This is a genomic window from Pseudomonas frederiksbergensis (genome assembly GCF_001874645.1).
GTDB lineage: Bacteria > Pseudomonadota > Gammaproteobacteria > Pseudomonadales > Pseudomonadaceae > Aquipseudomonas > Aquipseudomonas frederiksbergensis_B.
This window is the reverse complement of record NZ_CP017886.1, coordinates 4,507,643-4,560,006: the sequence shown is the minus strand read 5'-3', so window position 1 is coordinate 4,560,006 and position 52,364 is coordinate 4,507,643. Positions and strand designations below refer to the sequence as shown.

Here is a 52,364-nt window from a genome sequence, read left to right as displayed (position 1 = left end):
CGAACTGACCAGAATGCGAATATTCTCGTCGGTTAGCTTCTCGTCAAAGCCCCAGCCAACCACCACAGATTTGATTTGCCCAACCTGGATGTCGATCTGCGCCGCGGTGAACTCCTTGAGGTCCATGTCTTCAATCTTCAGACCCAAGGCCTTGTGACGATCCTCCCAATCGGCGTACAGCGCTGCGAGCTCGGTCCGGTCGAGATACTTGAACTCAAACGGCACCTTCATGGGGTCACCGCCGACCCGAGGGATCATCACGTCCGCCTTGAAGGTTGGGTTTTGAATTAGCTTGAACTTGGCCATGGGTTACACCGCCGCGTAACGAGTTGGACGGCCAGTCAGTGCAATGCTGATGACGCGGGTCATCAGGTTGTTACGCCCCATAGTCGGGGTCGAAGTGATCGACACATAGCCGTTGTAGAGAATGATGTCGCCGCCCGGCAGGTTCATGCGCAGAACACGAACCTGCTTGTCGTCGTCCGCCGCCTCGCAGATTGGAACGTAGGGCTTGGATGGGTCGTCCGCGACAGTGATGCTCATCGTGGTCGGGTTCTTGGTGGTGGGCATCTGACGGTCGTCATCGTCAGCCAGGAAGCCATAGGTGAGAAACTGTTGATCGCCACCGCTCGAAGCCAGCTCTGTCACTTGTGAAATCTCGACAAAAGACGTGACCTCACGCGCCGAGCCAATGCCGGAGCCAGCCGGGTACTGCTGAACATTGGTGGTATTGATGCCGCCAAGGGCGAAGGTGCCGCTGGCGATCTCCCCGACTTTGACGGCGCGATCATTCAAGCGCGTCCAGCCGGAGCTGACAGCGATGATGTCGCCCTCGGCCAGGCCGTGAGCAGCCGCCGTGGCAACTGCAGGGCTCGCATTGCTCAGCGAGGTGAAGGGAATCGCAACGCCATACGCAGAAGCGATTTCGAGTGTCGCGCCGTTGGGCATCTTGATGCCGGCCATGGGTGTTTCCTCTCTTCAAAAATGACAAAACCCGCACGAGGCGGGTTCTGGGTTTGCCCAACGGGCGAATTAGTTGGTGTCAGCGCGGTACTGGAACGACGCAGCAACGGTGTAGGTGGTGTCGTCTGGAATGCCGGGGCTCGGCTCTACCGGCGTCAGCACGATGACTTCGAAGTCTGCGCGGTTGAGTCGGAGATAGAGCGGGTACAGATCGGCAAGCTCGTCCACCACCCCTTCTGCCGAACCAGGACCTGAGCCCGATGGCGTGACAATGCTCACCTGAAATACGCCGGTGTAAACGCGGTGATCACCGCCAAGCGTGTTGCTGCCCGTGCCGGCCGGAATGGCGAATGCCTTGAGATAGGTCTCGCCGTCTGCCGGCGTAAAGGCGACATCTTCATAGGCAATGCGCAGTGCCGGTGTGCGAGTCGCAGCCCAGCCGTTCAGGCGCCCCTCAAATAGCTGTCGAATAATTGCGTGGCTCATACCTGGTTGTTCCTGATGGCTTCTTCAACGATCTGCTGGAAACGGGTCAAGGTCACTCGGACCATACCGCCGGGTGCCTGCTTGGAATGGCCATACTCGAGGGCGATGCCGTACGGCAAGTTGTTCACGATGTACGCAGTCTGCCCAATGGTCAGCGCCTGCACCTGGGCCCGCAGCACCGCAATCGTCACATTGCCCGACGGATCGACCTGATCAAGCACGCCCTCGGCCGGGGTGTCGATCGAGAACTGCCAGTTACCGCGAAAGCGCCCGCCGACGTAGCCCTTCCCCGCCACCAGACCGTTCACATTGAAGTTCTGGTCGCGCTCGGTCTTGGTCAGCGGCTTGGCGTACTTCACGCCACGCTTGAGCTTGCCGGCCTTGGTGAAATTGCTGTCGGTCAGGTTGATGACCGTGTTGCGTACAGCGACCTTGAAGTCATAGTCATCGGCCGCCCGGGCGTTTGCCTGGCGATGCGCGACGTTGGCCGCCCAGATCTCGGGATTGCCCACCGGCGACATGCGGATAACACTGCTGCCGATCTCGATGACGATCTCGCGGAACGTTGCGTCGATACCCGCCTTTGCCTGTTCAGCGAACTGCCGGATGTTCTCGGCGAAGCTACCGTTCATGCCGGCGTATTTACTCATGACCGCACCTGCAGCTCGTACAGGATCGGCGTGCCGGCTGGGTTGATCTCTTTCAGTGGCGGAACAATGGTCCAGGTGCGCCCCTGGGCAACGACCTTGCTGAGCAGCGTCGGCGGCGAGGTCAGCCCGCTTGCTGCGATCTTCAGCTTTTTGTCGCCGACCTTGATCAATGAATTGGTCTGAAACTCTTGCCCGGTGAAGTCGAGCATGATGCCTTGGGCTGTGCGCTCGACGACCGAGTCAGGCCGCGTTTTGCTGGTACTCGGGTCGTACGCACCCTTGGTGATGTCACGGATAGTCACGGGCTGGCCGAATTGAGCTATCAACCGCAAAGCGGTCGCAGCCATGCGGTTGTAGAACTCGCTCATGATCAGGCCCTTACGGCAAAGAGGCCTCGTTTGGCCAGGTAGTCTGCGAACTGTGTGGCACTGGGGCGGTCCGGTGCCGCCGGCAAGAGCCGGCCGCTGGTATTGCTGATCGTCGCATACTGGACGTCGACCGCACCTTCGACCCGCTCCCTGATCACCGCGCCCGTGCGCTTCTCGACCGGATCAATGTCATCGGTATGGATCTCGGCGGCCAAGGCCATCTGCCCGTACTGAATGCGCGCCGGTAGGTAGTTATCTGGCTTGATTTGACTGTCCAGCTCAACGCCGCGACGCGGCCAGGCCAGCGCCTGATCACTCGACATCTTGCGACCTTTCCAGGTCATGCCATCCATCGCCAAGGCGGACCGGCGAAGCAGTGCTTCTTGCGCTGGCTCGTCCGCAGGGATGGTCACGCCGAACTTCCGCGCGTACATGACCAGGTCCGCAGCGCTCGCGTAGCTTTCAGCGTCCGGCTTGCCGGTGCAGTCCTCGATGATGAGAGTCATGAATCAGCTCACTGGAATAAGTTTCAGGATTTCGGCCTTGGGGGCCTTGGGATCATAGTCGATGCCTTGAACAGTCAGCCATTCACGCAGAGCGCCGACGCCCATTTTCGCGGGGTCAGTTTCCGCTTCGCCCTGCACAGTCGGCAACTCGGAGACGATCACTTCGACTCCCAGTACCTCGTATGCATCAACAATCATTGGGTGATCGCCAACGACGATAACCTTTGTCACCCCGCTCTCAACGGAGCGAAACAGATCGGCATTGCGATAGCGCTTGTTCGGGTCAAAGCCATCCAGTTGATTGGTGTAGATGAGTTCCATGAACTACTCCGTGGCGGCCATTGTTGGCCGCCCTTTGATGCGTGATTAACCGCCAGTTACTGGCGGAGTGGCAGTCAGCTTGATCATCACGCCGGCGGTGACTTTGTCGCTGCCAGCATGCTTGGTCCAGTTGGCCGCAGAGCCGACCGCTGCCAGAGTTGGATTTGCGCCGCCGGCGGCCTCCTTCCAGCTGTAACCCAGCACATCGATGTTGACGGTACCCTCGGCGCGGTAGCCGATACCCAGGTTCACTTCATCGTTCACTTCGTACGAGCGGAAGCCTGGAGCCTGAGACTCGGTGATCACCACCGCATTCGGCAGCAGACCGAAGATCACATCTGCCGGCGCAGTGTCGGTGACCAGCACAGGCTTACCCAGAGTGCCTGGCAGGCCGCCGTAGATCACCACGCCCGCCTCTTCGTAGATCTTGTTAGTGATCGCTTCATCGACGATGTCGAAGTATGCCGAAGAGTGCATAACCCACAGAGCGATACGCCCGAACTTGTCGCCGAATTTGCGCATACCGCGAGTCAGGGTCTTTTTGCCGTCGGTTTCGATGTTGGCCGAAACCACCATGCCAGCATTGGAGCCGATAGAAGCACGCAGCGCGGCGGTGGAATATTGAATGAAGCCTTCCAGAGTCGCATCAGCCACATCGGCACCGATGATCTGGGAGAACTCCTCTACTGGACGACCACGACGCTTGAAGGCCTCTTCGGTGGTTTGGTATGGACCGTACATCCATGGTGCCTTGACGCCTACCGCCTCACCGGAGCCAATCTTCTTGGCGGTTACCTTGCCGGTGGAGTTGACGTCGCGGTGCTCCAGCGAGCCGCCGATTTTGTAGAAGGCGCGCTTGCGGAAGTCGCCTTCGATCAGCTCGTTGTCGAGGACGATCGCGCCGTTGGACGATGCGTTGAACACATCCAGGTTGTCCTGGACGCGCTCCAGGTATGCGGTTTGCGCCTCATCGTTGTAGATGATCAGGTTGCTGTTTACGGTTGTAGCCATGGGTGAGTCCCCTTACTTGGGCAATTGCAGGAATGCGGTTTGGCCGTGCTTGCGCTGGTAATCGCGCTTTTGCTCGGAGGTCATTTCGGAGCGCTTGAATGCAGCCTGGCCGCCACCCCCGCCCGGGGCATTTGTTCCTGAAGCCCTTGGCCACAGGTGAGGTGCGCTTTCGCGCAAAGATTCCGCCCATTCGAGCGGGGTCAGAGGTGTTTTGCCGTCTTTGCCCATGATGGTCTGGCCAGACTCATCAACAGCGACCGCTTCACCCTCTTCATTCAGAGAGAACACGCCCTTGGCGCGCAGGATGATGTCGTCGGTAGCTTCCGGCAGTGCGCCGGCTTTCAGTGCAGCGCCGCGCACCGAGTCGCCCAGGACTTTGCCCTGAAACTTGGCGGCGAAGGCTTCTGCCTTCTCGGCGCGACCGGTTACGGTCTTCAGTTGCTTGTCGTAGTCGCTACGCAGGCGCTCAGTGCGCCGATTGAAGACTTCGTCCACCTTGCCCTCTGTCAGCAGCTTGGTTTCTTCGTCCTGACCAGCCCGGCTCAGCAGCCCTTTGACGGCGTCGATATCGATGCCTTCAAACTGGGTTTCGAACTGGGTCAGCTTGCCGGTGGTGTCCTTCAGCTTGCCTAGCAGTTCCGTGTTCTTGGTTTTCAGGCCAGAAACGGAGGCTTCAACGGCAGTCGCGATAGCGGCCTTGATTGCCGGGTTTTCCAGGTCGATTTCGTTTTCTTCTGCCACGTTGATGCACCCCTTGGGTATGTTTTGCCCGCTTTGCAGGCAATAAAAAACCGCCCGGAGGCGGCTGATTGAAAGTGTTCTATTAAATTCCGGCGCGTTCGAACGCCAGCGGTTCCAGCCCCTTCATTTGCAATAGGGTCAGAGGTGCAAAGTTGCGATCAAGCTGCAGCTCGGCAAAGCGCTGGACGCTCAGCCCGCCTTCACGGAACAGCTTTGCCCGGACAGGGCCGATCGCGACATCCTGAAACGATGCCGGTTGCTGCTGGAGCCAGTGGTAATAATCAAGGCTCGCACTGACCTGGCCCGCGCCATCCGCACCAACCGAAGCCCGCGTAGTGCCCTTCGCGAACATCTCGCTGAGCTTGGTCCGCAAAATGAACGTGGTGCGGCAGTTCGGGTGGAACGGTGGCCTGGGCCCGGAATCAACCGGGAACCGTCGCTTATCCATCGAGCGACATTGCTGGCTGGTCTTGCTATCCAGCGTGGCGACCATTTCAATCTCGACCACGATGTCCGTGTTGGCCTTGGCCACCTCCATCCGCGCCTGTGACGACACATGCTGAATCGAAGTGTGCACCACCGTACTGGCGTTGCGATTGGTCGTGGCCAGGATGCCGTCTTTGTAGCCGGCCGCTTTGGTGCCGCGGATGGTGCGAATGATCTGGAAGTTCGTCTGCCCCTCGAAGAAACCTTGCCGGATCGTGCCGGTGACGCGCTCCCGCTCTGCCGTAGTCCAGCCCTTGATGAAGGCCTTTAGCAGCTTGCCGCCACCGGTGCCGCGAACACTGAGCGGGTTCGTCAGCACCGCCGCCCTGATGGCTGCCGCCGTCGGCGCCGCAACGTCCAGCGACACACCAACCGGCGCAGACCTGGCCAGGCTCGTCGCCTCGAACTCAGCTTCGTAGTTGGCAATGTCGATCAGATCGAGATTCAGTTGCACGCTGTAGCGATCAAAGATGCCCAGCAACAGGCTGTCGACCTCTTTCAGCAGCGCCTCCAGCCGCTTGACGTTGTACTCGGTCAGGTCCGACTGGGTAAGTCGATCTCGAATCGAGCGGTCAATCTCCTTGAGGAACGGAGCGAACTTACCGACCTCGCCCGCCTTCAGCTGCTCGAGAAAGACCGCATGCCGGATCGTGGCATCAAGGATTGCCTGGTTGACCGCCACTGTTCACCCCCACGTCGTCCAAGCCGAGGCCGTCAGTCTGCTCCTGTAGCTCGTTATCGATCTGCAGGTCAGTGCGTTCTGGAGCAATCAGCCCCAGTTTGCGCAGATAGGCACGAAGGTCCGCTTTCGCGAAGCCGCCGTTCTGCCACAGGCCAACCAAGGCCGTGATCATCTGCGGATCAGCCGTCAGCTCAACGAACTCCTGATTGACCTGATAGGCGACCTTGTCAGTAACGCCCATGTATTGGCCGCACCACATGATTGCCCTGGTGTATGCCTCGCTGATGTTCGCTACACAGCCGGCCAGCACCGAAGTCGATGCCGATTGATCGCCGCGGGCCTCGGTCGCCGTCTTGGACGACAACGAAGCCACAACCATACGGGCGCCCAGCTCGATCATCATCTGGTTCTTGTCGGCCATCGCCTCTTTGACGAGCGTGTTCGGCAACGGCTGTGCGTAGCCGAAAGCCCCGTTGACCGGAAGCAGCATTGGCGCCCGGGAACCGACGTAAACACCCTTTTCCTCCAACAACTTCACCCATGACTCAGTCAAGCCGGAAATCCAGGGCTGAGCCTGGCCACACCAGAACACGCTGTCTTCATAGTCCGCGCTGTTTCGGTAATGACCGAGGTTGATCATGGCGATATCGTAGAGCGGCGATTCATCGATGCTCGGGTCGTTGTTCTGCGCACCGACGAAGGTGAACGGGATTTCTTTCAAACGACCTTTCACGCCAGTCGGGAAATGCTCCTCCACAACGGCAAGCGGGCCGCCATTCTCCGGTCCGGATCGGCGCCAAACTCGGCAGACGAAACCTTCAGTTTCCAATGCCAGTTCGCGGTACTGCTCAATCGTCTTGAAACCGAATCCGTCTTCGACTTCTGGGGTCTCACGGAGCACGACCAGAGTCAGAACGTAGTGACCATTCACCATGCCGGTGCGCCAGTTGATGATGTCCTCGGCGCAGTAAGTCAGGATCACTGAGTGGCCACCGGCGCCGTCGTCCTGGTGATAATCGACGTACAAGCCGTGACGCCCTGCCTCAAGTACCTTTTCGAGCACGCCCTGCGACTGCTGATAGATACTCACGCCGGAGCCGTTGGCGTTGTCCTGCAAGTACTCCAGCTTCTTCGGCACAGTGAGTGTTGGGTCTTTGTGGAATGCCAGGCCGAGCAATCCATTGCGAGTGTGGCCGGTGGCGTTCTTGAACACCGCACGCTCGCGGTATGCCTTGTTGCGGTCGGCATTCTCTGGCGACTTGTCGTGTGAGTTGATGCAGGGAAGTCGCGACACAACTCGGTGCTGACCGGCGCAGACATCACGCACAGTCGCCCAGCGGTCCAGCACTTCCGTGTAGTCCGCCCTCTTGAAGGAGGCGTCGTTGCTCATCGGGCGTATCCCATTTTGATAGAAGTGGCCGGCTTCCTGGCGCTCTTTGCTACAGCGAAGTACCGGAAACCGTCGGAACCGTGAGAGGTCCAGTCATGAAGCGGCCTATCTTTCCAGCAGCCGCGCTTTTCGTCCCATTCCTTGCGGTAGTTCTCGATGCAGTTGATGCCCTCTTCGCACTTCGACTCATCGAATACGCAGAGTGGGAGGATTTCCCGGACCTGCTCGATGCCGTCGTTGATGCCGATCTTCGGGACCACCTGAAACGTCATTTGGTACTTCTGCCCGTCGATCTCGTAGCCCTCTTGGGCGAGCTCACGACGGGTCTTGGCATCGCTACCGAACTCGCGGTTGTCGATGTCGTGCGGCCCCCAGTGCTCGGAATAGGTGTACCCCTTGTCCTTGAGCACCTTCATGTAATGCCGCAGGCCTTCGCCCGAGTTCTCGTAGTAGTCGATGACGTGGTATTCGGTGCCGACCTGTCGCACGAACCAGATGGCCGTGGAGTCGCTTACGCCGATGTCCCAGAAGGTCATCACCGGCAGATGGCTGTTGTTCGGTATCGCGCCAATACGCTGTTGGGCGTAAAGCTTGGTTAGTTGCTGTGCGTAATAGGCACCCTCGACCGACTGCTGGAAGGCTTCGACAGGGATCGACGGGTATTCCCGCTTCATGTCGTCGCCGAGTGTCTTCTCCTTGGCCGCGTACCAGGCGCGCTGACCGTCGTTCGTGACGATCCCGTGCTTGGCGTGCAGCTCGTTGAAGTAGTCGGTCAGGCGCTGCGGGATGACCACATCTGTCGGGTCAAGCCAGTAGGCCTTGTTCTTCCACCAGCTGAAAAAGAAGAACTTCCAGTCCAGCTGGCCCAAGGGCACACCAGCCAGTTGCTGGCGTTCAGCACTCTGCGAGTAATCGAAAAAGTAGCCGGCCCGGCCTTCCGCCGTCGATTCAATCGTGACGAAACAGTCGGTGGCCACAGCCTCAAAGGCACCGGTGACGATCTCTCGGGCCTTGTGCGGGAACTTGGCGCAGATCTTCCCGAACTCCGACACATGCAAGTAACGCAGCGTGCCGCCTCGGAAGGACGTGGACACGTAGACCGAGCCGCCCTTGCTGAATACCAGCTCGCCGGCTGAATCGTTGCTAGCGGGATTGGCGGCGCGGATCTCGGCCGGCAGGTTGTCGTAGGCGTACTTCACCTTCTCGCGGAACAGGCGCTTGGCGTCGTTCAGGGTATGAGCGATCAGTGCGCACTTGGCCGACTCGAACAGCGCCGCGTCGAGCTGAATGATGCAGCACTCAGTGGTGAAGCCAAGCTGCCGAGCCTTCAGGATGATGTTCCGGGTATGCATCCCATCGAAGTATTCGATCTGCTCGTCCGTCATCCGGAAGCGGACTTTCTTGCCCTGCTTGTCGGTGATGAAGTAGAGATTGTTGATCCGCCAACGCTTATCCCGGAGCAGCTTCATGTGCTCGGGCTTCATGTCAGGCTTCCTTCGATAGTTCGTCCATCATTGCGGCCAGGTCGCTGACTGTCTTGTCACCTGTCTCCGTGTCGAGGTTGTAAGCCTGGCGCTCCCCCTTGATGACCTTGAGCTGTGCGTCAACACCAGCGTTCAGGGATCGGGCGAAGTCGCCGTGGTTGTCTTCGGTCACGTTGGCCGTGCAGAGGAACACGCTGAGCTTGTTTGCGATATTTCGCCACTGAGCGAGATCAACGCGGTGAGCAAGCACTACTGAGGCGACCTTGTCGGACGCTTCCTCAATGATCTCTTCTTCGGTTACCAGTGCATCTTGGTAACTTTCAGTGGTAACCGCATTGGTAACCTTGCGCTTAGCTGCGGCCCGAACCTTGTCAGTCAGGTCTCTTGCCCAGCCTTCTTTCTTGGCGCGCTTGGCTATTGCCACATGGGAGACGCCGGCCTCTTCAGCTATAGCACGAACGGAAAGCGAACCAGCCCGGTAGGCGCGTTCGATTGCCTCCCAGTCGGGTTGCTTGGTTGTCATAGATGTTCTCGGTAATGCTAAAGCAGGATTGAAATAGCGGCGGGTTGCCGGTATTGGTTGGATTCAACTCAACGCAAGGAGCAACCGCATGGAATACAAAAAGGCTGAAATCGTCGCCCACACAGGTGACGGTGAGAAAATTCGACTGTCCGACATACCGTTTCACTTCAGCCCAGGTGAGCGATCTCCCTACATAGGAGCGGACAACTCTGGAGGCATTGTTCAGCGCGCCGGATGGCTCGGACTGCAAACGGAAGCCTTCCAAGGTTGGTATGGCACACACATTATCGAACTGACCTATCCGAACGGTCGAGATGGCGATCATGTTTTTGAAGTGAAGCGGAACTTCAAGAACCCCATACAGGAAGATGGCTGGCTATGGTTTCCCGCTATGCCTCTGGGTGTTACCCCTTACAGCGAACACGATTAACTCGCCATACCTTGCGTCTGCATCAGAGCGTGTCCGTGCATAACGGACACGACGAAGCCCAGCAGCTGTATAGCGACACGATTTGATAATTCGCGAAACGTGTCGCGACCTATTGCATTCTCAGAATGCGAGCGACATTCCCCTTGGCGCGGCACACCAGCACTGCAGCCAGGAAATAGAACGCCGTGTTGAACCAGGACGCGTCCGGCACCTCGCCGTGCAGAGTGACCTGTCCGACAAAGCTCACGAACTGCATCCCCGTAATCGCGCAAGCAGCCCAGGCAACCAGTGACATGGCCAGCTTGTAGCGTGTATCAGGGAATGGCCGGTACCGCAGACCAATCATGAAGAAGATCGCCGCGCAGAAAGCGGCTTGTAAGATGGCGGCCATCAGACGCCCTCCTTTCCAGTAAATCGCCGAAAGCACCACTGAAGCCACCGCGGCATTTCACCGGTCTGCATCCACTCCACTATTCCGGCGAAGACAACGACGCAGAGCGCGCCACACAGGAAGCCGCTGAAGCCGGCAGTCTTTGTCCAGGCTCTGCCCAGCAACTCGGCGGCACCAAAGTAACCACCGATCCAGCCTGCCACCAGATAGCCCAAGCGACGCAGCGATGTCATGTCCTTGGCGAACACGACGTAAAAGAAAGCCCCACCGAAAGCTCCAACCAGTGCGGCCAGATCAATCTCGGGGAATGCAGCGCCAAGGCCGACGCTGCCAAGTACGCCAGCTAATGCCAGGGCGCCGGTACTCGGCTCGGCCATAGGTGTTACTCCAGGGTTTTGCTCTTCTCCCAGTTGGGAGTGAGGTGTGGGTGGTTACAGCCCTTGGCGATGCAGAACACCGCCGGGCTTCAGTTGTTGCGTGATGACATCGAGGATTTGTTCGCCGAGTGGTGCAGCATCAGCCGTGAATCGATCAGCTGGGACCGCACACTGGGGATCGTTGCCCAGGCCAAAGCCGGTGGCAACGTACCTGCCATCGGCGGTGAGAGCCATTTTCACTGACCACTTGGCCAACAGCTTGCCGCTGGTGGTCGTCACGTCCTCGATGAACGCATGACTCATGAGCACCTGGTCATCAGTAACCACGAACGGTTCGGCAAGGTTCCCGAGGATCGCCAGCGGAACGCCGGAGCCGTTCGAGATAGTGATCCTGCCCTCGGTGAGTTTGATCTGAGTTCCGGACGATTCCACCCGCTCCAAGCGCGCAGCCACCTCATCGGTAGTCTCGGGCCGCTCATAGGTTAGGCTGGTGCGAATGTCCGATCCATCGCGATCAAAGGAGTGATCCTCCGTCACGAGCTCAGCGCTGTCTCGATACTCGGCCGGGATCTTGTCCAGCTCGCCCGCCATGAACTTCATGCGCACCAGGGCGTTGCTTGGCAGATCGTGATCCGGCCACTCGCCGGCGGTCACGGTGATCAGCTGCGGCTCGCTCGGCAGACTTCCGACAGTGATCGTTGAAGCGTTGATTTCGAAGCTGCCATTCTTGTGCAGCTTCCAGCCGGAGACACCCGGCACGTAGTCGTGACTCTGCATTGCTGTGCTCCAGATACGAAAAAGCCCCGGCAAATGCCGAGGCTCGAAATAGGTTTGCGGTCTTTCCCGCCGTCCGCCAAAGACCTTCACGACGCCGGCGCCCTTCTGCACCAGTCTCGCCGATCGGTCTCACACCACCCCGGAAGCACAAGTCAGGTCAGGGTGTGCGGGCTGCCGGTGTTTTCTCGTAGCACTGCACTACCGGCTAGCAGTGTCCAGGCCTTCCCGAAGGCTGCCCTGGATGCAGTGGAATCTTTTCTTTGGGCAATAAAAAACCCGGCTTTGAGGGCCGGGTCTATACCGCATTGCTCTGCTTACCCTGTCAGGAGTGGTTTTACAATGCGGCTGGAGACTCTAACAAAAAACCCGGCTCGGTGGCCGGATTTTCTTTTATCTGAGAGCAAGTTGCCGTAGGCAAAATACTAACTATGGCGAAATGATGCCGCCAGCCGGGCGGGAAGTCAAGCGGCCTCTTTCATCTTGTAAATTACCCCGCCAATTGGACTTAGCGCCTTGGCGTCAATGTCGTAACACGCATCGAAGCAGAGCTGAACAAATGGCTCCCAATCGCGGCCCCATCGGTCCGAGACAAGGCAAATCCCATACTCACCTTTCAGCCATGCGCGAAACACCTCGGGCTTGATCAAAGGGTCTGGATTCGACGACTGCCCGCCCTGGTGCATGTAGCGATACCGCCGAAACACACCCTTGGCGACGAACTCAGCTCGCTCCCTCTTGCTGGCCGTCATTCGCCCGGCTCTTGAGCAAACCAGGTTGAATACCGCGTCTTCGGCCTCCTCACGATCATCGTCGGTTGGCTCGGCTGCATACATTGCATTGCCGAAGGCACGCAACTGAAAGTGAAGCCTCGCTATTGCTGACTGAATGTGGCCAGCCAGCGCCCCGTGAATCGCCGGGTTGGCCGTCGGGCCGCGTTCAGTCTTCTGCACCACCACCCCAAGCTCAGCGGCATCAGAAGTCTGGCCGGGGGCCGGGTTGTAGTTGCAGTCATGCCAAGCCTGGCGTGCGGAATTGATCTTCATGCTGCCCCCTTCAATTCTCTGATCATTGCCCGGTAATCGGCCTTCATGGCCTTCAGTACTTCAATGGTGTAGCGCTTCGGTTCGTGCGGTCCCTCGAGCCAGGCAACCTTGTCGGCGCCGATCCGCTGCACCAGGGTGATGCGGTAATTCACGATGTCGCCGGACTTGTGGTTGTTGCACGGCGCGCACTGTTTCCACACGTTGAGCGGCTCGAAGCGCAGCTCAGGGTTCGCACCTACAGTGCGGTAGTGCCCGGCGTGGTATTGGCCCTCGTGGTGCCGACCGCAGCTCACGCAGGGCAGGTCCTTGTCGCGCAGACGGATAAACTCGTTGAACGCCTGCTGAGCCTCGCGCATATGGTCCGCCTTTGGCTTAATGCGCTCCTTTGCTACACGGATCTCCCGGCGCTCGCGCTGGTCGATGGACTTCCGATCCTTCTCGCGCTTGGCCTTGGCAACCGCCAGGCCGCACAGGGGGCTGCACACCACCTGCATGGAGCGAACCGGAACGAACTCCGTCCGGCACGCAGCGTTGCGGCACTTCTTCTTGCGGAGTTCCTTTAGGGCAATCCTCATGCGCCCCGCCCCCGCTCAGTGCGGTCAATGACAATCCATCCGTACCAGACTTTTTTGATGGTGTAGTCACCGTCGCCGCCGTTTTCGTTCATGCGCCGCGCTTCACGCATGGCTGATTCGTAATTGAAGATCATGCGTAACTCCCCAACTGATCGGCCGCAGCCAGCGCGTCAGCCTCATTCTCAAAAATCGCAGACAACACCAACCGCCAGCAGGCGTTGAAGACGTCGCGGTAAAGGGGCTCAAAGGCCGACTCATCCATGTTTGCCCAACTGATCGACTTGGCCTCTTTGCGAATTCCTTCGGGCGTGTGCACCAAGTGGTAATGACCGGCCTCGATCGTTACCCACTCACGGAAGGCTTCACGGCTCTTGTCGACTGCCGGGAAGCGTTCCGCGCGAGCCTGCTCCAACCCGGTGATGTACGCGGCGACCGCATTCGAAAGCTGCCCCGGCTTTCCGCTCTGCGCCTCGAAGAACTTGGCCAACCCATGAATGCCGCGCATCTCCTGTTGCGGGATCAGGCCGCCGACCGGCTCCCAGTACTCCCACGCCAAATCGAGCATCGAGAAGAACTTGCCGTGGAACTTGCCGTTGCGCATGCGGGTGAACTTGCCGTGAATGATCTGACCTGCCTTCCACTTCTGGACGGTTTCGCGATCAGCTTCGGTAGCCGGTACCAGGCCCTGGGCGGTGCGGATCAGTGCGAGCTCAGCCATGGGGAGCCTCCTTGCTCATGGCGGCGCCAAGCTGACTGTCGAACTCAGCATCGAACTCATCAGGGGTGTCATCGATTTGCTTTAATGTCATAGCGCGCATTCGGCGGTACCGCTCGGCATCCTTGCGCAGCGCCTCGCTCTCAAACTTGAGCTTCTTGTTCTCCGCGATACTCAGGAAACAGGCAGTGTCGGCAGTCTGCAGGTCGACCTTGAGCTGACCTGCGCCCTTCTGAGCTACCTCAGCCTGGCCACGAAGACCGGCATTCTCTGCCTTCAGGTGATCACGCTCGGCAATCAAAGCCAGAACATCAGCAGGAGCAACCTCGTCGTAAAATGCCGATAGCGCACGCATCTCTTCAGCCTCATCAGCATGGCTTTTGAAGTCCTGGGCGTACTCGGCTGCCTTCTTCAGTTCGCTGTAATCGGTCATCACCTGCGCTCCCGTGCAGCCAGCATTTCGTCAGCAAGCTGATACGCAGCTTCGGAATGATCTCTGTAGTTTTTGTGCTTGGTAAAAGTGCCGTTTGGCGAAGTCGAACCCCACGTTCCGCTGATGATCATGGCGTTCAGTGCTTGCATGGCGATCTCGTCTCGCAGGCGGACCAGATCTTCTGAGGCTGGGGTGAGTTTTTGTACTGGGTTAGCCATGTACATGCCCTCCCCGGTTCTTGCCAAACTTGGCAAGCAGCAGCGCACGAGCTGCTCCACCGGATGTTGGAATCCCCTGGATCGCCAGTAGCCGAGCCTGTCGCGCAGCGCCGAACTCCTCGGCCAATTCCACCTCGCTCTTCTGACTGTCGTGGCCAATGCCGATGGCGATGTCTTCCAGCGGTTGGCCGTTGACCAGCATCCGAATCGTGATGTCGTAGGCCCGGTCGAAGATCTTGCTGGCCTTCTCCGATGTCAGGTCGGCAAGGTTGTGCATTTCACAGTGGAGTGCCGCGTGCCTGACTGCTGGATGTGACCACTCACGAGAAGTTCGTCGAGCTGGATGCAGATTCAGCAGAGCCTCACGAAACGCCTTGTCGTGCGGCGGAATGCCCATCATCTCCGGCGTCGGAAGGCACCACTTGATGAACTTCCCAACGCTCGGCGCAAAGTCGTTGCCGTGCTGGCGGCAGTTCTGAAGGCCGTATCGGATCTGCTCCAGGGTGTTGATCTCGGCGACGATGAAAGCTTTGATCCAGCTGCGCTTGGCAGCACGCAGTGCATCGTCATCTGGCCAAGCCTGCTTCCACGCGGGGAAGATCGCCTGCAACTCCTTGAACAGCGCGTTGACCACATCGGTAGTACCGGGCGGCAGTTGCTTCGGGATGACCGGAACAACCGGCGGCAGGTTGCCCATCTTGCTCATGAGTTTGCTGGCGCTCTGTGGCGCCTTGACCTTGTTCACAGGTCACCCAAGTCGTCAGACCAGGTGATGTCGTCAAAGTCCGGGCCGTTGACTTGGCGCTTCATGGGGAACTGACGGACATTGCTCGACAGCGCCGTGACGGCATCGCGCTTGATCCACTTCACCAGCAGACTGACCCAAGACACCTGCGTCTCGATCCGGCCGCTCGCCGTGTAGTGGCAAACGAACGCGCCGATGGCTTCCTCGGTAAACAGGGATACCGGGAGACTCATACGGAACGCATAGGCCTCCAGAAGCTTTTCGTCAGGAATCCACTCGAGGGACATTTCGACAGGAGCGTTGGGGTCGATCGGCTCTGGCTCACACGCGCCTTGTGTGTTGTGTTGATCTTCTCCTATTCCATTCCCTTCCATTACGGGGTCGAGCGGTCGACGACCATTCGACGACTGGTCGTCGACTCCTCTGCCACCACTCTCCGGTGGCTCGACGATTGGTAGCGGAACGGGTGGATACTTGAAGTTCTTTTTCTCGATCTTCTGGTGCTTCCAGCCACTGACATGCAGGTAAATCTTGCCGTCCACTGTGTAGCTTTCAGTCAGGTTCGCGCCTTCCAGTTCACCCAGTAGCTCGCTGACTTCGTCGGTTGTGATGTCATCGCCCGGAAAGACCAGCGCCTTGATGGTCCTCGGTGCCAACGGGTGATTGCCCCCGTCATCACAGAAATTCCAAAGACCAATGAACAGCAGGCGCGCCAAAGGACGGCATGACATCACCTGCTCGCTCGACCAGAACTCAGGTTTTACGGTGCGTATCCGGGCCATCATGCGGCCTCCTGAATGGTGGTGTCCGCGTCATAGCGCTCGACGGCACGAACGGCCAGTTTTAGCCTGCGCTTCGCGGTGTTGGCGGCTTGACGGGCGTTGCAGCGAGCGATGTAGAGGTGACGAGTCGCGTCGATAACCGGAAGGAACTCTTCGACTTCCGGATTGATTGGGCGGCGATCGTCAAATGGGCGGCCATGCTCTTCGAAGAAGTCGGTGTAGCCCTGATCAAGCCGGCGCTGAGCCTCGACAAGATCGTCGACAGCGCGCTGGTGGCCCATCGCTCGATCGGCAACGCGGAGAGACAGCTGAAGGCGCTCGGTAGTGATCACTGCGCACCTCCCAGCAGATCAGCTTCGCGGCGAGACCACATTGCTTGAAGCTTTGTCAGTCCCTTGCCGGTCACCCGAGGAGTGACCACAGTCGTTTTGCCGTTCTCCGGATGCTCAAAGGTGCTGAGCTTCGAGGCCAGATAACCCGACTCAATAGGACCTTGCATGGGTTCGTTTTTGCGGATGGTGACCCAGCGGCGCTGGCGCAAGAACGCCATCAGGCGGTTCTGACCGGTGCCGATCAGCTTCGCGGCTTCGGCCACCGAGTAGGTTTCATGAGTGACGGTCACGGCGTCGAAGAAGCCCACCTTCGGCGCATCGGCGGCGACCTTCTGCTCGAGCATCAGGTTTTCGTGGGAAAGCTCGGAGTTGTCCGCTTCCAAGGTGACGACCTTGGTCACGTTCTGAGTGAGCAAGGCCAGCAAAGTGCGCGGGTCGCTGAGCGCTGCCAGATCGAAGGCGGGCTTGGCGACCTTCTCTTCCAGTTCGTGCAGGCGGCGAATGACTTTGTGGCGCAAAGGAATGCTGTAACCGGTGACCAGGGTTTCTGTCAGTTCGCGGTCGAGATGAAAGTTCTCGGTGTAGCCCCGAGAATCCTTGTCCTCCCGGACATGGCCCAAAACTGGACCATCTTTTTCGAGCTCTGCCAGCATCTCTCTGATGTCGCGAATGACGTGCTTGTGCTGCTTGCCAGTCAGCTCTGCAATTTCAGAGCTGCTCATCGAAACGGTACGCGACACGTTTTGCGAATTATGAAAACGTGTCGCGACATGGATCGGGGTATTGCTTGAATTGGGTTGGCTCTGCATAATCGGCCCTCTCTAGTTTTGCGAATAAGCCGACCTCTCCGTCGGCTTTTTTGTGTCTGGGATTTGAGTACTGGATGAATCAACAGCGACTTCGGGTTTCTATATGTGCAGACCGGCAAGGCCGATACTGGCTACATGGATCGGCGATACGGACGTCAAGCGACGGTCTTCCGAGCCGGTATAGGTCGTATCTCGCTAGCCTCCACGGAGCCATCAACATGGATGGTGATAGAGATGTTTCTCTTGGAGCGAAACATCTGGGATACCGCGCTCTGCTGGATGCCAAGCGCCTTGGCGAGATCGCTCTGGGTGCCGTATGACAGCAGGTACTCCCCAAGGGTTATGGTCTTCATGGGCTTCAGCTCGATTTGAATTTGTCGCAATATTAGCACTGCTGTTTCACGCAAAACAAGGGAATGATCAGCACTGCTGTTTGCTAAAAAAGCAGCTCTGCTACTAAATCGCACTTATGAAAAAGCCGATCAGAACCCCGCTGAGTGCGGATCAACTAGCCGACGCTAAAAGACTGAGTGATATTTACAAGGTCAAGGCGCGGGAAGCGAAAGAGCGGCCGGGCGATCCTCCTCTTACTCAAACCGAGGTAGGTGAGCGATGCGGCTGGAATTCACCGCAGAGCACCGTTAGCCAATACATGACCGGAAAGGTCGCGTTGAATTTGGATGCATTGGTAAAGCTCGCCAAGGCAATCGGGTTTGAGCCGTCCGACGTCAGCCCAGCCTTAGCTGCTGGGGTCAGGATGCGCGGAGGGGATAACTCTGCCTCCGAGCCGCCTAGCAGTGCTACTCCACCCCCGCTTGGAGATCCACAATCTACCAACTGGGACGACTACGCTTTCATAGATCAGTACGACGCCAAGGCAGCGGCCGGCAGCGGCTACGACAATACCCATGTGGTTTTGCGAAATACCTTGGCATTCAAACGTGACTGGCTTCGGATGAAGGGTGCCGCCCCTAAAAACTTGAAAGTCATTTATGCCCACGGTGACAGCATGTGGCCGACGATCAGTGATCGCGATGTTCTGCTCGTTGATGAGTCGCGAGTAGATCCATCGGATGGACAGATATTTGTGATGTTCAGCCAGACCAAAGGAACGATCGTAAAGCGTCTAATTCAGTCCGATGTCGATGGCTGGATCATCCGAAGCGATAACCCGGACAAGATCAATTTTGGCGACCAGGTGCTTCCCAACGGTGAGATTCATGAGCACCGCATTCTGGGTAGAGTGATCTGGCGCGGCGGGGACCTATGAAGCTTTGCGCTGGGCGCAGTCTGTGTCATCAATATTTCTGAACTGACACTCCCATGAGATGCATCGCTCAAGTGCGAGCTTGATACGAGCGCGCTCAGCATCAAGGCTGGTGCCGGAATCGGTAATTTTTAACAAGTTTTTGAGCGTGCCAAACACTCTTTCTTTTGGGGTCATGTCGGTCATGTCTGAGCGTCCTGAAATTAGGCTGGGTCAGTGGATAGCTATCGGCCAAGTCCGCGCCGTTGTTTCGACGATACACGAACAAGCCCTAGGACTTGGTGACTGCGAGGTGGTTTTTGATCCGCAAAAGCCGACCAATCGTGATGCTGAATGGCGTGATGACGCTTGGAGATTCGTTGACTCGCCTGATTTCGGTGGATATGCCGAGTCGAGCGACCGTCTACGCAGGTTCGTAACGATACTCAAGGCTGGATACTGAGCTGAACCAGCTTCCGCAGCAGGAGCTTACCATGTCACTCACCAAGCCAAACCAGCAACTCCGGCACGACCTGAAAGAGGTTGCTGCCCTGCTCAAGTGGTCAGGCGTCGATCTGATGAAGATGGCTGTACGGCTTTCGGAGGCTGGTCACGAGGCTGAAGCTTGGGAGTTGCTCAAGATATCGACGAGCTTTCCGGATGCCGAGGACAAGCTTGCAGGTTATGCGGATGAGGTTAAGGCGGGAAGGATTGTGCGAGGTAAGCAGGAGTAGCTGGCGCTGCGGGGTTGGCCAGGCTGAAGTCGACTTAGTCGCGCAGCAGCCCTCCGGCAAGCGGCCCGGCCCAGCGCCGGGCTTTTCAATTCTGGCTTTCGCACCGCCAGTCAGGCGTGATGCTCCAGGTACTCGCTCAGAGCCTTCCGAGTCAGATCGTTCAGGGAAATACTATGGCGGGTCGCGGCCACGCTCGCGGCCAGGTGCAGGTCGTGCCCTATCCTTACGTTGAACGATCCCTTGCACGGGACCTCAGGTTCTTGGCTCAGAGAAGTGCAGGTGTTGAGATAATCATCCACTGCGGCGCGGAATGCCTGAGTCAGCTCGGCTACCGTCTCCCCCTCATAGCTCACCAGCGCGCGGATGAATTGAAGCTTGCCGAACAGGCAATTGTCCTCGGGACTGGCCTCAATGGATCCGTAATAGCCTCGGTGCTGCAGCATGGTACTCATCAAATCAATCCTTCTGCCTTCAGGTGCTCAATAACCTGACGCTTGACGTAGGCCTTCAGTTCGTTACCGGGGTGCGGCTTGTGCAGGTTGATCATTGCCTGCGGATCGTCGTTGCTGAATTTCACTCGACTGCCGTCACCCTCGATCTGGCTAAATCCGAGGCCCTTTAACAGCGAGACCAATTCCTGCCAAGTGAACCCGGATTGCTTGTTCAGTAGCTTGGCTAGCAGCTTTTCTTGCTTGGACATTTGGGCTCCTTGTATGCGACTAATTTTAGTTGCAGGCTACAAAAGCGTCAATCCCAATGCGCCAAGACTTTCTTTAGCTGGCAGGCCTTGCCAGTCACGCCAGTGAACTTATACTGTACATACATACATACAGCAAACTAGGGCGACAGTCATGGCAAAGGCAAAACCAGCACCAAAGCTTCCCTCCTCCTACGAGCTGCTTGGTACTCGCATCCAGAAGATCATCAACTCGACTGGCGCGCAGACCTCGAAGCGAGCAGTCATCTACAAGGCTCCAGACGAATCGCCAGATGATTGGGCGCAGCTGCTTGAGGATATCGCCGAGGCTGACAATGTGACCGTGACGCACCAGGATAGTGGTGGAGTGCAGATTTCTTGGGTTGTGCCGAAGGAAGATTGACCGAAGCTGAATAGAGGAAGCCCGCCTAGCGCGGGTTTTTTTACGACTTCAGAATTAAATAACAGCAGTGCTGTTGACCAATATATATCAGCAGTGCTACTTTTAATTCCAAGCCAACGCATCACCGGCCCAGCAGCGAAAGCCGCGACCGCTCTTTAACAACCGAGAAAGTTTCCGCCAGCTGAAAAGCTGCGGGCCTCCTGTCCGGCAAGGACAGGGAGGGTCGATGCAAAGGCTCTCAACAAAACCTAACGATTGGCCGCTACGCCTCTACTGGAGACCGGCGATCCGATCTGACCTACCGCCCCGGGAGTGACTGGGGCGATGGAAGGAAACGCAGGGAGAACCTGCGGCGGACGAGGGATACCGAACTGGCGAATGACCCAGATATGCGTAGCGAGACGGCAATACCGAAATATTCACTGCGGCGCCCGGCGTGCCGACGCAACGGTGAGCAACGACATTCGATTCAAGCCAGTGACCGACGCCAGTAGCGGGTTGCTGCGGAAATTTTCACTTCTGCCACTGGAGACGGTGGCAGCGGGAAACCAACCAGGAGTCACGACGATGGAAGCAACAATCATCAACGGCGCATGGAAGGGCCACCTCGGTCGCGGCCTTGCGCCGCGAGAGCTTCAGTTCCTTCTCTGGATCGCCCAGGGATTCACCTCGAAAGAGATCGCCAGAGAGGCAGGCATCGAAGCCGGCACCGTCAAAAAGCGCCTCACTAACGCCATGTTCAAGCTTGGTGTCACGCGGCGTACTGCCTTGGTGGCTGAAGCCATGAAGCGGCAGATCATCACGCCGATGTGCTTTGTCCTGGCGGCGTTGGTCGCCATCCATTCAATGCTTGATGACGAATCGATGCGTCGTGATCGCCGCGTGCCTGATCGTCGTACAGCTCAAGTCCGGATGGTGCGGCGTGCCGAATGCCCTGCCCTGGCCGTATGACCGAAACACAGATTTCACTAGCTGGTCTTGGAAGCAGGACCAGACGGGAAATCAACGAACATGCACGGAGCACCAAATGAGCGAGCAAACACTTCAAGCGCTGCTGGCTGAGCGCGTCACCGCCTATGCCGCATCCGACCGTCCGCGTGAGCTTATCGACGAAGGCATCGACAAGATGTTCAAGAGCGTAGTCGAAGACGCTTTCCGTTCGTACGGCACCATCGGCGAATCGATCAAAGCCGCCGTGAAGGAGGCCTTTCCCGCCAACGTATCCGACGCGTTCGAGCTTCAGCGCTACAACGCCATGATCGCCAACGCCCTGCGCGAGCGCTGGGAAGCTGCCGGCATGGAATCGGCCATCCTTAAGCAGGCCGACGAATCCATTACCGAAGTGCTGACCGGTGAGGGCTTGCTTACCGCCGAGGTCTCGCTGAGGGCGCTGCTGGAAGCATTCATCGAAGAACACAAGGAGGAGGCGGCCGAAGAGCGTTGGAGCGCTCCGGAAATCCGGATCGCCGAAAGCGAAAGCGGTCGCTGCAAGTTCTACCAAATCCATTTCGACCCTCAGCCCGAGGGTGGGAACCGATACAGCTTCCGCGACACGCGTCGCAGCGACCACGAGCTCAAGCACTCACTGCACGTCATGGTCAAAGGTGAACGCGAAACCGGCGACCGCTTCCAGCCGCGGGTTGAGTTCGGTGAGGTAATTGGCGCGAAGCTCGACGAGAAGAAAATTGCCGTCAGCATGAAGGTTCGCACCAAGTGGGAACGGATGCTGGCCTCGCTGTACTTCGGCAACGCGACACTGCTGATCGACTGCGAAGAGGACGAGCTGTCTTACGGCTTCGACGACTGAACAACCAGCGCCGCGTCAGCCTGACGCTAACTGCCCGAGCACCTGGTCCTCCCCAGCACCAGGCCGCATCGGAGAGAGTCGGGCGAAGCGCCCGTGTACAGCGCTGGTGGTCACGGGCAATCCTAGGTGATGCGCACCCCTACAGCACTCCGGCTCTCTCCAATGCGGACGAATCCCCAGCTTATACCGGCCACCTGCACTCATCAACTTACCCAGCACGGAGGATTTGCACCCATGCACCAGTAAGCGATCCACCTGCGTGGCGCAGTAAGCCTGAAGGCTGCGCCCAACACCCTGACAGGCAGCGGACATCTGGGCCAACGGTGTTACCGCGCACCGGCCGAGAAATCGGTAGGCCACCCAGAGTTACAGGTCACCGCTGATGATTCAAACCCAGGCCGTCGCCAGTAGCGGGCCTGGGAGGCGCTCACATAGGGAGGTCTGTGTGGCGCACAACAACAGCCCGGTTCCGATCGGGCTTTTTTACGCCTGCCTTTATCCGTCAGCACTCTCCCCTGCGCCCATCGGCAACCAGCAGGCAGCCCGAGTGCTGACGAATACACGCAGCACCACTATGGAGGCAACCATGCACCCAGCCATTCAGCTCGCAAACGATGTTCGCAAGGCACTGCGTCAACGCTCACATATCGCGATCGCCGACTTCTACGAGTTGATCGGCCAACCGGTGCCTGGCGCACCGCCGCGCTTCGTAGTGAGGATGGCGGGTAAAGCTTTCTTCCATGTGGTGGACAGTCGCACCGGCAAGGTCCGGGGCTTTCGCCGCAATCACAATGAAGCATGCGCCCTGGCGCGCCAGCTTGAGGAAAAGGAGTAGCTGCGATGGCAACCAGCTACGCAGACAGTGCCCAGGCCCGTGAGTGGGATAAGCGCCTCGATGATTGGGGTAAGCCGCGAGCCACCCTCGCTGAGATTGCGCACGACTACGACAATGAAGCAGATCTCGCTGCCAGACGCGAGCAGGAAGCAGCAGACCGCATCAGCCTCAAGCGCCGTATTGGTTTAGCCATGACGCAGATGGAGGTGATCTGCCCACCAGTAGGAGGCACGGAGTGAACATCCAACAACGCAACCATCAAACCGCGATCACCTGGATCGAGGGCGAGATTGGCAACATGATCCGCGACCTCGGCAAGCCAAACGCCAGCTCGGCGGCAACGTCGGTCATCACCCTGGCCTACTTGTTGCGCGTTATCGACAACAACGAGCACCGGCGCTACAGAGCCCGCATCGACGAGATCTACGCCACCTACAACGAATCGATCAAGCAAGGAGCCGCAGCATGACCATCATTTGCGTTCTTGGTGCTGCTTAGCGCTCTCGCTGACCACGTCACCCAATAACTCTCACTCCTTTCAAGGCTGCGCACCGCGCGGCAAGGAATTGTCATGTCCGCAAATACCAAACAAGCACTCGCACAAGAATCGCTCGAAATGAACGAAACCGGCGATGCGCGAAAATCTAACGCTGTAGCCCCTGCGGTAGCCGTCACCGACATCGCCGAATATCGCCCACACGAAGAACAGATCGCTCGTCTGGAGACCACTTACGCGAAGCTGGTCGTTGACTGCTCGACCAGCGAAGGTTTGGCGAATGCGAAGGAAGTTCGCGTCGATATCCGCGATGTGCGTTATGCCCTGGCGAACACCACCAAGACAGCGCTCGTTCCCTATCAACAGAAAGTCAAAGATGCCCAGGCTCGCGTCAACCAAGTTAAGGAGTTTGGCGAGGCGCTGAAAGATCGTGTGCTGGCAATTGAAACGCCTGTCGACGAAGCAATTAAGGCCGAGGAAAAACGCGTAGCTGACGCCAAGGCCGAGCGCGATCGTGTCGAGGCTGAGCGTGTCGAAGCCACCCGGGCAAAAATCACCCGCTTCAGCTCTGTAGCTGCCGCATATGCAAACCGTAGCGCGGCCGATGTCGCAAAGATTCTGCAAGGCGTTAAGGAGTCGCTGATCCCGCCCGAAGAATATGCCGAGTTCGAAGCTGAAGGCACCATCGCTCGCGACAACGCAATTGAGCAGCTTGAAGCGCTACATAAGTCTGCCGTTGAACGAGAAGAGGCTGCCGCCAAGCTGCTGGCCCAGCAGAAAGAACTCGACGAACTGCGCGAAAAGCAACGTATTGCCGACGCTGAAGCCGAGGAGCTGCGCAAGCAACGAGCCGAGGAAGACCGCCAGCGTTTGAAGAAGCAGCAGGACCATCTGGACCAGCAGCGCCGCGACATGGAAGCACAGCAACGCCAACAGCGTGAGCAGCAGGAAGAGCAACAGCGCCAGCAACGCGAACGCGACGCCCAGTATCAGCGGGACCAGGAAGAATTGGTCCGTCTGCGCGCCCAGGCTGCCGCACCCGCTCCGGTCACTCCTGCGGATTCGCCTCAGGTCGCAGAGAAGATCGAAGTCGCACCTATCAGCGCACATGCAGACGCTGCTGAATCCGACGACGTGACTACGACCGCCCCATCGGTTGACGACATCGTCGAGGTTGTCGCCCTGGGCTTCGACGTGAGTATCGATACCGCTCGCGCCTGGCTTCGTGCCATCCGCTTCTAACCACCCTTTCCATCTAAAGGTCGACCCACTCCTTGTCGGCCACGGAGAACGCAATGTCCGATTCAGACACTCAAGCACAAACCGGCCTCGCCACATACCACGATCCATCGCACAACGCTGCAGCGCTCATACTTGATCCAGGCACCATGAAGTCGATGAGCGACCTCGCGCTGATGATGTCGAAGGGCGTGACAACAGTCCCCAAGCATCTGAAGGGTAATCAAGCTGACTGCATGGCGGTAGTTCTACAAGCAATGCAGTGGCAGATGAACCCATTCGCTGTTGCGCAGAAGACATTCATCGTCAACGGCGGTGCATTGAGCTATGAGGCGCAGCTCGTCAACGCAGTGATCACCGCCAAGGCACCAGTCAAAGGCCGCTTGAATTTCGAGTGGTTCGGCACCTGGGAAAACGTCATCGGGAAGATGCGCGAAGTCACCAGCAAGACCAAGAAGGACGAGGATACTGGCGAGTTCAAAAAGTACCGGGTTCCGGCCTGGAGCTTTGACGACGAGAAAGGTCTCGGGATCAAAGTCTGGGCAACCTTCAAAGGCGAAGACGAGCCACGCATTCTGGAACTTCTGCTCACCCAGGTCCGCACGCGGAACTCTACGCTTTGGGCGGAAGACCCCAAGCAGCAGATTGCTTACCTGGTGACAAAAAAATGGGCGCGACTCTTTTGCCCTGACGTCATCCTCGGCGTCTATACACCCGATGAATTCGAAGACTCATACGGCGGCGAAATCGATATCACTCCTGCGAAGCAGGCTTCAAACACCGCTGCTGCTACTGGTGTGTCGTTCGGCCCGAAATCCCCGTCGCCGGAAATCGACGGGGTATTCGCAGACCTTTTGGTCGTCGCAAAGCGTCAGGACATCGAAGCCTATGCGACAGCCTGGGCAGGTCTCAAGCCTAAGCAGCGCGCTGCAATCGGCCTGGAATGCCATGAAGCGCTCAAGAACATGGCGGCGACCGTTGATGCCGACTTTACCGATATGGCCCGCGCCAACGACGACCTGAATCAGGCCGAGGAAGCGGCATAGTGAGAACAGAACTTCAGGGCACTGAAAAGTGGCATGCAGACCGATCTGGCCGAGTCACAGCCAGCCGGTTTAAAGATGTGATCGCCTGGGGGAAGCCTGACAAAAATGGGAAGCGCGAGCCTATGGGGGCGCGCACCTCATACATGCGCGAACTGTGCTTCGAGCGACTGGCAAAGAAGTCCAAGCACAACGTCAGCAGTGCTTCCATGAAGTGGGGTCACACCGAAGAACAGAAGGCTCAGGACGCCTACGAGATGTTGACCGGCAACATCGTCATACCGTCAGAGTTCATCGTCCACCCGAAGTACGACTGGCTCGGCTGCTCGCCAGACGGCCTGATCAACGATGACGGGGGAACCGAATCGAAATGCCCTTTCAACGAGGCAATACACGTCAAGACGTGGCTCGAAGGCATGCCTGAGGAACACATGCCGCAGGTTCAGGGCTGCATGTTCGTTACGGGGCGGAAATGGTGGGACTTTCTGTCGTTCGATTCTCGCCAAGATGAAGAGTGTCAGCTCTACATCGAGACGATTCACCGCGACGAAGACTACATCGCCAACCTGCACAAAGAGCTGGTCCAGTTCAACCTGGAACTGAATCGCATGGTTGATGAAGTCGCAGACAAAGCTCGCGCGCAAGCCTATCGGTTAGGTGCGTGATCATGAACAGGTTCAAAACTCGCCCGCAGCAACGCAAAAGACAAACGTGGCTCGCGATGCCGGCCAGCGGAATGGAAGAGGTAGGCCATGGCAGTGGATGGAAGGACGCGATCTGCCAAGGCGGCATTGAAGCGGAAGGCGAAGCAGGAAGTGGAGTTGCGCCACAAAGTGCGCGACGGCATCACGCAGATGCTGGCCGATCTAATGCTCTGGAACGAGATCGAGGAAGCAGGCGAAGCGTTGCAACTGCTGATCTTGAATGCTGACCCGGTTGCGGCTCTATCGCAGGCCGCAGTTGAGCTTCCGTCGTCACCACCTGGATTGATCCGGCATCACGTCAGGCCTGGCGTTCTCGACCGGCTGAATGAGATCGCCGAGAGCCTACACGGGGCCAGCCAAAAGCATGTGATTAAGTTGCTGATTCTGTGCGCTCATGCGGCCGGGCCGGAGGGCTCTGCCAGGTATCTGCATATTCCGCGACACGAAATCGTATTTAGCGAAAACGTGTCGCGCACTTTCTTGAATGAAAGCCTGCGCGAATTACGCAAAGACCCAGGTGACGAGCACTTCGCGCCCTGAGCTGCCACACCTGCAATCAGTTACCTCGACTGAGCTGCAAATTCTGGGTCGTGCATTCAGTGGTGCTAACAGTCCCCATGAAAGCATTCATCTTCACAGCGCACTTCTCAATATTTAGACCATTACGCCCGTCACTTGAGATGTTGGTGACATATGGGCCAGCGGTTGTGCAGCCCGCCAGAACAGCGAGCAGGCCCAAGGTAATGATATTGAATTTCATATGAGTCCCTTCGAGCAGCGGCCATTGAGATTTAGCCCAAAGCTTAGACCAACCAGGAATACACCACCCACCCCGCTGTCGCATCCGGTCACGGAGGGCGGCGCCTACCCGAGGTAATCGCAATGCCTGTTCTCCACAGCATCATCCATAAGATCGACAAGAAGCCCGACGGCAGCCCAGCTGTCCTGCACTACAGCGGTGCCGAATTGGTCGAGAGCCAAGCCCGCGACGAGCTGATCAACCAGTTCAACGAAAGCTACAACGCCAAGGCCGGCAAGGCCTGGGGGTTCTTTCATGCCGAATCTGGCGCCTTTCCCTTCAGTGGATGGCTCAGCAAATACCTGGCCGGCAACGATGGCTTCGTTTCCTTCAGCGACAACGCCGTCGAGCATCTGACGAAGCTGATGGAAGAGTCGAACCTTTCGGTCGGCGGCAATGCCCTGTTCTGCCACTACCGGCAAGGCATGACCGACTACTTGATCATTGGCCTGATGCAGGAAACCGAAGCGGTTGTGATGACCGACGTACTGACGCTGCGGCCAGTTCGACGCCTGGATCTGGATCACATCCATCTGGCCGCCCGAATCAACCTCAGCGAGTGGAAGAGTAACCCGGCGTCACGGCAGTACATATCGTTCATTAAGGGCAAGAATGGCCGCAAAGCGAGCGATTACTTCCGAGACTTCATCGGCTGCCAAGAAGGCGTAGACGGCCCGGGCGAAACTCGAACCCTGCTCAAGGCGTTCAGCGACTTCGTGGAAAGAGAAGACCTGGGGGAAGAGTCGGCCCGCGAGAAGACTCACGCGTTGGTCAGCTACTCCATGGCCCAGTCCAAGATCGGCGAGCCCATCACCCTGGATGAGCTGTCGGAACTGATTGACGAAGATCAGCCGAAGGCGTTCGCCGACTTCATCCGCAACAAAGACTACGGCCTGTCACCCACCATCCCCGCCGACAAGAAGACCCTGAACAAATTCAGGCGCTTCACCGGTCGCGCCGAGGGCCTGTCGATCAGCTTCGAGCAGCACCTGCTCGGCTCCAAGATCGAGTTCGATGCAGACGGCGGCACGCTGATGTTGCGTGGTCTGCCAACCCAACTCACCGATCAGCTCAAGCGCGCTGCCGCCTGACATTCGCCTCAACGCCGCACTCTGGACTGAGGGCGGCGCCTGACTAGATAAAAAGGTTGGCGTCAGTCCTACTGGGTAACTTCCCCGCGATTGTTCTCCTGGAACTCCCAACCTTCTTTATATGCGTCTGTTGCTTGGTTCTGTAGCACCCAAAACCTTTGATATACATCGTCATCCCCAAGGTCTGGGTTGCTGGCCATAAAGTCGGCAACTACCTTGTTCTTGGCCTCCAGCTCATCGTTAAAACGGCGAATTTGCTCGTAGTAATCATGAATATTCAAAAGTACTTCTCCTTGATCCTGCCCCATGCCGGTCACCGCCTATAGCCCGAGCCGCCACGTCAATAGCAATTACAGCCTGACTTACGCCAAAGCTGTTAGCGCGCCAGCGTGAAACTCGTCCAAAGCCCTGATCGAATTCGTCACGTGAGGATGTTGGACCCAGCGGTAAATTGCATTACCCAGGAGGCCAGCCTTCGCCCGCTCTAGGATCTCGTCGGTGTCGACACCTGCCTTCATTGCTTCAGCCATGAAAGCTATGCACGCCTGTCTGTACGCGACTTCTTCATCTGTCATCTCGCTCTCCTTGATCCGGCCCCATGCCGGGACATCAACCAATAGCCCACAAACTCAAATCACGCCAGCCGGCGAGGCAGGCTCCTGACTGGAGATAACCCATGAGCACGTTTGCCGTATTCGGAATGACCCGTGATGTCGCCATGACTGAAGCCAAGAGGACAGTCAAAACCACCCGGCCTGATCCGAAGAATATTGGCCAGTACATCGAGTTGTCGGTTGATGATTGGCTCTACAAGGTCGGCCAGCGCGCCGATCAGATCATGGGGGGGGCAAGGTGAGGCAGCTCAGCCCGCTATTCGACGCGCCACAGTACGCCCAGCAGTTCATTGAGTTGGCCCGCAAGACCCTGAAGTGTCGCGATATGCACATCAGGGCCAAGGCAGTGCTGGTCGACGCCCAGGGCGAGCCGATCATCAACCCGAAGACGAAGGCTCCGAAGGTTGGGTTTACGGAGTGGCCACCGGTGAAGGTTGAGCTGGCGGCCTGACCTCCGGAATATCGGCATCGACCGTCAGCGAGAATCCGCGCCCACCCTCACCTTTGACGCTTAGCGATGAGGCGGCACTACAACTCAATACTCCCAATGATCATCAATGAAGCGCTCAGCCGCTTTAATTCCCAGCTCTAAGGCTTCCTTTTCACTACCCCAGTTTTTTCGAAGGTTTTCGAAGATCACCAATTCACCTGAAGTCTGGGTTGCTGGGCAGATTACTACGCTTGTTGGAATGTTCGATCCTTTAGTCCAGCCGAAAGCGAGTATCAGTCTTTCTTTCTTGTACTCGTGAATGTGTGCAGTGGGCCGGTCAACCTTAATTCCCATCTTAGTCTCCTTGATCCGGCCTCATGCCGGGGCCTTAACCAATAGCCCACAAACCCTCTTCACGCCAGCCGGCGAGGATCCCCTATGTCCGCTTTCCAGAGCCAGGCACCGAAACAGATTACCTATGGCTCGGTCTGCTCGGGCATCGAAGCCGCGACCATGGCCTGGCATCCACTCGGCATGCGCGCCACTTGGTTCGCCGAGATTGAGCCCTTCCCCAGTGCGGTGCTGGCCAACCACTACCCCAACACGCCGAACCTCGGCGACATGACCCGGCTCGGCGCCCAGGTGCTGGCCGGCAAGATTTCAGCGCCTGACGTGCTGGTAGGTGGAACACCGTGCCAGGCCTTCAGCGTCGCCGGCATGCGCCAGGGGATGCTCGATCCCCGAGGCGCCCTCACCATCAAATACGTGGAGCTTGCAGATGCAACTGACTATGTTCGCGCCAGCCGAGGTGAGCCCGCCTCCGTTGTCGTTTGGGAAAACGTCCCCGGCGTCCTCAGTGACAAAGGGAACGCCTTCGGATGCTTTCTTGGCGCGCTTGCTGGGGAAGACTGCGAATTGCAGCCTTCAGGGAAGAAATGGACAGACGCTGGTTGTGTGTATGGACCCAAAAGAACAATCGCGTGGCGGGTCCTGGACGCCCAATATTTCGGCTTGGCCCAACGACGCCGTCGTGTGTTCGTTGTCGCAAGTGCTCGAGACGGATTCGATCCCACCGAGGTACTTTTTGAGCGAGAAGGCGTGCGCCGGGATACTGCGCCGCGCCGAGGCGAGGGGCAAGACGTTACCGGAACAGCTCCTTTCGGCCCTGCGCTCCAGTGCGGATGCGGGTACGTCTTCGGCGAAGAACTCGGAGCGTACGGCTGCATGAACTGCGAGGGCGACGAAGGCCCGGCGGTGACGATGTTCGGCGGCATCCCGGCCTTCGGCGCCGGCAAAGCTTCTGGCTCGGTCGAGCGATCAGGCACCCTCACCCATCATGGTGGCCGGCAGGACTTTGAAAGCGAGACGTTCTTTGTCGCGCCGACACTCGCTGGCGGTGGTCGCAAGTCTGGAGGGTACTCGCTCGACGACATCCCTATTACCGCGCCGGCACTTCGGGCGCAGGCTCAGTGCAGCCATCGTGCCGACTCTGAGGCCTTCATCGTGGCCGGCACGCTCAACGCAAACGGCAAGGCGGCCGGCAGCGCCACTCAGCAGGACGCGGAATCAGGCTTGCTCGTTGTGCATGGCACGCAAGACCCTGGCGTCAGTAGCTCCACCGCATTCGCGCTTGGGCGAAACAACGGTCAGGAAAATGCGGTTCTCGCCTTCAGTTGCAAGGATCACGGCGCAGATGCCGGGGCAATATCACCAACTCTACGAGCCATGAACCACTCTGGCAGCCATGCCAACGCCGGCGGCCAAGTTGCGGTGTGCATCACCGGCGATATCACCCACACACTGAAAGCCGACGGCAGCGAGGACGGCACGGGTCGCGGACAGCCTATTGTCGCGGCATTTGCCGAGAACTCCCGAGCCGAATTGCGTTACGAGGATGGAGACGGCGGCATTACCGGTTCGCTCAGCGGAGGCGGTGGAAAGGCTGGCCAAGGCATGCCCTCGGCTCAGGTCGGAGCTTCTGTCCGCCGCCTAATCCCCCGCGAGTGCGAACGCCTCCAAGGGATGCCCGACGACTACACGCTGATCCCTTGGCGCGGCAAGCCTGCCGAGGACTGTCCTGACGGCCCGCGCTACAAGGCGATAGGAAATTCCAAAGCCATAACCGTGGTCCGCTGGCTCGGGATTCGGATCTTGCGACAGATTGAAGCCTGACCGATGTAAGTCCCGGCATGAGCCTTCCCGTTTCAGAGAAGGCTCATCGTACCGCCTCTTATTTTCCGTTCTCGTTACTGGTTAAGGATTCAGGTATCGAAGGATTTCATTGATCAGCGTGATTGCCGCGCTGAGCAAGACCACCCACTCCGTAAGCTTCGCCATACATTTTCTCCGTGGGGACTTTCCCACTCGGAAATGCAGAACGCAGACTTATAAACCTCCAACACAACTCCCTCCACCGCCCGGGCATGACCCGGCATAGGACGCTCCATGCCCAAAGAAAACCAAATCACCCGCCCGCGCCGTCTTGCTTTAAGGATTAGACAGGCGTGATGACAAATAGCTGATGAATGTTGATATCGACCGGCGTTATCCACGGAGACTGCTTGTTCTCGGCGCGCATCGCCAAATAAGCCCTGGTGCGTTCAACGTGCAACTTTTGCTCCCTTATCGATATTTCATCGACCAACTCTTTCGGGATGCCGTAGTACCCGCATTCCGGACAGTCCATCTCCACAAAATGGCCTGCCGACAATAGCTCTATCGCTGTAGCCCCACAGATTAGACACGCCATTTGCAGCACTCTTTGTGGATGAAATTTCAACTGAAGCAGAACCCAGGCCAAGGATATCCCCATGCCCACAGAAAACCTATAGGCCGCGCTCCGACACCATCCTCGCACCCAGCTCCCGGCCAGCTACCTGCGCCAGCCCACGATCAGGGTAAGTCTGGTCACCAGCAACAACCGGAATCACCACCCCATCAACGCGCTTCACCTCGACGTTGATTCGCCAGACCTCCTGGCCGCTCTCCAGCGTTTCGCACTCCATATAGTTCCAGAGCCGAAGTCCTTCGTGCTCGTCATAAATATCGTGCTTAGTCATGTGGTGATCCTTTTGCGGTGACCGCATCGTAGCACCTCATGAGGATTGGCCATGGAGTCCACTGAAAACCCGCCCTGAAGGCCGCAGCGGGATCCACTCAGCACCCGCAAGGATAGAAGGAGGCGGCCACCTGAAAGCCCATCGTTACAGCGGCAAGCACTGCCGCTGCGCTGTTCCATTTGCCTTGAAGCTTCAGGGTTGCAATGACGTCATGTCCATCTGAACTGATTTGCGCGTCATCAAATGTACTACCGGCAGCTCGAGTCGTCGCGTTCTCGGTTTTAACTTTGGAGGCTGCCGAGCAGACCCAACATATAGCCGACAGCGCTCCAGCAATCATCGAAAGAACAGTGAAAGCCTGATTCATAAAAACCTCATTCCATTAAATCGCCCGATCATACGGCGGATAGGTCTCCCCATGCCCACAGAAAACAAACCGGCCGAGCCGATTCCGAGCTTGGCAACCGGCCACGACCTCAACAAATCAACCTGGGCCGACTTCGTTCAGCGCCTTCGCCATGACTGCGATGGGGCTGGCGTGAAATGGCACCACACTGCCGCCGCGCTGTTCACCGTCCAGACCAAGCGAATCGACTACGGCTTTGACATTGATTATGCCGAAGGCCGAGTCGTGTGCCTTGAGGATCGTTCATGGTTCAGCCCAAATGAATACTGGGGCGACCTGGACGAAAATGAGCAAGGGGAATTGAACGATCAAGTCATGACTGACCGGGAATGCAGCTTCCTCGACCTCGATGAGGACGACCAATGGGAAATCCTAAGCGAGCTGGACAGCCACACAGTCACCGGCTGGAACAAGCGCTGGGAGATCGTGAACAGCCATTTCACCAAGGATGCCGCAGAGGCATTCATCCGCCGCAAGAAACACGACTACGGCGAAATGCGCGTCTACGTCGAATCCCAGTATTACGCCTGGGAGTTCGAAGCCATCAAAGCGGCGATCCTCGACGGCACGCTGTCCTACACGCCGAAGCCGGTTGTGAATGCCCATGATCTGGTATCGATGGAGATTGCAGGATGAGCGAAGAACCAAAGCGCTACCCAATAGACGCACCGACATCCTATGCCTACGGAGTCGGTACGGACGATCACATCGAACGCAGCAATGGCGCCCTGTACGTCCACCTGAACGGAAAACGGGCAAAGCTGATCGGTCTCCAATCGCTCGACTTTCTGATTGGTCAGTTCGAGCTGATCCGCTCGGAGGTGTTTGTCGCCGAGCCAGCCGCGGATCACCAAGGCGAGCCGATGGCGGATGAGCGCACCGAGTTTGAAAAGGCCTACTCAATTCCAGGAGGCGTTTACTACAGCGCCGATCTGGACGCGTACCGCTCGATGAATGGTCGCGCGCATGAGCGTGAGCATGCGATCGACACGACCAATATTTTTGCAGGCTGGAGACTTGCCAAGGCAGCACTCGCAGGAGAAAAGCCGTGAGGCGCTTCATTCGTCGCAAGTTCGAAGCCAGGCTGATCCTGCTGGCTGCGAACATCCTGAGCGGCCGCAATGTGCACCGCTCCGCCGTCGTATCTCGCCGCGACAACAACGACATGTACGGCATGGCCGAGCAACTCGAAGCCATCGCCAAGCGCATCAGCACGAACTACCCGTAACTCCCTCCCCCTTCAAAGTCAGCCGCTATAGCGGCAAAGGACAGGTATTGCCAATGGAAACGATAAAACTGATTCAGCCAGCCCCCGTCGTGCGCGACGAAAACGGCATGTACCAACACCCAGACATGCCCGACTTTGACGAGGGCGACGGCGAAAAATGCAAGGAGTGGATCTCTGAGCAGGCCCTGGCCGTGGCAATGGTCAGCCTTGAATACGCTGACGAAGCGATTGCCGACCGTTACTTTGAAGCCGGCGACCCTGACTGCATCTACTGGGAGCCTGATCGCCCAGATGGCGAAGACTGGTTCTGCCTGGCGATCCATGACACCGACGATGGCCCGGTCTGCTGGTGGGCACGCCGTGAGGTGACTCCATGATCGCCCTCGCCTACATGGCCTGGCTCATCTACACGGGGCCACGGTGATGAACTACTGGTTCGTGCTAAGCCTTATCACCGCGCTCCTGGCACTGATCCTGATCGGCCTCACCATGTTCCTCAATGAAGACCTGATGTTCCTCGCCTCCCTCGCGACAGGCATTTCGGTCTATCTAGATCATCTGGGTATCGAGAAATCGTTCCGAGACTTCCGCTCCTAACCCTCACCCCAACTCAACAGCCTGCCGGCGAACGGCGGGCGAGGAATTCCTATGTCCGCAACAGAACGCTTTCACGAAGTAGCGAACGACTCATTGGTTCGCATCAGCGAGCACCTTTGGCCGGGCGCCAAGCTTGCTCTGGTGGTTTACGAGCCTGGAAAGCCCAAGCTCGACATCGTCCTCAAGGATCAAGGCATCGACCTCAACGAGGTATTGAGCACCCTGCGGCGCGCGGGGCTGAGCATCGACGGCGACAACGCCTACAAGCGCGACTTGCTTGATTCAGTTGTTGGCTCACTGGCCCTCGGCGCACAAAACAGCAACGCACCGCCAGCCGGCCACTGGGGACAAAGACTCTGGGATATCGGACGCGAGGAGCGAGCACAGACCGTGGGGCTGCTGAAAGCACTCATGAAATTGACCGGGGTTGCCGGCGAATGCGAGCAAATCGCCAGCAACTACAGCGGCACCATCGACGGAGTTTCTGAGCACGGCGGCGACGACCACGAAGATCCAAGCTGCGCGATCTTTCATCGCCTGTATTACGCGATGTTTGATGCGCGCGCCGCCATCGCCAAAGCCACCCAATAACCACCTTCTGCCGCCACGTGCGGCATGGAGCATCACTATGGCAGCAGCCGAACAGTTACCAGAAGAGTACCTATCCGACAAAGTCCCCGAGAAGAACTTCGCGGAAATGGTCGGAACTACTCGCAGAGCCCTTCAGGGCAAGCGCGCTCGGGGAGTTATCCCTTTCGGCGTATGGAATGAATTCGATGGTCAGGTCTACTACAGCATCAGGAGATACGAGGAATGGCTAGAAAGCCTGTGGGACTGCCCGCCGGAGTTGAATTTGCGGGCCAGTCAGTCCGGATTCGCTTTACCTGGAAGTTCAGGCGCTGCGAGACCCTCGCCTATCCCCAAACGCCAAAGGGCATCAAAGCGGCCGCTGATCTACGCGCTACAGTAACCAGCCTGATAAAGCACGGCGTGATGGATGACCAGCGTTACGCCGAGCTGTTCCCGAATTCGACCTACTCGACTTACTCGCCCACCCCCCTGTTTGGGGAGTACGCACAAACCTGGCTGGATGGTCGGGAGGTAGTCGACGGAACCCGCAAAAACTACCGGATATCCCTCAACCTTTATTGGATGCCGGTATTGGCGCCGATTCCCGTTGATCAGATCACGTCGGCCTTGCTGCGCAAGATCGTCAGCGAGACGCCATGGAAGTCATCGACGGTCAAGCGGTCGGCGATTCAGCGCCTCACCACGCTATTTGAAACGGCGGTAAAGGACGAACTAATCACCCGCAACCCGGCCAACTCGATTGAGCTACCAGTGAAAGCGAAGAAAGCCGTGGACCCCTTTACTGTTGCAGAGGCTGATTCGATTGTTGGGCACCTATATAAGGTGCTGACCGGTTCAATGCGGATTTACGCGGCCTATTTTGAGTTCGCGTTCTATACCGGAATGCGGCCAGGGGAGATAGCGGCGCTGCGCTGGGATGAGGTGGATCAGGAGGGGCGAGTCGCCAACGTGTGCAGGATTGTGGCTGATTACAAGATCGAGGAGCGCACGAAAACACGCGAGACGCGGCGAGTCATGCTGAACAGCAGGGCGTTGAATGCCATTGAGGTGGCCGCCGAAGTGGGGAAATTACGGGCATCGCAAAGTCGTAGGCACCACAAGAAGTCGCCCTACGTGTTCCCGCCGACCAAGAACTTTGAGTTCATCCAGCAGGCCAGCGTCACGGACAAACACTTCAAGGCGGCCCTGACTGATTTGAAGATCCGTGCCCGACGGCAATACAACTGCCGGCACACCTACGCTACTATGTGCCTAATGGCAGGCATGAACCTCGGGTTCATCGCGAATCAGCTCGGCCATAGTGTGCAAATGCTACTGTCGACCTATGCCCGGTGGATCAACTCCAGCGAAGACTGGAGCGAACTCGGGAAGCTGGAACAAAGCCTGAATGGTACAAAATTGGTACAGACTGAAACCGTACCCCTCTAGAACCCATACGGAATAACGCTCTGTGACATTGGAACAGAATTACACGGCGATCCTCGGCCAGCTTGGCGAAGACGCCACCCGCGAAGGTCTGCTCGACACGCCAAAGCGTGCCGCCAAAGCCATGCAGTACCTTTGCCGCGGTTATGAGCAGACGCTCGAAGAAGTCACCAACGGTGCCTTGTTCAGCTCCGACAACAGCGAAATGGTGCTGGTCAAGAACATCGAGCTCTACTCGTTGTGCGAACACCATTTGCTGCCATTCATCGGCAAGGCCCACGTTGCCTATATCCCGAGTGGCAAGGTCCTGGGCCTGTCGAAAGTCGCGCGGATCGTCGACATGTACGCCCGCCGCCTGCAGATCCAGGAAAACCTCAGCCGGCAGATCGCCGAAGCGGTCCAGCAAGTGACTGGCGCCCTGGGCGTGGCTGTGGTGATCGAAGCCCAGCACATGTGCATGATGATGCGCGGTGTAGAGAAACAGAACTCGTCGATGATCACCTCGGTGATGCTCGGCGAGTTCCGAGAAAACGCGGCGACCCGCAGCGAGTTTCTCAGCCTGATCAAGTAATCCGCAGCACGAAGAAAACCGGCACTCATCGCCGGTTTTTTTTCGCCTGTGAAAAATCAGGTAAGCTGCGCGCCTTTCCTATCGCCTGTGAGGCTTACATCGTGTTCGTTAAAGCGCTTCGTGTCGGCCTCGGCCAGTTGATCATCTTCATCGACTTCCTCACCCGCCCGAGCAAAAAGAAGCGCCCCGCCGCCGCTCAAGCCCAGGTCGAAAACGCAGCGAAAGGCCTGACGCTGTATCAGTTCCACGCCTGCCCGTTCTGCGTGAAAACCCGTCGCACCCTGCGCCGCCTGAATGTACCGGTGGCTCTGCGTGATGCGAAGAACAACGAACAGGATCGCCAAACCCTGCTGGAGCAAGGCGGCAAGATCAAAGTGCCGTGCCTGCGCATTGAAGAAAACGGCCAGACCACCTGGATGTATGAATCCAAGGTGATCATCGATTATCTGGATAAGCGGTTTGCGGCCGCTTAAGCCCGAACGATAAATCCGAGACAAAAAGGAACCGGCCCATTTTGGCCGGTTTCTTTTTACCTGCCCTGCCCTGCCCTCACGCGGCCTGAGCAGCCTGTGCCTGACGTGCATCCCGCGACGCTCTGCGTCGCATTCGACAGCGGACGCGGAGCGTCCATGGCGGCATTCCTTTGCTGTGCATGGGAACGATTATCCGCAGGCGATATATCCCTATTACCAACATTTCCGTCTACAAAATCAAAAACATTATTTGCTTTATTTGTATACAAAAGCATAATCCGTTTCGTGCGAGTTCCTGACCAATCGGTCAACAAATTCGCAAGTACCTCAAAGAGCCGCTGCCCACCTCATGTGTCCGGCTCTGGAAATAACAATAAAACTCTTGAGGAGTACTCGCTGTGGAAAGCCGCAAATCCGAAGCCTCGACGCTGGAACTCTCGCCGCCGTTACGCAATGGCTGGCTGGAGCGCATTTTTAAACTCAGCGTGCATGGCACCACGGTGAGGACCGAGCTGATCGCAGGTATTACAACCTTCATCACCATGGCCTACATCATCTTCGTCAACCCCAACATCATGGCGGACGCCGGGATCGATCACGGCGCAGCCTTCGTTGCGACCTGCATCGCCGCTGCACTCGGTTGCCTGTTGATGGGTCTGTACGCCAACTGGCCGGTTGGCCTCGCGCCAGGCATGGGCTTGAACGCCTTCTTTACCTACACCGTAGTTGGCACCATGGGCTACCACTGGGAAGCTGCGCTGGGCGCGGTGTTCATTTCCGGTGTGTTGTTCATGTTCCTGACCCTGTCACACGTTCGGGAATGGCTGCTCAACAGCATTCCATTGAGTTTGCGCTTTGCCATGGGCGCGGGCGTCGGCTTGTTCCTGGGGATCATCGGCCTGAAAACCGCCGGCATCATCGTCGCCAGCCCGGCCACGCTGATCAAACTCGGCTCCCTGCGTGAGCCTGGCCCGCTGCTGGCCGCTGTCTGTTTCCTGATGATTGCAGTACTCAGTTACCACCGCGTGTTCGGTGCGATCCTGATCAGCATCATCACCGTGACCCTCGCCGGTTGGGGCCTGGGCCTGGTGCACTACAGCGGCATCATGTCGACGCCGCCGAGCCTGGCACCGACCTGGATGGCCATGGACATTGCCGGCGTGTTCAACGTCAGCATGATCAGCGTGGTGCTGGCTTTCCTCTTCGTGCACATGTTCGACACCGCCGGGACCCTGATGGGTGTGGCGCAACGGGCGGGTCTGGTAGGCGAAGACGGGAAAATCGAAAACCTCTCCCGCGCGCTGAAAGCTGACAGCGCTTCGAGCGTGTTCGGTGCGATGGTCGGCGTACCCCCCGTCACCAGCTACGTGGAAAGTGCTGCCGGTGTGGCCGCCGGTGGTCGTACCGGTCTTACCGCGGTGACCGTAGGTGTGCTATTCATTGCCGCGATGTTCTTCGCGCCGCTGGCTGGCATGATCCCCGCTTACGCGACTGCGGGTGCGCTGATTTACGTGGCCATGCTGATGATGAGCGGCCTGGAGCACATCAAGTGGAGTGAACCCACCGACAGCATTCCGGCGATCGTCACGGCCATCATGATGCCGCTGACCTTCTCGGTTGCCGACGGCATCGCTCTGGGTTTTATCACCTACGTGGTGCTCAAGGCCGGTACGGGTAAACACAAGGAAATTTCCATCAGTCTTTGGGTCCTCTGCGCAATCTTTATCGCCAAGTTCATTTTCTTGTAAGCGTTACGCGTTTCAAATCAGCCCCACCCCGTCGGGTGGGGCTTTTGCACACATGGAGGAAAGTGATGAGTCTGGAAACCTGGCTGCTGTTCAGCGGCGCTGCACTGGTGGTGATCCTGATCCCGGGGCCACTGTCGCTGCTGATGATCAGCAACAGTCTGAATTTCGGTTTGCGCCGTTCTTACCCGGCCTTTCTGGGGGGCGTGCTTGCCTCGATCTGCCTGCTCAGTGCTTCGGCCCTGGGGCTGGGTGCGTTGTTACTGGCTTCGGAGCAACTCTTCAGTGCGCTGAAGATTGTCGGTGCGTTGTACCTGTTCTACCTTGCCTGGCAGAGCTGGCAGCAATCGCGTCAGCCTTCCCTCGGCGCCGAAGTGCCTCAGGCTGCGCCAGTGCCGCGCTTTCGTGCACTGTTCGGACGCGCGTTTGTGCTGGGCGCGAGCAACCCGAAAGACATTCTGTTCTTCGCCGCTTTCCTGCCGCAATTTTTGAGTGCCGAGCAACCGTTTCTGCCGCAGTTGCTGGTGATGATTGCGACCTGGACGGTGCTCGACCTGTGCTGCAAGCTGGCTTACGGCCTCGGCGCGCATGGTGCGGCTCGGTATCTGCGCAGCGGCAAGGGCCAGAGCTGGTTTAACCGGATCAGTGCCGGGTTGTTCAGTGGCGCAGGGGCTGCATCCTTGTTGAGCCGTTAAGGTAAAACAAGATTAAAAGATCGCAGCTTTCGGCAGCTCCTACGCGGATCGATGCCTGCTTGTAGGAGCTGCCGAAGGCTGCGATCTTTTCCACAGGCGAAAAAAAGCCCGCAGTGTGAGCGGGCGAAAGACCAAAGAAGCTATATGCGCAGTCGCTTCTATGTGGAGGAAGCTGCTTGGGGAATCAGCTTCCTCGATACGTTGAATAGCTGTACGGCGAAATCAACAAAGGCACATGGTAGTGATCCTGTTCCGCAGAGATGCCGAACCGCAGCACCACCACATCCAGAAAGGCCGGCTCCGGCAGTTGTACACCGCGCGCACGGTAGTAATCACCGGCATGAAATTGCAGCTGATAGACCCCGGTGCGGTAGTCATCCCCTTGCAACAAAGGTGCGTCGCAACGGCCGTCGCTGTTGGTCAGTGCACTGGCGACCAATTCCAGCTGCGAACCCTCAACGCGGTACAACTCGACCTTGATCGAGCTGCCCGGGCAACCGTGTGCTGCGTCCAAAACGTGTGTAGTCAAACGTCCCATTGATTCTGCGCGTCCGCCTGCGTTTGCAGCAGCCAGACCTCGCACCTCCCGGAGTCAGTTAAAAAGGAGACCGCCGCTTTTCGGAGCACGAAAAGCGGCGGCGAGCGACCGATTAAGACACTTTTTAAAAAAATTGTACACAATAAAAACGACATTCCTACCGCCACCCCCGCCTTTCAGGGATTCTCGACGAAACTCACGCCGAACCATAAGATCAGTGAACCTTCCATCCATTAGCTGACCACTCAGGCAGGTTTCTTGCAGTACCCTTCAAAGATGACAATTGATGAAAAATGCAAAAAATCAGGCTTACAAAGTGAATATAAAGTTGTATACAATCAGCCCATCGCTGTGACGCCAGCCTGCCACCTCACCTTCAGGCCGCCACACACCCCTTATCGCGAATAAGCAACCCCGAACAAGAAGGAAGACTGCAGTGAGCGATGACTACCCACGCGACCTGATCGGTTACGGCAGTAACCCTCCCCATCCACACTGGCCGGGCAATGCCCGCATCGCCTTATCCTTTGTGCTCAATTACGAGGAAGGCGGCGAGCGCAACATCCTGCACGGCGATAAAGAGTCGGAAGCCTTCCTTTCGGAAATGGTCTCGGCGCAGCCGCTGCAAGGCGAGCGCAACATGAGTATGGAGTCGCTGTACGAGTATGGCAGCCGTGCTGGCGTCTGGCGGGTCCTCAAGCTGTTCAAGGAATTCGACATCCCGCTGACCGTCTTCGCCGTGGCGATGGCCGCCCAGCGTCACCCGGACGTGATCCGCGCCATGGTTCAAGCCGGCCACGAGATCTGCAGTCACGGCTATCGCTGGATCGACTACCAGTACATGGACGAAGCGCAAGAGCGCGAGCACCTGCTCGAAGCGATCCGCATCCTCACCGAAATCAGCGGCGAGCGCCCACTGGGCTGGTACACCGGCCGCACCGGGCCGAACACCCGCCGTTTGGTGATGGAAGAAGGCGGTTTCCTGTACGACTGCGACACCTACGACGATGATCTGCCGTACTGGGAACCGAATAACCCGACCGGCAAACCACACTTGGTGATCCCGTACACCCTGGACACCAATGACATGCGCTTCACCCAGGTTCAGGGCTTCAACAAGGGCGACGATTTCTACCAGTACCTCAAGGACGCGTTCGACGTGCTTTACGCCGAAGGTGCCGAATCGCCAAAAATGCTTTCCATCGGTTTGCACTGCCGCCTGATCGGCCGCCCTGCCCGCCTGGCCGCATTGAAGCGTTTTATCGAATACGCCAAGAGCCATGAGCAGGTCTGGTTCAGCCGCCGGGTCGATATCGCCCGTCACTGGCACGAAACCCATCCGTACCCAGGGGCTTCGAAATGACTACCTTCCAAACCTTGAAACCATCGACCCTGAGCCGCGACGCTTTCGTCGAAGCCTTTGCCGACATCTACGAACATTCGCCATGGGTCGCCGAAAAGGCTTTCGACCTGGGCCAGGACGCGGCGATCAACGAGATCGAAACCCTGCACCAGCGCATGAGCGACATCCTGTTGAGTGCCGATCACGCCAGCCAATTGGCACTGATCAACGCTCACCCGGACCTGGCAGGCAAAGCCGCCGTCCAGGGCCAACTTACCGAAGCCAGCACGAATGAACAGGCTGGCGCCGGTATTCACCAATGCTCGAGCGAGGAGTTTCAGCGCTTCACCGAGCTGAACGACGCCTACAAAGCCAAGTTCAAGTTTCCCTTCATCATGGCGGTAAAAGGCAGCAACCGGCATCAGATCCTCGCAGCGTTCGAAACGCGCATTCACCATTCGGTCGACACCGAATTCAAGTGCGCGCTGGCGGAGATCAACAAGATCGCCCTGTTCCGATTACTGACTCTTTAGCGAACCTGGCCTGAGCTGACTCAAGAACGCCGAGACAGCACAGAGCCTTGCAAGCATCCCAAGCCACTTTATTAAAGGCAGACTAGAAGAATGAAAGCTTACGCCGTATCTTTCGAGAAGTTCGTCAACCTGGCCGACGCCCGTCTGGGCACCAAAATCATCTCAGTCACCGATGACTGGTTCGCTGATGCCAACCGCCTGTTCCAGCCGACCCCGGCCGTGTGGAAAGAAGGCGTGTTCGATGACAACGGCAAGTGGATGGATGGCTGGGAGTCGCGCCGCAAGCGCTTCGAAGGCTACGACAGCGCCGTGATCCGCCTCGGCGTGCCGGGCTCGATCAAGGGCGTGGACATCGACACCTCATTCTTCACCGGCAACTTCCCGCCGTCCGCTTCCCTGGAAGCCTGCTTCGTGGCCTCCGGCGAGCCGACCGAAACCACCCAGTGGGTTGAAGTACTGTCGGCTGTCGAGCTGCAAGGCAACAGCCACCACTTCCACGAAATCCACAACGACCAGGCCTTCAGCCACCTGCGCTTCAACATCTACCCGGACGGCGGTGTCGCCCGTCTGCGCGTGTACGGCATTCCGTTCCGCGACTGGTCGGCCGTGGGCGACAACGAGCAAGTGGACCTGGCTGCCGCCCTGAACGGCGGTCGCGCCCTGGCCTGCTCCGATGAACACTTCGGTCGCATGAGCAACATCCTCAACCCGGGCCGTGGCATCAACATGGGCGATGGCTGGGAAACCGCCCGTCGTCGCACCCCGGGCAATGACTGGGTGATCGTCGCGCTGGGCCACCCAGGCGAGATCGAAAAAATCATCGTCGACACCCTGCACTTCAAGGGCAACTACCCGGACACCTGCTCGATCCAGGGCGCGTTCGTCAAGGGCGGCACCGACAGCCAGATCGAAACCCAATCGCTGTTCTGGCGCGAACTGCTGCCGGCGCAGAAACTGGAAATGCACGCCGAACACACCTTCGCCGAGCAGATCAAAGCCCTGGGCCCGATCACCCACATCCGCCTGAACGTGTTCCCGGACGGTGGCGTGAGTCGCCTGCGCGTACTGGGCAAGGTCGCGAAGTAATGCTGAGACCGTAGGAGCTGGCGAAGCCTGCAATCTTTTGATCTTGTTTTTAAGGCAAAAATCAAAAGATCGCAGCCTGCGGCAGCTCCTGCAAGGGATCGCGCAAATGCAGTGAACCAATAACGAATTTCAAAGACAAGAAGACCAGCATGCGCACACTGACGATTGAACCGCTGACCAAAGAAGCCTTCGCCCCTTTCGGTGACGTAATCGAAACCGATGGCAGCGATCACTTCATGATCAACAACGGTTCGACCATGCGCTTCCACAAACTGGCCGCGGTGGAAACCGCCACGCCAGAGGACAAGGCGATCATCAGCATCTTCCGCGCCGACGCGCAGGACATGCCACTGACCGTCAGCATGCTGGAGCGCCATCCGCTGGGCAGCCAGGCTTTCATTCCGCTGCTCGGCAACCCCTTTCTGATCGTGGTCGCGCCACTTGGCGATGAACCTGTATCAGGCTTGGTCCGCGCCTTCGTCACCAACGGCAGGCAGGGCATTAATTACCATCGCGGCGTTTGGCACCATCCGGTGCTGACGATCGAAAAGCGGGATGACTTCCTGGTGGTTGATCGCAGTGGCACAGGCAATAACTGCGATGAGCATTTTTTCAAAGAGGATGAGCGTTTGATCCTCGCCCCCCACCAATAAGAGAAGGTCTGATCACTCGACAACAAGAGTGGCAGGCGAGAGGTAAAGACTGTGGAAGCACATCTGTTGGAATGGCTGAACCTGAGCGTGCGCTGGGTTCATATGATCACTGGCGTGGCCTGGATCGGCGCGTCGTTCTACTTTGTCTGGCTGGAAAACAACCTCAATCGGGTCAACCCGAAAAACGGTCTGGCGGGCGATCTCTGGGCGATTCACGGTGGCGGGATCTACCACCTGGAGAAATACAAACTGGCCCCACCGACCATGCCGGACAACCTGCACTGGTTCAAATGGGAAGCCTACTTCACCTGGATGTCGGGGATCGCGCTGCTGTGCGTGGTGTTCTACTCCAACCCGACGTTGTACCTGCTGGCGCCGGGCAGCAGCCTGAGCGGACCAGAAGGCGTGGCCATCGGTCTCGGCTCGTTGTTCATCGGCTGGTTCATCTACTCCTTCCTGTGCGACTCGGCCCTGGGCAAACGCCCTGCCCTGCTCGGTGGAATCCTGTTCGTACTGATCATTGGCGCCGCTTACGGCTTCAGCAAGGTGTTCAGCGGTCGCGGTGCGTACCTGCACGTGGGCGCCATCATCGGCACCATCATGGTCGGTAACGTGTTCCGCATCATCATGCCGGCCCAACGGGCACTGGTCGCGGCCATTGCCGAGAACCGCACGCCGGATCCGGCACTGCCAGCCAAGGGTTTGCTGCGTTCGCGCCACAACAACTACTTCACCTTGCCGGTGCTGTTCATCATGATCAGCAACCACTTCCCGAGCACCTACGGCAGCCAGTACAACTGGTTGATCCTGGCCGGGATTGCAATACTCGCGGTGTTGGTGCGTCACTACTTCAACACCCGCCACGAAAGCCACAAGTTCGCCTGGACCCTGCCCGTCGCGGCAGTGGGCATGATCTGCCTCGCCTACGTGACTGGCCCGGCACCCATGAACAGCCCGGAAGTAGCCAAGGCACCGGCGAAGATCGAGTACCAGCCGCTGCCGGAAACCGCCCTCGGTGGTGGTGCCAAACCCGCTGAAGCAGCGCCTGCGGCCGCCCCCGCTGCACCGGCGCAAGCCTCGACAGCAAGCGGTCCGGACTTCAGCAAGGTACACAGCGTGATTCAGGAACGCTGTGCGGTCTGCCATTCGGCCAAACCGACCAGCCCGCTGTTCAGCGCGGCACCGGCCGGCGTGATGTTCGATACCCCGCAGCAGATCCAGCAATTGGCCCCGCGGATTCAGGCCCAGGCCGTCGCCAGCCAGATCATGCCACTGGGCAACATCACACAGATGACCCAGCAGGAACGTGACCTGATCGGCGCCTGGATTGTTCAAGGAGCCCGGACCAATTAAGCAGTAAAAACATCGTCGGAACGCCGCCCGGAGCAAACTCGCGCCCACAGTTCTAGCACACCCCCTGTGGGAGCGAGCCTGCTCGCGAATGACCGCAACGCGGTCCACCTGATGCACACAATCACAAGAATAAAAAAAATCCGAGGTGTTGCATGTCCGTGTCATCCGAAGCACGCATCCCCGACGCACCCGCCCCCCACGAGTGCCACGCTCATCAGCGCTGACGGATAACAGGACGGTCCGCCTGTCCTTCCATCGTTATCCGGTTTCACCCGTGACACGAAATACCCGCATGACGGCCGATCGACGATACGACCCGTCGCCGTCAGCGGCTGCCTGCGCCTTAACAATAAAAACAATCGAGGAGCAACACGATGACAGACTTGATAGCGGCGCTCCGTTGCGGGGCGCTTGAGCCATGGTGCGGGAGCCAGTATTCTCCGCGGCCGCCTGAATCGGCACTAAAAAAAAGCCCGGATTTAATTCCTGACCAAAAAGCCAGCTTATCGCGACTCTGGACGGTCACAAGGCACACCCCAATAAAAACCGAATGGACGCTTGATCGACTGTTTCCGGACAGCCGAATGGGCGTTCTTGTGCTTTTTAAAAGCCTTGGTTCAGTGCTTGCCAGAGTTCTGAAGCCGACCGATTTGATGATTTTTTGCAGCAACGAAAAAAAGGCGCCACACCAGAGCGCCGACTCAAAAAAAAACGTGGAACCACTTACTTTGGGAGCAACCGAATGAACCGTACGTGCACTAGCCTGATGCTCGCTGGATCCTTGCTGGCGGGGGGCCAGGCAATGGCCGGCGATCTGCTGCTTTGGCAGAACAACAGCCTGACTTATCTCTATGGCAAAGACTTTAAAGTCAACCCGAGTATCCAGCAAACCGTGACCTTCGAGCACGCCGACGCCTGGAAGTACGGGGATGACTTCCTGTTTGTCGACAAGACCTTCTACAACGGCAAACCGGACCAGGCCGGCAACAATAGCTATTACGGTGAATTCAGCCCGCGCCTGTCGTTCGGCAAAATCTTCGACCAGAAACTCGAGTTCGGCCCGATCAAGGACGTCCTGCTGGCCATGACCTACGAGTTTGGTAAAGGCGATGTCGAGTCCTACCTGATCGGTCCGGGCTTCGACCTGGCCATTCCCGGTTTCGATTACTTCCAGTTGAACTTCTACAATCGCCACACCGACGACAAACGTCCGGGTAACAACATCTGGCAGATCACCCCGGTCTGGTCCTACACCATCCCGGTGGGCAGTTCCAGCGTGCTGATCGACGGTTACATGGACTGGGTGGTCGACAACGACAAGAACAGCCAAGGCACCTACCACGCCAACCTGCACTTCAACCCACAGATCAAATACGACTTGGGCAAAGCCTTGCACTGGGGCGAGAAGCAGCTGTACGTCGGTATCGAGTACGACTACTGGAAGAACAAGTACGCCATCGAAGACACGCAAGACTTCACAACCAATCAAAGCGCCACGAGCTTGCTGGTGAAGTACCACTTTTGATCCACAGTTAAAAGATCGCAGACCTCGCCAGCCCCTGCACAAGCGCATCGAGTGCAAGGGCCGGGCAGGCTGCGATCTTTTTCTTTACCGCCAACACATCGAACAAGCCGATTGAACCTCCGCAAAATTTGCAACCATTGATCAATCCGTCTGGCATAGCATGACGCCATTCCACTCTGATCAAGGAAAGGAGTTGCACCGATGACTCAATTTCGCAAAGTGCTGAGCCTGCACACCGGCCAACCCGCGTCCGATGGCGCCGGGGTCAAGCTGACCCGCATATTCGGCGGTGCGGGCGTCGAACGCTTCGACCCGTTCCTGATGCTCGACGAGTTCGGCTCGGAAAATCCCGACGACTACATCGCAGGCTTCCCACCCCACCCGCACCGTGGCTTCGAAACCGTGACCTACATGCTCGAAGGGCGTATGCGCCATGAAGACCATCTGGGTAACGTCGGTTTGCTCCAGGGTGGTGGCGTGCAATGGATGACCGCCGCCAAGGGCATCATCCACAGCGAGATGCCGGAGCAGGAAGAAGGCGTGATGCGCGGCTTCCAGCTGTGGCTGAACCTGCCGGGCAAGCACAAACTCGATCCGGCCAGTTATCGGGACATTCAGCCAGCGGACATTCCACGACTGAAAACCGCGCAAGGCGTCGAGGTGGTGGTGATCGCCGGTCTGTTCGACGACGGCACCGTTAAACAAACTGGCGCGGTGCAACGGCCAGACACCGAACCGTATTACTTTGATTTCCATTTACCGGCCGGCACCGGTATTACGCCGAAACTGCCTGATGGGCATCGGGCACTGCTGTATGTGTATGACGGTAGCGTGGAGTTGCCGGGGCAAACTCAGAGCGTCGGCGTCAGCAAACTGGTCCGTTTGTCGGATGAAGGCGAGCTGCAACTGAGCAGCGAGTCCGGGGCCAGAGTGCTGTTGATTGCCGGTAAGCCGCTGGGTGAGCCGATCGTGCAGTACGGGCCGTTCGTGATGAATACCCGGGACGAGATCGAACAGGCGTTGCGTGATTTTCGCGATGACCGGTTGACCGCTTGATTGCAGCGTTGCCCGCGAAAAGATCGCAGCCTTCGGCAGCTCCTACGGGTGTACACAATCCCGACGTAGGAGCTGCCGAAGGCTCGGGCCGCGTTCGGACGATCTTTTCAGGCAACACTGGCTTACGCTGTGACCGCCACCCCCAAAAACCGGCACAACTCTTCGCGCTTGGCCAATGCATCGCGGCGGCCAAGCTCGATCAACTCGCTGCAATACCCCGCCTCGAACAGCAAATAACTCAATACCCCGGCCCCGCTGGTCTTGGTCGCACCCGGACCACGCAAGAACAGTCGCAACGCTGCCGGCAGCTCTTGCCGATGCCGAGCGGCAATTTCGTCGATCGGCTGACTCGGCGCGATGACCAACACGTCCACCGGCGCCACGCCTAGGCTGCGGGCCGGCGTGCTCGTTGGTAACAGGTGACTGAACTGGTTCAAGCGTTCCAACAGCTCGATATCGCTCTCCAGGCTGTCAATGAACGTACTGTTGAGCATGTGTCCGCCGATCTGTGCCAACGACGGTTGCTGACCGGTGTAGGTGCGCTGCAACGGGCTCTCGGGATCAACGCCGCGCGGGTTACCACTGACGCCCACCACCAGCACCCTGCTCGCCCCCAGGTGCAGGGCCGGGCTGATCGGCGCCGACTGACGCACCGCACCGTCGCCGAAGTACTCGTTGTCGATCTTCACGGGCGCAAACAAGAGCGGGATCGCCGAACTGGCGAGCAGATGGTCGACCGTCAATTGAGTCGGCACACCAATACGTCGATGGCGCAGCCAGGCATCGATGCTCCGGCCGCCCTGATAGAAGGTCACCGCTTGCCCGGACTCATAACCGAATGCGGTAACGGCCACGGCGTGCAGTTGTTTTTGTGCAATGGCTTCATTGATTCCAGACAGGTGCAACTTGTCGCTCAACAAATCGCGCAGCGGTGAACTATTGAGCAGCGCCACGGGTACCTTTGCGCCAATCCCCAACAAGCTGTGACTGACGAACCGAGTGGCCTGGCTGATCACCCCCGGCCAATCGCTGCGCAGCACCAGGTTGCTGCGAAAGCCCTGCCAGAATGCGGTCAACCGCTCGATGGCCCCGGTAAAGTCCATCGCCCCGCTGGCCAGGCTCACCGCATTGATCGCCCCGGCCGAAGTGCCGACAATCACCGGAAACGGATTGGCAGAACCTGCCGGCAGCAGCTCGGCAATCGCTGCCAGTACCCCGACCTGATACGCCGCCCGAGCCCCGCCGCCGGAAAGAATCAACCCTGTAACCGGCTCAGCTGAACTCATCGCAACACTCCATGGCACTTTGGGGCTTCCAATCCAGCGGGGTAGGTTCAACCACGCTTGGCATACAATTTCGGCTCGCCGGGTGGGCGGCTCTTGAAGCGTCGATGGGTCCAGAGGTATTGCTCAGGGCAATCGCGCACGCAACCTTCGACCCACTGGTTGATCCGGAGGCAATCAACCTCATCGCTTTCACCCGGAAAATCGCTCAGCGGCGCATGGATCACCAGACGGTAACCACTGCCATCGGCCAGGCGTTCCTGAGTGAACGGTACCACCAGCGCCTTGCCCAACTTGGCAAACTTGCTGGTGGCAGGAACGGTCGCGGCCAGAATGCCGAACAACGGCACGAAGATACTTTGCTTGGCACCGTAGTCCTGATCCGGCGCATACCAGATCGCCCGGCCTGCGCGCAGCAATTTCAGCATGCCGCGTACGTCGTCGCGCTCCACCGCCAGCGAATCGAGGTTATGCCTTTCACGACCGCGCCGCTGAATGTAATCAAACAGCGGGTTTTTATGTTCGCGGTACATGCCGTCGATGGTGTGTTGCTGGCCGAGCAAGGCCGCGCCGATTTCCAGCGTGGTGAAGTGCAACGCCATCAGGATCACACCCTTACCGTCGCGCTGAGCCTGTTTGAGGTGCTCCAGCCCTTCGACCTGGGCCAAGCGCGCCAAGCGTGCCCGGGACCACCACCAGCTCATGGCCATCTCGAAGAAGGCAATGCCGGTCGAGGCGAAGTTTTCCTTGAGCAGACGCTTGCGCTCGGCCGGTGTTTTTTCCGGGAAACACAGCTCCAGGTTGCGTTTGGCAATGCGCCGACGATCGGTGGCAACCCGATACATCCCGCCACCCAGCAGACGACCAATGCGCAGCAGCAGCGGATATGGCAGCTGAACGACCAGCCACAGCAGCCCTAGACCGCACCATAGCGGCCAAAAACGCGGAAGAAAAAATGCAGCTCGAAATTGCGGGCGATCCATTAACGATTCCGGATAGACAACAAGGCCGCGCATTCTACATCGGTTCGACCCGGCTTGCGGCTTACGGGCGTTCTCGTTATAAGTCTCGGCACTTTTAGTGACAAGCCGTTTTATGCCGACCATGAGCCAAACCGAACCGCTAGACCAAGATCCCGTGTTCCAGTTGAAGGGCAGCATGCTCGCCATTACGGTGCTGGAACTGGCCCGCAATGACCTCGAAAGCCTCGACCGACAACTGGCCGCGAAGGTCGCCCTGGCGCCTAACTTTTTCAGCAATGCGCCGCTGGTACTCGCCCTGGACAAACTCCCGGCCACTGAAGGCGCTGTCGACCTGCCTGCGCTGATGCGTGTGTGCCGCCACCATGGCTTGCGCACGCTGGCCATCCGCGCCAGCCGCATCGAAGACATCGCCGCCGCCATTGCCGTCGACCTGCCGGTGTTGCCGCCATCTGGCGCGCGCGAGCGTGCGCTTGACCCGCACGAAGGTGAAATCAGGAAAAAGCCGGAAAAACCGCCTGAACCGACCATCAAACCGACCCGGATAATCACTTCGCCCATTCGCGGTGGTCAGCAGATTTACGCCCAAGGTGGCGATTTGGTCGTGGTTTCCTCGGTCAGCCCGGGGGCGGAACTTCTCGCCGATGGCAACATCCATGTATACGGGCCGATGCGCGGTCGTGCGTTGGCCGGCGTAAAAGGTGACACCAAGGCACGGATTTTCTGTCAGCAATTGAGCGCTGAACTACTCTCCATCGCCGGTCATTACAAGGTTTCCGAAGATTTGCGCCGCGACCCGCTGTGGGGTTCTGGCGTACAAGTCAGCCTGTCGGGCGACGTGTTGAACATCATTCGGCTTTAACGGATACTGCCGCATTTTCCAAGCATCTCTAAAACGTAGCGAAAACGGCTCAAACGAAGTAGGAAAAGGGTACAAGGCAGCGTTTACCTGAGGTAAACCCCGCCCAACACCGGATTCCAGCCAAGGCTGTCCGACTGCAGTAGTTTTCAGGAGATGTTTTTCAGGGGCTAAAAGTCCTTTTTCCTTAGGGGTGAAACACCTTGGCCAAGATTCTCGTGGTTACATCCGGCAAGGGTGGTGTGGGTAAGACCACCACCAGCGCCGCTATCGGTACCGGCCTCGCTTTGCGCGGTCACAAAACAGTCATCGTCGACTTCGACGTCGGCCTGCGTAACCTCGACCTGATCATGGGTTGCGAGCGTCGCGTGGTGTATGACTTCGTCAACGTGGTCAACGGCGAAGCCAACCTGCAGCAAGCCCTGATCAAAGACAAGCGTCTGGAAAACCTCTACGTGCTGGCTGCCAGTCAGACGCGCGACAAAGACGCGCTGACCGTAGAAGGCGTGGAAAAAGTGCTCATGGCACTTAAAGAAGACTTCGAGTTCGTGGTCTGCGATTCTCCGGCGGGCATCGAGAAAGGCGCCCACCTGGCCATGTATTTCGCTGATGAAGCGATTGTCGTGACCAACCCGGAAGTCTCGTCGGTACGTGACTCGGACCGCATGCTCGGCCTGCTGGCGAGCAAATCGCGTCGCGCCGAAAACGGCGAAGACCCGATCAAGGAACACCTGCTGCTGACCCGCTACAACCCAGAGCGCGTAAGCAACGGCGAAATGCTCGGCGTCGAAGACGTCAAAGAAATTCTGGCGGTCACCCTGCTGGGCGTGATTCCGGAATCGCAAGCCGTACTCAAGGCTTCCAACCAAGGCGTGCCAGTGATTCTCGACGACCAGAGCGACGCCGGTCAGGCGTACAGCGATGCCGTCGATCGTCTGCTGGGCAAAACCGTGCAACACCGGTTCCTTGACGTTGAGAAGAAGGGATTCT

77 protein-coding genes (2 of these 77 running past the window's edge) are annotated in these 52,364 nt (G+C 58.1%); 38 read left to right on the top strand and 39 right to left on the bottom strand.

Annotation, left to right across the window (positions count from 1 at the left end; genetic code table 11):
* The 13 genes from BLL42_RS21930 to BLL42_RS21870 all read right to left on the bottom strand — a co-directional run.
* On the bottom strand, positions 1-306 hold the 5' portion of the coding sequence (locus tag BLL42_RS21930; RefSeq protein ID WP_071554121.1) for a phage tail assembly chaperone. The gene continues 75 nt to the left of window position 1, outside the view; only the first 306 of its 381 coding nucleotides appear in the window; it begins with the start codon at positions 304-306; the stop codon falls past the left edge of the window.
* A 3-nt stretch (positions 307-309) separates the two neighbouring features.
* Positions 310-963: a phage tail protein gene (locus BLL42_RS21925; protein ID WP_071554119.1), complete on the bottom strand. Its 654-nt coding sequence runs from the start codon at positions 961-963 to the stop codon at positions 310-312.
* A gap of 69 nt (positions 964-1,032) precedes the next feature.
* Positions 1,033-1,449, bottom strand: a complete 417-nt coding sequence (locus BLL42_RS21920) for a phage tail terminator-like protein (protein ID WP_071554117.1) — start codon at positions 1,447-1,449, stop codon at positions 1,033-1,035.
* Entirely contained in the window at positions 1,446-2,099 is a 654-nt protein-coding gene (locus BLL42_RS21915; RefSeq protein ID WP_071554115.1) for a hypothetical protein, read from the bottom strand. Before BLL42_RS21915 ends, BLL42_RS21920 begins: the two co-directional genes overlap by 4 nt.
* Positions 2,096-2,467: a hypothetical protein gene (locus BLL42_RS21910; RefSeq protein ID WP_071554113.1), complete on the bottom strand. Its 372-nt coding sequence runs from the start codon at positions 2,465-2,467 to the stop codon at positions 2,096-2,098. The genes BLL42_RS21915 and BLL42_RS21910 overlap by 4 nt, the downstream gene beginning before the upstream one ends.
* Positions 2,468-2,469: 2 nt before the next feature.
* A complete protein-coding gene (locus tag BLL42_RS21905) occupies positions 2,470-2,973 on the bottom strand; it encodes a DnaT-like ssDNA-binding protein (protein WP_071554111.1) in 504 nt (167 codons plus the stop codon).
* Positions 2,974-2,976: 3 nt separating this feature from the next.
* On the bottom strand, positions 2,977-3,294 hold the full coding sequence (locus tag BLL42_RS21900; protein ID WP_071554109.1) for a hypothetical protein: 318 nt from the start codon (positions 3,292-3,294) through the stop codon (positions 2,977-2,979).
* 45 nt (positions 3,295-3,339) lie between these two features.
* Complete coding sequence (locus BLL42_RS21895) at positions 3,340-4,305, bottom strand: major capsid protein (RefSeq protein ID WP_071554107.1); 966 nt, start codon at positions 4,303-4,305, stop codon at positions 3,340-3,342.
* A gap of 12 nt (positions 4,306-4,317) precedes the next feature.
* Entirely contained in the window at positions 4,318-5,046 is a 729-nt protein-coding gene (locus BLL42_RS21890) for a hypothetical protein (protein WP_071554105.1), read from the bottom strand.
* Positions 5,047-5,128: 82 nt separating this feature from the next.
* On the bottom strand, positions 5,129-6,214 hold the full coding sequence (locus BLL42_RS21885; RefSeq protein ID WP_071554103.1) for a minor capsid protein: 1,086 nt from the start codon (positions 6,212-6,214) through the stop codon (positions 5,129-5,131).
* Positions 6,189-7,604 (bottom strand): DUF4055 domain-containing protein, encoded by a 1,416-nt coding sequence (locus BLL42_RS21880; RefSeq protein WP_071554101.1) that lies wholly within the window; start codon positions 7,602-7,604, stop codon positions 6,189-6,191. The genes BLL42_RS21885 and BLL42_RS21880 overlap by 26 nt, the downstream gene beginning before the upstream one ends.
* Positions 7,601-9,088 carry a terminase large subunit gene (locus BLL42_RS21875; RefSeq protein ID WP_071554099.1) on the bottom strand — a complete coding sequence of 496 codons (1,488 nt, stop codon included), beginning with the start codon at positions 9,086-9,088 and terminating at the stop codon, positions 7,601-7,603. Before BLL42_RS21875 ends, BLL42_RS21880 begins: the two co-directional genes overlap by 4 nt.
* Before the next feature lies 1 nt (position 9,089).
* Positions 9,090-9,611: a hypothetical protein gene (locus BLL42_RS21870; RefSeq protein WP_071554097.1), complete on the bottom strand. Its 522-nt coding sequence runs from the start codon at positions 9,609-9,611 to the stop codon at positions 9,090-9,092.
* 88 nt (positions 9,612-9,699) lie between these two features.
* Here BLL42_RS21870 and BLL42_RS21865 point away from each other — a divergent pair, with 88 nt between their 5' ends.
* Positions 9,700-10,041, top strand: coding sequence for a hypothetical protein (locus BLL42_RS21865; protein WP_071554095.1), 342 nt, complete (start codon positions 9,700-9,702; stop codon positions 10,039-10,041).
* A gap of 109 nt (positions 10,042-10,150) precedes the next feature.
* Here the strand turns inward: BLL42_RS21865 and BLL42_RS21860 are convergent, their stop codons facing one another.
* From BLL42_RS21860 to BLL42_RS21800, 14 genes are all read right to left on the bottom strand, one after another.
* Complete coding sequence (locus BLL42_RS21860; protein ID WP_071554092.1) at positions 10,151-10,432, bottom strand: phage holin family protein; 282 nt, start codon at positions 10,430-10,432, stop codon at positions 10,151-10,153.
* The gene (locus tag BLL42_RS21855; RefSeq protein WP_071554090.1) at positions 10,432-10,809 is read right to left on the bottom strand and encodes a putative holin; all 378 of its coding nucleotides are present in this window, start codon (positions 10,807-10,809) and stop codon (positions 10,432-10,434) included. Before BLL42_RS21855 ends, BLL42_RS21860 begins: the two co-directional genes overlap by 1 nt.
* 54 nt (positions 10,810-10,863) lie before the next feature.
* Complete coding sequence (locus tag BLL42_RS21850) at positions 10,864-11,586, bottom strand: phage tail tip fiber protein (protein ID WP_071554088.1); 723 nt, start codon at positions 11,584-11,586, stop codon at positions 10,864-10,866.
* A gap of 461 nt (positions 11,587-12,047) precedes the next feature.
* A complete protein-coding gene (locus BLL42_RS21845) occupies positions 12,048-12,629 on the bottom strand; it encodes a hypothetical protein (protein ID WP_071554086.1) in 582 nt (193 codons plus the stop codon).
* Positions 12,626-13,204, bottom strand: a complete 579-nt coding sequence (locus BLL42_RS21840) for a recombination protein NinG (protein ID WP_071554084.1) — start codon at positions 13,202-13,204, stop codon at positions 12,626-12,628. The genes BLL42_RS21845 and BLL42_RS21840 overlap by 4 nt, the downstream gene beginning before the upstream one ends.
* Positions 13,201-13,338 carry a hypothetical protein gene (locus tag BLL42_RS30070; protein WP_161492352.1) on the bottom strand — a complete coding sequence of 46 codons (138 nt, stop codon included), beginning with the start codon at positions 13,336-13,338 and terminating at the stop codon, positions 13,201-13,203. Before BLL42_RS30070 ends, BLL42_RS21840 begins: the two co-directional genes overlap by 4 nt.
* Positions 13,335-13,922, bottom strand: coding sequence for a DUF1367 family protein (locus tag BLL42_RS21835; protein WP_071554082.1), 588 nt, complete (start codon positions 13,920-13,922; stop codon positions 13,335-13,337). Before BLL42_RS21835 ends, BLL42_RS30070 begins: the two co-directional genes overlap by 4 nt.
* A complete protein-coding gene (locus BLL42_RS21830; RefSeq protein ID WP_071554080.1) occupies positions 13,915-14,352 on the bottom strand; it encodes a hypothetical protein in 438 nt (145 codons plus the stop codon). The genes BLL42_RS21835 and BLL42_RS21830 overlap by 8 nt, the downstream gene beginning before the upstream one ends.
* Positions 14,352-14,570: a hypothetical protein gene (locus BLL42_RS21825; protein ID WP_071554078.1), complete on the bottom strand. Its 219-nt coding sequence runs from the start codon at positions 14,568-14,570 to the stop codon at positions 14,352-14,354. The genes BLL42_RS21830 and BLL42_RS21825 overlap by 1 nt, the downstream gene beginning before the upstream one ends.
* Complete coding sequence (locus BLL42_RS21820; protein ID WP_071555819.1) at positions 14,563-15,276, bottom strand: replication protein P; 714 nt, start codon at positions 15,274-15,276, stop codon at positions 14,563-14,565. Before BLL42_RS21820 ends, BLL42_RS21825 begins: the two co-directional genes overlap by 8 nt.
* A 35-nt stretch (positions 15,277-15,311) precedes the next feature.
* Positions 15,312-16,100, bottom strand: coding sequence for a DnaT-like ssDNA-binding domain-containing protein (locus tag BLL42_RS21815; RefSeq protein WP_081427320.1), 789 nt, complete (start codon positions 16,098-16,100; stop codon positions 15,312-15,314).
* The gene (locus tag BLL42_RS21810; RefSeq protein WP_071554076.1) at positions 16,097-16,429 is read right to left on the bottom strand and encodes a hypothetical protein; all 333 of its coding nucleotides are present in this window, start codon (positions 16,427-16,429) and stop codon (positions 16,097-16,099) included. The genes BLL42_RS21815 and BLL42_RS21810 overlap by 4 nt, the downstream gene beginning before the upstream one ends.
* Positions 16,426-17,151: a phage antirepressor KilAC domain-containing protein gene (locus tag BLL42_RS21805; RefSeq protein ID WP_236721921.1), complete on the bottom strand. Its 726-nt coding sequence runs from the start codon at positions 17,149-17,151 to the stop codon at positions 16,426-16,428. The genes BLL42_RS21810 and BLL42_RS21805 overlap by 4 nt, the downstream gene beginning before the upstream one ends.
* Positions 17,152-17,393: 242 nt before the next feature.
* Positions 17,394-17,591 carry a Cro/CI family transcriptional regulator gene (locus tag BLL42_RS21800; RefSeq protein WP_071555818.1) on the bottom strand — a complete coding sequence of 66 codons (198 nt, stop codon included), beginning with the start codon at positions 17,589-17,591 and terminating at the stop codon, positions 17,394-17,396.
* Positions 17,592-17,707: 116 nt separating this feature from the next.
* Between BLL42_RS21800 and BLL42_RS21795 the strand changes: the two genes are divergently transcribed.
* Entirely contained in the window at positions 17,708-18,508 is an 801-nt protein-coding gene (locus BLL42_RS21795) for a LexA family transcriptional regulator (protein ID WP_071554074.1), read from the top strand.
* On the opposite strand, the gene BLL42_RS29300 is transcribed toward BLL42_RS21795, so the two are convergent.
* Positions 18,503-18,691, bottom strand: a complete 189-nt coding sequence (locus tag BLL42_RS29300; RefSeq protein WP_081427319.1) for a hypothetical protein — start codon at positions 18,689-18,691, stop codon at positions 18,503-18,505. The two genes, BLL42_RS21795 and BLL42_RS29300, sit on opposite strands and share 6 nt — an antisense overlap.
* Positions 18,692-18,978: 287 nt before the next feature.
* Between BLL42_RS29300 and BLL42_RS21785 the strand changes: the two genes are divergently transcribed.
* On the top strand, positions 18,979-19,218 hold the full coding sequence (locus BLL42_RS21785) for a hypothetical protein (protein WP_071554072.1): 240 nt from the start codon (positions 18,979-18,981) through the stop codon (positions 19,216-19,218).
* A gap of 110 nt (positions 19,219-19,328) precedes the next feature.
* Here the strand turns inward: BLL42_RS21785 and BLL42_RS21780 are convergent, their stop codons facing one another.
* Positions 19,329-19,670, bottom strand: coding sequence for a type II toxin-antitoxin system HicB family antitoxin (locus BLL42_RS21780; protein ID WP_071554070.1), 342 nt, complete (start codon positions 19,668-19,670; stop codon positions 19,329-19,331).
* Positions 19,670-19,918: a type II toxin-antitoxin system HicA family toxin gene (locus tag BLL42_RS21775; protein WP_071554068.1), complete on the bottom strand. Its 249-nt coding sequence runs from the start codon at positions 19,916-19,918 to the stop codon at positions 19,670-19,672. Before BLL42_RS21775 ends, BLL42_RS21780 begins: the two co-directional genes overlap by 1 nt.
* A gap of 151 nt (positions 19,919-20,069) precedes the next feature.
* On the opposite strand from BLL42_RS21775, the gene BLL42_RS21770 reads away from it, so the two are divergent.
* The 11 genes from BLL42_RS21770 (at position 20,070) to yejK (ending at position 28,332) form a co-directional block, all read left to right on the top strand.
* Positions 20,070-20,318 (top strand): DUF1654 domain-containing protein, encoded by a 249-nt coding sequence (locus tag BLL42_RS21770; protein WP_071554066.1) that lies wholly within the window; start codon positions 20,070-20,072, stop codon positions 20,316-20,318.
* 567 nt (positions 20,319-20,885) lie between these two features.
* Entirely contained in the window at positions 20,886-21,269 is a 384-nt protein-coding gene (locus BLL42_RS21765; RefSeq protein WP_071554064.1) for a response regulator transcription factor, read from the top strand.
* Positions 21,270-21,345: 76 nt separating this feature from the next.
* Positions 21,346-22,125 carry a hypothetical protein gene (locus BLL42_RS21760; protein ID WP_071554062.1) on the top strand — a complete coding sequence of 260 codons (780 nt, stop codon included), beginning with the start codon at positions 21,346-21,348 and terminating at the stop codon, positions 22,123-22,125.
* A gap of 445 nt (positions 22,126-22,570) precedes the next feature.
* Positions 22,571-22,960 (top strand): hypothetical protein, encoded by a 390-nt coding sequence (locus tag BLL42_RS30890; protein WP_330220776.1) that lies wholly within the window; start codon positions 22,571-22,573, stop codon positions 22,958-22,960.
* A 5-nt stretch (positions 22,961-22,965) separates the two neighbouring features.
* Entirely contained in the window at positions 22,966-23,199 is a 234-nt protein-coding gene (locus BLL42_RS21750; RefSeq protein WP_071554060.1) for a hypothetical protein, read from the top strand.
* Positions 23,196-23,429, top strand: a complete 234-nt coding sequence (locus BLL42_RS21745) for a hypothetical protein (protein WP_071554059.1) — start codon at positions 23,196-23,198, stop codon at positions 23,427-23,429. Before BLL42_RS21750 ends, BLL42_RS21745 begins: the two co-directional genes overlap by 4 nt.
* A 102-nt stretch (positions 23,430-23,531) precedes the next feature.
* On the top strand, positions 23,532-24,698 hold the full coding sequence (locus BLL42_RS21740; protein WP_236721920.1) for a coiled-coil domain-containing protein: 1,167 nt from the start codon (positions 23,532-23,534) through the stop codon (positions 24,696-24,698).
* Positions 24,699-24,751: 53 nt separating this feature from the next.
* On the top strand, positions 24,752-25,741 hold the full coding sequence (locus BLL42_RS21735; protein WP_071554058.1) for a RecT family recombinase: 990 nt from the start codon (positions 24,752-24,754) through the stop codon (positions 25,739-25,741).
* Positions 25,741-26,403 carry a lambda exonuclease family protein gene (locus tag BLL42_RS21730; protein ID WP_071554056.1) on the top strand — a complete coding sequence of 221 codons (663 nt, stop codon included), beginning with the start codon at positions 25,741-25,743 and terminating at the stop codon, positions 26,401-26,403. Before BLL42_RS21735 ends, BLL42_RS21730 begins: the two co-directional genes overlap by 1 nt.
* Positions 26,404-26,490: 87 nt before the next feature.
* Positions 26,491-26,982 (top strand): hypothetical protein, encoded by a 492-nt coding sequence (locus tag BLL42_RS21725; RefSeq protein ID WP_071554054.1) that lies wholly within the window; start codon positions 26,491-26,493, stop codon positions 26,980-26,982.
* Between the two features lie 342 nt (positions 26,983-27,324).
* The gene (gene yejK / locus BLL42_RS21715; protein WP_071554050.1) at positions 27,325-28,332 is read left to right on the top strand and encodes a nucleoid-associated protein YejK; all 1,008 of its coding nucleotides are present in this window, start codon (positions 27,325-27,327) and stop codon (positions 28,330-28,332) included.
* Between the two features lie 68 nt (positions 28,333-28,400).
* Here yejK and BLL42_RS21710 read toward each other — a convergent pair whose 3' ends face one another.
* On the bottom strand, positions 28,401-28,613 hold the full coding sequence (locus BLL42_RS21710) for a hypothetical protein (protein WP_129586971.1): 213 nt from the start codon (positions 28,611-28,613) through the stop codon (positions 28,401-28,403).
* A gap of 81 nt (positions 28,614-28,694) precedes the next feature.
* Complete coding sequence (locus BLL42_RS21705; protein ID WP_071554046.1) at positions 28,695-28,907, bottom strand: hypothetical protein; 213 nt, start codon at positions 28,905-28,907, stop codon at positions 28,695-28,697.
* Between the two features lie 101 nt (positions 28,908-29,008).
* Between BLL42_RS21705 and BLL42_RS30555 the strand changes: the two genes are divergently transcribed.
* Entirely contained in the window at positions 29,009-29,188 is a 180-nt protein-coding gene (locus tag BLL42_RS30555; RefSeq protein ID WP_071554044.1) for a hypothetical protein, read from the top strand.
* Positions 29,185-29,397 carry a hypothetical protein gene (locus tag BLL42_RS30550; RefSeq protein WP_071554043.1) on the top strand — a complete coding sequence of 71 codons (213 nt, stop codon included), beginning with the start codon at positions 29,185-29,187 and terminating at the stop codon, positions 29,395-29,397. Before BLL42_RS30555 ends, BLL42_RS30550 begins: the two co-directional genes overlap by 4 nt.
* Positions 29,398-29,481: 84 nt before the next feature.
* On the opposite strand, the gene BLL42_RS21690 is transcribed toward BLL42_RS30550, so the two are convergent.
* Entirely contained in the window at positions 29,482-29,730 is a 249-nt protein-coding gene (locus tag BLL42_RS21690) for a hypothetical protein (RefSeq protein ID WP_071554041.1), read from the bottom strand.
* Between the two features lie 84 nt (positions 29,731-29,814).
* On the opposite strand from BLL42_RS21690, the gene BLL42_RS21685 reads away from it, so the two are divergent.
* Positions 29,815-31,548, top strand: coding sequence for a DNA cytosine methyltransferase (locus BLL42_RS21685; RefSeq protein ID WP_071554039.1), 1,734 nt, complete (start codon positions 29,815-29,817; stop codon positions 31,546-31,548).
* A gap of 322 nt (positions 31,549-31,870) precedes the next feature.
* On the opposite strand, the gene BLL42_RS21680 is transcribed toward BLL42_RS21685, so the two are convergent.
* The 3 genes from BLL42_RS21680 to BLL42_RS21670 all read right to left on the bottom strand — a co-directional run bounded on the left by BLL42_RS21680 (position 31,871) and on the right by BLL42_RS21670 (position 32,802).
* Positions 31,871-32,176: a hypothetical protein gene (locus BLL42_RS21680; RefSeq protein WP_129586970.1), complete on the bottom strand. Its 306-nt coding sequence runs from the start codon at positions 32,174-32,176 to the stop codon at positions 31,871-31,873.
* Positions 32,177-32,201: 25 nt separating this feature from the next.
* Positions 32,202-32,435, bottom strand: a complete 234-nt coding sequence (locus tag BLL42_RS21675; protein WP_071554035.1) for a hypothetical protein — start codon at positions 32,433-32,435, stop codon at positions 32,202-32,204.
* A 97-nt stretch (positions 32,436-32,532) separates the two neighbouring features.
* Positions 32,533-32,802: a hypothetical protein gene (locus BLL42_RS21670; protein WP_071554034.1), complete on the bottom strand. Its 270-nt coding sequence runs from the start codon at positions 32,800-32,802 to the stop codon at positions 32,533-32,535.
* Between the two features lie 51 nt (positions 32,803-32,853).
* On the opposite strand from BLL42_RS21670, the gene BLL42_RS21665 reads away from it, so the two are divergent.
* The 11 genes from BLL42_RS21665 (at position 32,854) to BLL42_RS21620 (ending at position 40,166) form a co-directional block, all read left to right on the top strand.
* Positions 32,854-33,477 carry a hypothetical protein gene (locus BLL42_RS21665; RefSeq protein WP_071554032.1) on the top strand — a complete coding sequence of 208 codons (624 nt, stop codon included), beginning with the start codon at positions 32,854-32,856 and terminating at the stop codon, positions 33,475-33,477.
* On the top strand, positions 33,474-33,893 hold the full coding sequence (locus BLL42_RS21660) for a hypothetical protein (RefSeq protein WP_071554030.1): 420 nt from the start codon (positions 33,474-33,476) through the stop codon (positions 33,891-33,893). The genes BLL42_RS21665 and BLL42_RS21660 overlap by 4 nt, the downstream gene beginning before the upstream one ends.
* Positions 33,890-34,069, top strand: a complete 180-nt coding sequence (locus tag BLL42_RS21655; protein ID WP_071554028.1) for a hypothetical protein — start codon at positions 33,890-33,892, stop codon at positions 34,067-34,069. Before BLL42_RS21660 ends, BLL42_RS21655 begins: the two co-directional genes overlap by 4 nt.
* Positions 34,070-34,122: 53 nt before the next feature.
* On the top strand, positions 34,123-34,446 hold the full coding sequence (locus BLL42_RS21650) for a hypothetical protein (RefSeq protein ID WP_408004004.1): 324 nt from the start codon (positions 34,123-34,125) through the stop codon (positions 34,444-34,446).
* Positions 34,447-34,492: 46 nt separating this feature from the next.
* Positions 34,493-34,666 carry a hypothetical protein gene (locus BLL42_RS30065; protein WP_161492351.1) on the top strand — a complete coding sequence of 58 codons (174 nt, stop codon included), beginning with the start codon at positions 34,493-34,495 and terminating at the stop codon, positions 34,664-34,666.
* Positions 34,667-34,717: 51 nt separating this feature from the next.
* A complete protein-coding gene (locus BLL42_RS30260; RefSeq protein ID WP_071554024.1) occupies positions 34,718-35,257 on the top strand; it encodes a hypothetical protein in 540 nt (179 codons plus the stop codon).
* A 222-nt stretch (positions 35,258-35,479) separates the two neighbouring features.
* Positions 35,480-36,685 carry a site-specific integrase gene (locus tag BLL42_RS21640; RefSeq protein ID WP_071554022.1) on the top strand — a complete coding sequence of 402 codons (1,206 nt, stop codon included), beginning with the start codon at positions 35,480-35,482 and terminating at the stop codon, positions 36,683-36,685.
* 22 nt (positions 36,686-36,707) lie between these two features.
* A complete protein-coding gene (gene folE, locus BLL42_RS21635) occupies positions 36,708-37,253 on the top strand; it encodes a GTP cyclohydrolase I FolE (protein ID WP_071554020.1) in 546 nt (181 codons plus the stop codon).
* A gap of 101 nt (positions 37,254-37,354) precedes the next feature.
* On the top strand, positions 37,355-37,726 hold the full coding sequence (locus BLL42_RS21630) for a glutathione S-transferase N-terminal domain-containing protein (RefSeq protein WP_071554018.1): 372 nt from the start codon (positions 37,355-37,357) through the stop codon (positions 37,724-37,726).
* 398 nt (positions 37,727-38,124) lie between these two features.
* Positions 38,125-39,474 (top strand): NCS2 family permease, encoded by a 1,350-nt coding sequence (locus tag BLL42_RS21625; RefSeq protein ID WP_071554015.1) that lies wholly within the window; start codon positions 38,125-38,127, stop codon positions 39,472-39,474.
* 65 nt (positions 39,475-39,539) lie between these two features.
* A complete protein-coding gene (locus BLL42_RS21620) occupies positions 39,540-40,166 on the top strand; it encodes a LysE family translocator (protein ID WP_071554013.1) in 627 nt (208 codons plus the stop codon).
* 184 nt (positions 40,167-40,350) lie between these two features.
* Here the strand turns inward: BLL42_RS21620 and uraH are convergent, their stop codons facing one another.
* Positions 40,351-40,704, bottom strand: a complete 354-nt coding sequence (uraH, locus tag BLL42_RS21615) for a hydroxyisourate hydrolase (protein WP_071554012.1) — start codon at positions 40,702-40,704, stop codon at positions 40,351-40,353.
* Positions 40,705-41,140: 436 nt separating this feature from the next.
* Here uraH and puuE point away from each other — a divergent pair, with 436 nt between their 5' ends.
* The 8 genes from puuE to BLL42_RS21570 all read left to right on the top strand — a co-directional run bounded on the left by puuE (position 41,141) and on the right by BLL42_RS21570 (position 48,252).
* The gene (puuE, locus tag BLL42_RS21610; RefSeq protein WP_071554010.1) at positions 41,141-42,067 is read left to right on the top strand and encodes an allantoinase PuuE; all 927 of its coding nucleotides are present in this window, start codon (positions 41,141-41,143) and stop codon (positions 42,065-42,067) included.
* Positions 42,064-42,579, top strand: coding sequence for a 2-oxo-4-hydroxy-4-carboxy-5-ureidoimidazoline decarboxylase (uraD, locus tag BLL42_RS21605; protein ID WP_071554008.1), 516 nt, complete (start codon positions 42,064-42,066; stop codon positions 42,577-42,579). Before puuE ends, uraD begins: the two co-directional genes overlap by 4 nt.
* Before the next feature lie 90 nt (positions 42,580-42,669).
* The gene (alc, locus tag BLL42_RS21600; protein WP_071554006.1) at positions 42,670-43,665 is read left to right on the top strand and encodes an allantoicase; all 996 of its coding nucleotides are present in this window, start codon (positions 42,670-42,672) and stop codon (positions 43,663-43,665) included.
* A gap of 149 nt (positions 43,666-43,814) precedes the next feature.
* Complete coding sequence (locus BLL42_RS21595; protein WP_071554004.1) at positions 43,815-44,318, top strand: ureidoglycolate lyase; 504 nt, start codon at positions 43,815-43,817, stop codon at positions 44,316-44,318.
* A 51-nt stretch (positions 44,319-44,369) separates the two neighbouring features.
* Positions 44,370-45,671: a urate hydroxylase PuuD gene (locus BLL42_RS21590; protein ID WP_071554002.1), complete on the top strand. Its 1,302-nt coding sequence runs from the start codon at positions 44,370-44,372 to the stop codon at positions 45,669-45,671.
* 374 nt (positions 45,672-46,045) lie between these two features.
* Positions 46,046-46,417 carry a hypothetical protein gene (locus tag BLL42_RS21585; RefSeq protein WP_071554000.1) on the top strand — a complete coding sequence of 124 codons (372 nt, stop codon included), beginning with the start codon at positions 46,046-46,048 and terminating at the stop codon, positions 46,415-46,417.
* Entirely contained in the window at positions 46,414-47,196 is a 783-nt protein-coding gene (locus BLL42_RS21580; protein WP_071553998.1) for an outer membrane protein OmpK, read from the top strand. Before BLL42_RS21585 ends, BLL42_RS21580 begins: the two co-directional genes overlap by 4 nt.
* 201 nt (positions 47,197-47,397) lie before the next feature.
* Positions 47,398-48,252 (top strand): pirin family protein, encoded by an 855-nt coding sequence (locus BLL42_RS21570; protein WP_071553994.1) that lies wholly within the window; start codon positions 47,398-47,400, stop codon positions 48,250-48,252.
* Between the two features lie 122 nt (positions 48,253-48,374).
* On the opposite strand, the gene BLL42_RS21565 is transcribed toward BLL42_RS21570, so the two are convergent.
* A complete protein-coding gene (locus BLL42_RS21565; RefSeq protein WP_071553992.1) occupies positions 48,375-49,538 on the bottom strand; it encodes a patatin-like phospholipase family protein in 1,164 nt (387 codons plus the stop codon).
* Positions 49,539-49,585: 47 nt separating this feature from the next.
* Positions 49,586-50,518 (bottom strand): lipid A biosynthesis lauroyl acyltransferase, encoded by a 933-nt coding sequence (locus BLL42_RS21560; RefSeq protein WP_071553990.1) that lies wholly within the window; start codon positions 50,516-50,518, stop codon positions 49,586-49,588.
* 121 nt (positions 50,519-50,639) lie between these two features.
* Between BLL42_RS21560 and minC the strand changes: the two genes are divergently transcribed.
* Both minC and minD read left to right on the top strand, forming a co-directional pair.
* Positions 50,640-51,377, top strand: a complete 738-nt coding sequence (minC, locus tag BLL42_RS21555; RefSeq protein ID WP_071555814.1) for a septum site-determining protein MinC — start codon at positions 50,640-50,642, stop codon at positions 51,375-51,377.
* Between the two features lie 200 nt (positions 51,378-51,577).
* Positions 51,578-52,364: the 5' portion of a septum site-determining protein MinD gene (gene minD, locus BLL42_RS21550; protein ID WP_054593514.1), read on the top strand. Its footprint extends 26 nt past the window's final position; only the first 787 of its 813 coding nucleotides appear in the window; its start codon is at positions 51,578-51,580; the stop codon falls past the right edge of the window.

Coding starts and splice junctions, on each gene's coding strand:
- BLL42_RS21690 (WP_071554041.1), bottom strand. CDS start 29,730: ATGGGAATTAAGGTTGACCGGCCCACTGCACACATTCACGAGTACAAG.
- BLL42_RS21770 (WP_071554066.1), top strand. CDS start 20,070: ATGGCAAAGGCAAAACCAGCACCAAAGCTTCCCTCCTCCTACGAGCTG.
- uraD (WP_071554008.1), top strand. CDS start 42,064: ATGACTACCTTCCAAACCTTGAAACCATCGACCCTGAGCCGCGACGCT.
- BLL42_RS21925 (WP_071554119.1), bottom strand. CDS start 963: ATGGCCGGCATCAAGATGCCCAACGGCGCGACACTCGAAATCGCTTCT.
- BLL42_RS21725 (WP_071554054.1), top strand. CDS start 26,491: ATGGCAGTGGATGGAAGGACGCGATCTGCCAAGGCGGCATTGAAGCGG.
- BLL42_RS21825 (WP_071554078.1), bottom strand. CDS start 14,570: ATGGCTAACCCAGTACAAAAACTCACCCCAGCCTCAGAAGATCTGGTC.
- BLL42_RS21875 (WP_071554099.1), bottom strand. CDS start 9,088: ATGAAGCCCGAGCACATGAAGCTGCTCCGGGATAAGCGTTGGCGGATC.
- BLL42_RS21660 (WP_071554030.1), top strand. CDS start 33,474: ATGAGCGAAGAACCAAAGCGCTACCCAATAGACGCACCGACATCCTAT.
- BLL42_RS21775 (WP_071554068.1), bottom strand. CDS start 19,918: ATGTCCAAGCAAGAAAAGCTGCTAGCCAAGCTACTGAACAAGCAATCC.
- BLL42_RS21835 (WP_071554082.1), bottom strand. CDS start 13,922: ATGGCTGAGCTCGCACTGATCCGCACCGCCCAGGGCCTGGTACCGGCT.
- BLL42_RS21845 (WP_071554086.1), bottom strand. CDS start 12,629: ATGAAGATCAATTCCGCACGCCAGGCTTGGCATGACTGCAACTACAAC.
- BLL42_RS21565 (WP_071553992.1), bottom strand. CDS start 49,538: ATGAGTTCAGCTGAGCCGGTTACAGGGTTGATTCTTTCCGGCGGCGGG.
- uraH (WP_071554012.1), bottom strand. CDS start 40,704: ATGGGACGTTTGACTACACACGTTTTGGACGCAGCACACGGTTGCCCG.
- BLL42_RS21865 (WP_071554095.1), top strand. CDS start 9,700: ATGGAATACAAAAAGGCTGAAATCGTCGCCCACACAGGTGACGGTGAG.
- BLL42_RS21795 (WP_071554074.1), top strand. CDS start 17,708: ATGAAAAAGCCGATCAGAACCCCGCTGAGTGCGGATCAACTAGCCGAC.
- BLL42_RS30555 (WP_071554044.1), top strand. CDS start 29,009: ATGAGCACGTTTGCCGTATTCGGAATGACCCGTGATGTCGCCATGACT.
- BLL42_RS21840 (WP_071554084.1), bottom strand. CDS start 13,204: ATGAGGATTGCCCTAAAGGAACTCCGCAAGAAGAAGTGCCGCAACGCT.
- BLL42_RS21895 (WP_071554107.1), bottom strand. CDS start 4,305: ATGGCTACAACCGTAAACAGCAACCTGATCATCTACAACGATGAGGCG.
- BLL42_RS21665 (WP_071554032.1), top strand. CDS start 32,854: ATGCCCACAGAAAACAAACCGGCCGAGCCGATTCCGAGCTTGGCAACC.
- BLL42_RS21750 (WP_071554060.1), top strand. CDS start 22,966: ATGGCAACCAGCTACGCAGACAGTGCCCAGGCCCGTGAGTGGGATAAG.
- yejK (WP_071554050.1), top strand. CDS start 27,325: ATGCCTGTTCTCCACAGCATCATCCATAAGATCGACAAGAAGCCCGAC.
- BLL42_RS21900 (WP_071554109.1), bottom strand. CDS start 3,294: ATGGAACTCATCTACACCAATCAACTGGATGGCTTTGACCCGAACAAG.
- BLL42_RS21905 (WP_071554111.1), bottom strand. CDS start 2,973: ATGACTCTCATCATCGAGGACTGCACCGGCAAGCCGGACGCTGAAAGC.
- BLL42_RS21760 (WP_071554062.1), top strand. CDS start 21,346: ATGAGCGAGCAAACACTTCAAGCGCTGCTGGCTGAGCGCGTCACCGCC.
- BLL42_RS21855 (WP_071554090.1), bottom strand. CDS start 10,809: ATGGCCGAGCCGAGTACCGGCGCCCTGGCATTAGCTGGCGTACTTGGC.
- BLL42_RS21640 (WP_071554022.1), top strand. CDS start 35,480: ATGGCTAGAAAGCCTGTGGGACTGCCCGCCGGAGTTGAATTTGCGGGC.
- BLL42_RS21860 (WP_071554092.1), bottom strand. CDS start 10,432: ATGGCCGCCATCTTACAAGCCGCTTTCTGCGCGGCGATCTTCTTCATG.
- BLL42_RS30260 (WP_071554024.1), top strand. CDS start 34,718: ATGTCCGCAACAGAACGCTTTCACGAAGTAGCGAACGACTCATTGGTT.
- BLL42_RS21580 (WP_071553998.1), top strand. CDS start 46,414: ATGAACCGTACGTGCACTAGCCTGATGCTCGCTGGATCCTTGCTGGCG.
- minC (WP_071555814.1), top strand. CDS start 50,640: ATGAGCCAAACCGAACCGCTAGACCAAGATCCCGTGTTCCAGTTGAAG.
- BLL42_RS21805 (WP_236721921.1), bottom strand. CDS start 17,151: ATGAGCAGCTCTGAAATTGCAGAGCTGACTGGCAAGCAGCACAAGCAC.
- BLL42_RS21785 (WP_071554072.1), top strand. CDS start 18,979: ATGTCACTCACCAAGCCAAACCAGCAACTCCGGCACGACCTGAAAGAG.
- BLL42_RS21595 (WP_071554004.1), top strand. CDS start 43,815: ATGCGCACACTGACGATTGAACCGCTGACCAAAGAAGCCTTCGCCCCT.
- BLL42_RS30065 (WP_161492351.1), top strand. CDS start 34,493: ATGAACTACTGGTTCGTGCTAAGCCTTATCACCGCGCTCCTGGCACTG.
- BLL42_RS29300 (WP_081427319.1), bottom strand. CDS start 18,691: ATGACCGACATGACCCCAAAAGAAAGAGTGTTTGGCACGCTCAAAAAC.
- BLL42_RS21815 (WP_081427320.1), bottom strand. CDS start 16,100: ATGATGGCCCGGATACGCACCGTAAAACCTGAGTTCTGGTCGAGCGAG.
- BLL42_RS21650 (WP_408004004.1), top strand. CDS start 34,123: ATGGAAACGATAAAACTGATTCAGCCAGCCCCCGTCGTGCGCGACGAA.
- alc (WP_071554006.1), top strand. CDS start 42,670: ATGAAAGCTTACGCCGTATCTTTCGAGAAGTTCGTCAACCTGGCCGAC.
- BLL42_RS21765 (WP_071554064.1), top strand. CDS start 20,886: ATGGAAGCAACAATCATCAACGGCGCATGGAAGGGCCACCTCGGTCGC.
- BLL42_RS21910 (WP_071554113.1), bottom strand. CDS start 2,467: ATGAGCGAGTTCTACAACCGCATGGCTGCGACCGCTTTGCGGTTGATA.
- BLL42_RS21800 (WP_071555818.1), bottom strand. CDS start 17,591: ATGAAGACCATAACCCTTGGGGAGTACCTGCTGTCATACGGCACCCAG.
- BLL42_RS21570 (WP_071553994.1), top strand. CDS start 47,398: ATGACTCAATTTCGCAAAGTGCTGAGCCTGCACACCGGCCAACCCGCG.
- BLL42_RS21585 (WP_071554000.1), top strand. CDS start 46,046: ATGACAGACTTGATAGCGGCGCTCCGTTGCGGGGCGCTTGAGCCATGG.
- BLL42_RS21705 (WP_071554046.1), bottom strand. CDS start 28,907: ATGACAGATGAAGAAGTCGCGTACAGACAGGCGTGCATAGCTTTCATG.
- BLL42_RS21740 (WP_236721920.1), top strand. CDS start 23,532: ATGTCCGCAAATACCAAACAAGCACTCGCACAAGAATCGCTCGAAATG.
- BLL42_RS21560 (WP_071553990.1), bottom strand. CDS start 50,518: ATGGATCGCCCGCAATTTCGAGCTGCATTTTTTCTTCCGCGTTTTTGG.
- BLL42_RS21920 (WP_071554117.1), bottom strand. CDS start 1,449: ATGAGCCACGCAATTATTCGACAGCTATTTGAGGGGCGCCTGAACGGC.
- BLL42_RS30070 (WP_161492352.1), bottom strand. CDS start 13,338: ATGATCTTCAATTACGAATCAGCCATGCGTGAAGCGCGGCGCATGAAC.
- BLL42_RS21870 (WP_071554097.1), bottom strand. CDS start 9,611: ATGACAACCAAGCAACCCGACTGGGAGGCAATCGAACGCGCCTACCGG.
- BLL42_RS21685 (WP_071554039.1), top strand. CDS start 29,815: ATGTCCGCTTTCCAGAGCCAGGCACCGAAACAGATTACCTATGGCTCG.
- BLL42_RS21620 (WP_071554013.1), top strand. CDS start 39,540: ATGAGTCTGGAAACCTGGCTGCTGTTCAGCGGCGCTGCACTGGTGGTG.
- BLL42_RS21915 (WP_071554115.1), bottom strand. CDS start 2,099: ATGAGTAAATACGCCGGCATGAACGGTAGCTTCGCCGAGAACATCCGG.
- BLL42_RS21880 (WP_071554101.1), bottom strand. CDS start 7,604: ATGAGCAACGACGCCTCCTTCAAGAGGGCGGACTACACGGAAGTGCTG.
- BLL42_RS21830 (WP_071554080.1), bottom strand. CDS start 14,352: ATGACCGATTACAGCGAACTGAAGAAGGCAGCCGAGTACGCCCAGGAC.
- BLL42_RS21670 (WP_071554034.1), bottom strand. CDS start 32,802: ATGAATCAGGCTTTCACTGTTCTTTCGATGATTGCTGGAGCGCTGTCG.
- BLL42_RS21850 (WP_071554088.1), bottom strand. CDS start 11,586: ATGCAGAGTCACGACTACGTGCCGGGTGTCTCCGGCTGGAAGCTGCAC.
- BLL42_RS21780 (WP_071554070.1), bottom strand. CDS start 19,670: ATGAGTACCATGCTGCAGCACCGAGGCTATTACGGATCCATTGAGGCC.
- BLL42_RS21820 (WP_071555819.1), bottom strand. CDS start 15,276: ATGAGCAAGATGGGCAACCTGCCGCCGGTTGTTCCGGTCATCCCGAAG.
- BLL42_RS21675 (WP_071554035.1), bottom strand. CDS start 32,435: ATGACTAAGCACGATATTTATGACGAGCACGAAGGACTTCGGCTCTGG.
- BLL42_RS21735 (WP_071554058.1), top strand. CDS start 24,752: ATGTCCGATTCAGACACTCAAGCACAAACCGGCCTCGCCACATACCAC.